The 53,571-nt window shown below is 62.8% G+C and carries 68 protein-coding genes (2 of these 68 only partly in view); 30 read left to right on the forward strand and 38 right to left on the reverse strand.

Annotation, left to right across the window (positions count from 1 at the left end; all coding sequences use genetic code 11):
- The 18 genes from PO605_RS10475 to PO605_RS10560 all read left to right on the forward strand — a co-directional run.
- On the forward strand, nt 1–152 hold the 3' portion of the coding sequence (locus PO605_RS10475; protein WP_046238093.1) for an H-NS histone family protein. The gene continues 139 nt to the left of window position 1, outside the view; 152 of the gene's 291 nt are visible here — the last part of the coding sequence; its start codon lies off the left edge, out of view; its stop codon occupies nt 150–152.
- Between the two features lie 209 nt (nt 153–361).
- Nucleotides 362–1,057, forward strand: a complete 696-nt coding sequence (locus PO605_RS10480; protein WP_046238092.1) for an HNH endonuclease signature motif containing protein — start codon at nt 362–364, stop codon at nt 1,055–1,057.
- A gap of 347 nt (nt 1,058–1,404) precedes the next feature.
- The gene (locus PO605_RS10485) at nt 1,405–1,587 is read left to right on the forward strand and encodes a hypothetical protein (protein ID WP_046238126.1); all 183 of its coding nucleotides are present in this window, start codon (nt 1,405–1,407) and stop codon (nt 1,585–1,587) included.
- Nucleotides 1,588–1,601: 14 nt separating this feature from the next.
- Nucleotides 1,602–1,925, forward strand: coding sequence for a hypothetical protein (locus PO605_RS10490; RefSeq protein ID WP_046238090.1), 324 nt, complete (start codon nt 1,602–1,604; stop codon nt 1,923–1,925).
- Nucleotides 1,925–2,203, forward strand: a complete 279-nt coding sequence (locus tag PO605_RS10495) for an ogr/Delta-like zinc finger family protein (protein ID WP_272206512.1) — start codon at nt 1,925–1,927, stop codon at nt 2,201–2,203. The genes PO605_RS10490 and PO605_RS10495 overlap by 1 nt, the downstream gene beginning before the upstream one ends.
- Nucleotides 2,200–2,439, forward strand: a complete 240-nt coding sequence (locus PO605_RS10500; RefSeq protein ID WP_046238088.1) for a hypothetical protein — start codon at nt 2,200–2,202, stop codon at nt 2,437–2,439. The genes PO605_RS10495 and PO605_RS10500 overlap by 4 nt, the downstream gene beginning before the upstream one ends.
- Nucleotides 2,440–2,498: 59 nt before the next feature.
- Nucleotides 2,499–3,446: a phage Gp37/Gp68 family protein gene (locus PO605_RS10505; protein WP_046238087.1), complete on the forward strand. Its 948-nt coding sequence runs from the start codon at nt 2,499–2,501 to the stop codon at nt 3,444–3,446.
- A gap of 192 nt (nt 3,447–3,638) precedes the next feature.
- Entirely contained in the window at nt 3,639–4,697 is a 1,059-nt protein-coding gene (locus tag PO605_RS10510; RefSeq protein WP_046238086.1) for a tyrosine-type recombinase/integrase, read from the forward strand.
- 224 nt (nt 4,698–4,921) lie between these two features.
- On the forward strand, nt 4,922–6,229 hold the full coding sequence (locus PO605_RS10515; protein WP_272206430.1) for a tyrosine-type recombinase/integrase: 1,308 nt from the start codon (nt 4,922–4,924) through the stop codon (nt 6,227–6,229).
- A 95-nt stretch (nt 6,230–6,324) separates the two neighbouring features.
- Nucleotides 6,325–6,537, forward strand: coding sequence for a hypothetical protein (locus PO605_RS10520; RefSeq protein ID WP_272206431.1), 213 nt, complete (start codon nt 6,325–6,327; stop codon nt 6,535–6,537).
- A complete protein-coding gene (locus PO605_RS10525) occupies nt 6,534–7,454 on the forward strand; it encodes a DNA cytosine methyltransferase (RefSeq protein ID WP_272206432.1) in 921 nt (306 codons plus the stop codon). Before PO605_RS10520 ends, PO605_RS10525 begins: the two co-directional genes overlap by 4 nt.
- Before the next feature lie 114 nt (nt 7,455–7,568).
- Nucleotides 7,569–8,180 carry a hypothetical protein gene (locus PO605_RS10530; RefSeq protein WP_272206433.1) on the forward strand — a complete coding sequence of 204 codons (612 nt, stop codon included), beginning with the start codon at nt 7,569–7,571 and terminating at the stop codon, nt 8,178–8,180.
- Complete coding sequence (locus PO605_RS10535) at nt 8,177–8,398, forward strand: hypothetical protein (RefSeq protein WP_272206434.1); 222 nt, start codon at nt 8,177–8,179, stop codon at nt 8,396–8,398. The genes PO605_RS10530 and PO605_RS10535 overlap by 4 nt, the downstream gene beginning before the upstream one ends.
- The gene (locus PO605_RS10540) at nt 8,395–8,706 is read left to right on the forward strand and encodes a hypothetical protein (RefSeq protein WP_272206435.1); all 312 of its coding nucleotides are present in this window, start codon (nt 8,395–8,397) and stop codon (nt 8,704–8,706) included. Before PO605_RS10535 ends, PO605_RS10540 begins: the two co-directional genes overlap by 4 nt.
- Nucleotides 8,703–9,110 (forward strand): HNH endonuclease, encoded by a 408-nt coding sequence (locus PO605_RS10545; protein WP_272206436.1) that lies wholly within the window; start codon nt 8,703–8,705, stop codon nt 9,108–9,110. The genes PO605_RS10540 and PO605_RS10545 overlap by 4 nt, the downstream gene beginning before the upstream one ends.
- A gap of 1 nt (nt 9,111) precedes the next feature.
- Nucleotides 9,112–9,405: a hypothetical protein gene (locus PO605_RS10550; protein ID WP_272206437.1), complete on the forward strand. Its 294-nt coding sequence runs from the start codon at nt 9,112–9,114 to the stop codon at nt 9,403–9,405.
- The gene (locus PO605_RS10555; protein WP_272206438.1) at nt 9,402–9,602 is read left to right on the forward strand and encodes a hypothetical protein; all 201 of its coding nucleotides are present in this window, start codon (nt 9,402–9,404) and stop codon (nt 9,600–9,602) included. Before PO605_RS10550 ends, PO605_RS10555 begins: the two co-directional genes overlap by 4 nt.
- The gene (locus PO605_RS10560) at nt 9,599–9,892 is read left to right on the forward strand and encodes a hypothetical protein (RefSeq protein WP_272206439.1); all 294 of its coding nucleotides are present in this window, start codon (nt 9,599–9,601) and stop codon (nt 9,890–9,892) included. Before PO605_RS10555 ends, PO605_RS10560 begins: the two co-directional genes overlap by 4 nt.
- On the opposite strand, the gene PO605_RS10565 is transcribed toward PO605_RS10560, so the two are convergent.
- The 28 genes from PO605_RS10565 to PO605_RS10700 all read right to left on the reverse strand — a co-directional run bounded on the left by PO605_RS10565 (nt 9,877) and on the right by PO605_RS10700 (nt 37,166).
- Nucleotides 9,877–10,413, reverse strand: coding sequence for a hypothetical protein (locus PO605_RS10565; protein WP_272206440.1), 537 nt, complete (start codon nt 10,411–10,413; stop codon nt 9,877–9,879). The two genes, PO605_RS10560 and PO605_RS10565, sit on opposite strands and share 16 nt — an antisense overlap.
- Nucleotides 10,410–10,961: a glycoside hydrolase family 19 protein gene (locus PO605_RS10570; RefSeq protein ID WP_272206441.1), complete on the reverse strand. Its 552-nt coding sequence runs from the start codon at nt 10,959–10,961 to the stop codon at nt 10,410–10,412. The genes PO605_RS10565 and PO605_RS10570 overlap by 4 nt, the downstream gene beginning before the upstream one ends.
- Nucleotides 10,958–11,176, reverse strand: coding sequence for a hypothetical protein (locus PO605_RS10575; protein WP_272206442.1), 219 nt, complete (start codon nt 11,174–11,176; stop codon nt 10,958–10,960). Before PO605_RS10575 ends, PO605_RS10570 begins: the two co-directional genes overlap by 4 nt.
- On the reverse strand, nt 11,163–13,067 hold the full coding sequence (locus tag PO605_RS10580) for a hypothetical protein (RefSeq protein ID WP_272206443.1): 1,905 nt from the start codon (nt 13,065–13,067) through the stop codon (nt 11,163–11,165). Before PO605_RS10580 ends, PO605_RS10575 begins: the two co-directional genes overlap by 14 nt.
- Nucleotides 13,068–13,070: 3 nt before the next feature.
- Nucleotides 13,071–13,490, reverse strand: coding sequence for a hypothetical protein (locus PO605_RS10585; RefSeq protein WP_272206444.1), 420 nt, complete (start codon nt 13,488–13,490; stop codon nt 13,071–13,073).
- A complete protein-coding gene (locus tag PO605_RS10590) occupies nt 13,487–13,879 on the reverse strand; it encodes a hypothetical protein (protein WP_272206445.1) in 393 nt (130 codons plus the stop codon). The genes PO605_RS10585 and PO605_RS10590 overlap by 4 nt, the downstream gene beginning before the upstream one ends.
- Nucleotides 13,880–13,884: 5 nt before the next feature.
- Entirely contained in the window at nt 13,885–15,072 is a 1,188-nt protein-coding gene (locus PO605_RS10595; protein WP_272206446.1) for a hypothetical protein, read from the reverse strand.
- A gap of 17 nt (nt 15,073–15,089) precedes the next feature.
- Complete coding sequence (locus tag PO605_RS10600) at nt 15,090–16,979, reverse strand: hypothetical protein (RefSeq protein WP_272206447.1); 1,890 nt, start codon at nt 16,977–16,979, stop codon at nt 15,090–15,092.
- A gap of 21 nt (nt 16,980–17,000) precedes the next feature.
- The gene (locus PO605_RS10605) at nt 17,001–18,863 is read right to left on the reverse strand and encodes a hypothetical protein (protein WP_272206448.1); all 1,863 of its coding nucleotides are present in this window, start codon (nt 18,861–18,863) and stop codon (nt 17,001–17,003) included.
- A gap of 3 nt (nt 18,864–18,866) precedes the next feature.
- The gene (locus PO605_RS10610) at nt 18,867–19,259 is read right to left on the reverse strand and encodes a hypothetical protein (RefSeq protein ID WP_133072337.1); all 393 of its coding nucleotides are present in this window, start codon (nt 19,257–19,259) and stop codon (nt 18,867–18,869) included.
- The gene (locus tag PO605_RS10615; RefSeq protein WP_272206449.1) at nt 19,256–23,326 is read right to left on the reverse strand and encodes a tape measure protein; all 4,071 of its coding nucleotides are present in this window, start codon (nt 23,324–23,326) and stop codon (nt 19,256–19,258) included. Before PO605_RS10615 ends, PO605_RS10610 begins: the two co-directional genes overlap by 4 nt.
- Before the next feature lie 92 nt (nt 23,327–23,418).
- Nucleotides 23,419–24,174, reverse strand: a complete 756-nt coding sequence (locus PO605_RS10620; RefSeq protein WP_047472949.1) for a hypothetical protein — start codon at nt 24,172–24,174, stop codon at nt 23,419–23,421.
- 99 nt (nt 24,175–24,273) lie between these two features.
- The gene (locus tag PO605_RS10625) at nt 24,274–24,762 is read right to left on the reverse strand and encodes a hypothetical protein (protein WP_151019383.1); all 489 of its coding nucleotides are present in this window, start codon (nt 24,760–24,762) and stop codon (nt 24,274–24,276) included.
- Nucleotides 24,759–25,400, reverse strand: a complete 642-nt coding sequence (locus PO605_RS10630) for a phage tail protein (RefSeq protein WP_047472947.1) — start codon at nt 25,398–25,400, stop codon at nt 24,759–24,761. Before PO605_RS10630 ends, PO605_RS10625 begins: the two co-directional genes overlap by 4 nt.
- Nucleotides 25,400–25,708, reverse strand: coding sequence for a hypothetical protein (locus tag PO605_RS10635; protein ID WP_133072334.1), 309 nt, complete (start codon nt 25,706–25,708; stop codon nt 25,400–25,402). The genes PO605_RS10630 and PO605_RS10635 overlap by 1 nt, the downstream gene beginning before the upstream one ends.
- An 11-nt stretch (nt 25,709–25,719) precedes the next feature.
- The gene (locus PO605_RS10640) at nt 25,720–26,745 is read right to left on the reverse strand and encodes a major capsid protein (RefSeq protein ID WP_151019384.1); all 1,026 of its coding nucleotides are present in this window, start codon (nt 26,743–26,745) and stop codon (nt 25,720–25,722) included.
- Between the two features lie 32 nt (nt 26,746–26,777).
- Nucleotides 26,778–27,422 carry a head decoration protein gene (locus PO605_RS10645; RefSeq protein WP_047472943.1) on the reverse strand — a complete coding sequence of 215 codons (645 nt, stop codon included), beginning with the start codon at nt 27,420–27,422 and terminating at the stop codon, nt 26,778–26,780.
- 2 nt (nt 27,423–27,424) lie between these two features.
- Nucleotides 27,425–28,462 carry a head maturation protease, ClpP-related gene (locus PO605_RS10650; RefSeq protein WP_052195827.1) on the reverse strand — a complete coding sequence of 346 codons (1,038 nt, stop codon included), beginning with the start codon at nt 28,460–28,462 and terminating at the stop codon, nt 27,425–27,427.
- Between the two features lie 76 nt (nt 28,463–28,538).
- On the reverse strand, nt 28,539–28,805 hold the full coding sequence (locus PO605_RS10655) for a hypothetical protein (protein ID WP_128422711.1): 267 nt from the start codon (nt 28,803–28,805) through the stop codon (nt 28,539–28,541).
- A complete protein-coding gene (locus PO605_RS10660) occupies nt 28,798–29,205 on the reverse strand; it encodes a hypothetical protein (RefSeq protein ID WP_272206450.1) in 408 nt (135 codons plus the stop codon). Before PO605_RS10660 ends, PO605_RS10655 begins: the two co-directional genes overlap by 8 nt.
- 116 nt (nt 29,206–29,321) lie before the next feature.
- Nucleotides 29,322–29,855, reverse strand: coding sequence for a hypothetical protein (locus tag PO605_RS10665; RefSeq protein ID WP_272206451.1), 534 nt, complete (start codon nt 29,853–29,855; stop codon nt 29,322–29,324).
- On the reverse strand, nt 29,852–30,616 hold the full coding sequence (locus PO605_RS10670; protein WP_272206452.1) for a hypothetical protein: 765 nt from the start codon (nt 30,614–30,616) through the stop codon (nt 29,852–29,854). The genes PO605_RS10665 and PO605_RS10670 overlap by 4 nt, the downstream gene beginning before the upstream one ends.
- A 76-nt stretch (nt 30,617–30,692) precedes the next feature.
- Entirely contained in the window at nt 30,693–31,223 is a 531-nt protein-coding gene (locus PO605_RS10675) for a hypothetical protein (RefSeq protein ID WP_272206453.1), read from the reverse strand.
- 5 nt (nt 31,224–31,228) lie between these two features.
- The gene (locus PO605_RS10680) at nt 31,229–31,501 is read right to left on the reverse strand and encodes a capsid cement protein (RefSeq protein WP_231574420.1); all 273 of its coding nucleotides are present in this window, start codon (nt 31,499–31,501) and stop codon (nt 31,229–31,231) included.
- Nucleotides 31,502–31,991: 490 nt separating this feature from the next.
- The gene (locus PO605_RS10685; protein ID WP_272206454.1) at nt 31,992–33,614 is read right to left on the reverse strand and encodes a phage portal protein; all 1,623 of its coding nucleotides are present in this window, start codon (nt 33,612–33,614) and stop codon (nt 31,992–31,994) included.
- Between the two features lie 125 nt (nt 33,615–33,739).
- A complete protein-coding gene (locus tag PO605_RS10690) occupies nt 33,740–33,982 on the reverse strand; it encodes a phage head-tail joining protein (RefSeq protein WP_012205269.1) in 243 nt (80 codons plus the stop codon).
- 455 nt (nt 33,983–34,437) lie between these two features.
- The gene (locus PO605_RS10695) at nt 34,438–36,684 is read right to left on the reverse strand and encodes a phage terminase large subunit family protein (RefSeq protein WP_272206455.1); all 2,247 of its coding nucleotides are present in this window, start codon (nt 36,682–36,684) and stop codon (nt 34,438–34,440) included.
- On the reverse strand, nt 36,681–37,166 hold the full coding sequence (locus PO605_RS10700; RefSeq protein ID WP_272206456.1) for a hypothetical protein: 486 nt from the start codon (nt 37,164–37,166) through the stop codon (nt 36,681–36,683). The genes PO605_RS10695 and PO605_RS10700 overlap by 4 nt, the downstream gene beginning before the upstream one ends.
- 794 nt (nt 37,167–37,960) lie before the next feature.
- On the opposite strand from PO605_RS10700, the gene PO605_RS10705 reads away from it, so the two are divergent.
- The 4 genes from PO605_RS10705 to PO605_RS10720 all read left to right on the forward strand — a co-directional run bounded on the left by PO605_RS10705 (nt 37,961) and on the right by PO605_RS10720 (nt 39,808).
- The gene (locus PO605_RS10705; RefSeq protein ID WP_272206457.1) at nt 37,961–38,353 is read left to right on the forward strand and encodes a hypothetical protein; all 393 of its coding nucleotides are present in this window, start codon (nt 37,961–37,963) and stop codon (nt 38,351–38,353) included.
- 206 nt (nt 38,354–38,559) lie between these two features.
- The gene (locus tag PO605_RS10710; RefSeq protein WP_231574419.1) at nt 38,560–38,934 is read left to right on the forward strand and encodes a hypothetical protein; all 375 of its coding nucleotides are present in this window, start codon (nt 38,560–38,562) and stop codon (nt 38,932–38,934) included.
- 322 nt (nt 38,935–39,256) lie between these two features.
- Nucleotides 39,257–39,544, forward strand: a complete 288-nt coding sequence (locus tag PO605_RS10715; protein WP_128422593.1) for a hypothetical protein — start codon at nt 39,257–39,259, stop codon at nt 39,542–39,544.
- Nucleotides 39,545–39,607: 63 nt separating this feature from the next.
- On the forward strand, nt 39,608–39,808 hold the full coding sequence (locus PO605_RS10720; RefSeq protein ID WP_272206458.1) for a hypothetical protein: 201 nt from the start codon (nt 39,608–39,610) through the stop codon (nt 39,806–39,808).
- A 1,209-nt stretch (nt 39,809–41,017) separates the two neighbouring features.
- Here the strand turns inward: PO605_RS10720 and PO605_RS10725 are convergent.
- From PO605_RS10725 to PO605_RS10745, 5 genes are all read right to left on the reverse strand, one after another.
- Nucleotides 41,018–41,632 carry a hypothetical protein gene (locus PO605_RS10725; protein ID WP_272206459.1) on the reverse strand — a complete coding sequence of 205 codons (615 nt, stop codon included), beginning with the start codon at nt 41,630–41,632 and terminating at the stop codon, nt 41,018–41,020.
- 10 nt (nt 41,633–41,642) lie between these two features.
- Nucleotides 41,643–44,216: a phage/plasmid primase, P4 family gene (locus PO605_RS10730; protein ID WP_272206460.1), complete on the reverse strand. Its 2,574-nt coding sequence runs from the start codon at nt 44,214–44,216 to the stop codon at nt 41,643–41,645.
- Nucleotides 44,213–44,404, reverse strand: coding sequence for a hypothetical protein (locus PO605_RS10735; protein ID WP_043781792.1), 192 nt, complete (start codon nt 44,402–44,404; stop codon nt 44,213–44,215). Before PO605_RS10735 ends, PO605_RS10730 begins: the two co-directional genes overlap by 4 nt.
- Nucleotides 44,405–44,637: 233 nt before the next feature.
- Nucleotides 44,638–44,889, reverse strand: a complete 252-nt coding sequence (locus tag PO605_RS10740; protein WP_272206461.1) for a hypothetical protein — start codon at nt 44,887–44,889, stop codon at nt 44,638–44,640.
- A 140-nt stretch (nt 44,890–45,029) separates the two neighbouring features.
- Entirely contained in the window at nt 45,030–45,317 is a 288-nt protein-coding gene (locus tag PO605_RS10745; protein ID WP_272206462.1) for a hypothetical protein, read from the reverse strand.
- A 152-nt stretch (nt 45,318–45,469) separates the two neighbouring features.
- Between PO605_RS10745 and PO605_RS10750 the strand changes: the two genes are divergently transcribed.
- Nucleotides 45,470–45,907 carry a hypothetical protein gene (locus PO605_RS10750; RefSeq protein WP_272206463.1) on the forward strand — a complete coding sequence of 146 codons (438 nt, stop codon included), beginning with the start codon at nt 45,470–45,472 and terminating at the stop codon, nt 45,905–45,907.
- A gap of 214 nt (nt 45,908–46,121) precedes the next feature.
- On the opposite strand, the gene PO605_RS10755 is transcribed toward PO605_RS10750, so the two are convergent.
- The 5 genes from PO605_RS10755 to PO605_RS10775 are packed head-to-tail and all read right to left on the reverse strand — an operon-like array spanning nt 46,122 to nt 47,543.
- Nucleotides 46,122–46,457, reverse strand: coding sequence for a winged helix-turn-helix domain-containing protein (locus PO605_RS10755; protein ID WP_272206464.1), 336 nt, complete (start codon nt 46,455–46,457; stop codon nt 46,122–46,124).
- Nucleotides 46,454–46,783 carry a hypothetical protein gene (locus tag PO605_RS10760; RefSeq protein WP_272206465.1) on the reverse strand — a complete coding sequence of 110 codons (330 nt, stop codon included), beginning with the start codon at nt 46,781–46,783 and terminating at the stop codon, nt 46,454–46,456. Before PO605_RS10760 ends, PO605_RS10755 begins: the two co-directional genes overlap by 4 nt.
- Nucleotides 46,774–47,043 carry a hypothetical protein gene (locus PO605_RS10765; RefSeq protein WP_272206466.1) on the reverse strand — a complete coding sequence of 90 codons (270 nt, stop codon included), beginning with the start codon at nt 47,041–47,043 and terminating at the stop codon, nt 46,774–46,776. The genes PO605_RS10760 and PO605_RS10765 overlap by 10 nt, the downstream gene beginning before the upstream one ends.
- A 1-nt stretch (nt 47,044) precedes the next feature.
- On the reverse strand, nt 47,045–47,356 hold the full coding sequence (locus PO605_RS10770; protein WP_272206467.1) for a hypothetical protein: 312 nt from the start codon (nt 47,354–47,356) through the stop codon (nt 47,045–47,047).
- Nucleotides 47,349–47,543, reverse strand: a complete 195-nt coding sequence (locus tag PO605_RS10775; RefSeq protein WP_046238170.1) for a hypothetical protein — start codon at nt 47,541–47,543, stop codon at nt 47,349–47,351. The genes PO605_RS10770 and PO605_RS10775 overlap by 8 nt, the downstream gene beginning before the upstream one ends.
- Nucleotides 47,544–47,715: 172 nt before the next feature.
- Between PO605_RS10775 and PO605_RS10780 the strand changes: the two genes are divergently transcribed.
- The 7 genes from PO605_RS10780 to PO605_RS10810 form a co-directional block, all read left to right on the forward strand.
- On the forward strand, nt 47,716–48,378 hold the full coding sequence (locus tag PO605_RS10780; protein WP_272206468.1) for a hypothetical protein: 663 nt from the start codon (nt 47,716–47,718) through the stop codon (nt 48,376–48,378).
- Between the two features lie 68 nt (nt 48,379–48,446).
- Entirely contained in the window at nt 48,447–49,838 is a 1,392-nt protein-coding gene (locus PO605_RS10785; protein WP_272206469.1) for a DUF2800 domain-containing protein, read from the forward strand.
- Nucleotides 49,839–49,899: 61 nt separating this feature from the next.
- Nucleotides 49,900–50,586, forward strand: a complete 687-nt coding sequence (locus tag PO605_RS10790) for an ssDNA-binding protein (RefSeq protein WP_272206470.1) — start codon at nt 49,900–49,902, stop codon at nt 50,584–50,586.
- 68 nt (nt 50,587–50,654) lie between these two features.
- Nucleotides 50,655–50,969, forward strand: coding sequence for an H-NS histone family protein (locus PO605_RS10795; RefSeq protein WP_151019408.1), 315 nt, complete (start codon nt 50,655–50,657; stop codon nt 50,967–50,969).
- A 12-nt stretch (nt 50,970–50,981) separates the two neighbouring features.
- Nucleotides 50,982–51,932, forward strand: coding sequence for a recombination-associated protein RdgC (gene rdgC, locus PO605_RS10800; RefSeq protein ID WP_272206471.1), 951 nt, complete (start codon nt 50,982–50,984; stop codon nt 51,930–51,932).
- A gap of 62 nt (nt 51,933–51,994) precedes the next feature.
- Complete coding sequence (locus tag PO605_RS10805) at nt 51,995–52,429, forward strand: deaminase (RefSeq protein ID WP_047472127.1); 435 nt, start codon at nt 51,995–51,997, stop codon at nt 52,427–52,429.
- Nucleotides 52,426–53,571, forward strand: the 5' portion of a protein-coding gene (locus tag PO605_RS10810; protein WP_272206472.1) for a DNA polymerase I. Its footprint extends 969 nt past the window's final position; only the first 1,146 of its 2,115 coding nucleotides appear in the window; it begins with the start codon at nt 52,426–52,428; the stop codon falls past the right edge of the window. Before PO605_RS10805 ends, PO605_RS10810 begins: the two co-directional genes overlap by 4 nt.

Consider the following 53,571-nt stretch of genomic DNA (forward strand, 5'->3'; position numbering starts at 1 on the left):
TATTCCCTTCGCGCGGCGTCATACAGAAAGGCCCCCTGGGCGAGCCCAAATATCGCAACCCCACCACCGGGGCCACCTGGACAGGCCGGGGTAAGCCGCCGAACTGGATCGTGGGCAAGGACCGCACGCCCTTTCAGATCATTCCCTCCTGACCCTCGAGGCATGAGCGAGGGGCCGCGCGGCGCCCTCCCTGATTTCTCCTCCTTCCAAAGCCAGCCACCAAGCTGGCTTTTTTTCGCCCCGAGGAACCCAACCCCATGGCGACAAAGCACGTCATTTCAGTATCTGGCGGCAAGGACAACACAGCCGTGCTGCTGCCCACGTTACGGACTTTACGAGTGACCCGGAAAGGCCAAGGCTCATGACCACCACGACGATAGCCTCCAGTTGGACACCGCATCAGATTTCCCAACTGCGCGCCCTGTACCCCGACACGCCTACCAACCATGTCGCCCAGGTCCTGGGCTACAGCACGTCAACGATCTACCGCCAAGCTGCGGCCTTGGGGATCAAGAAATCCCAGGCCTTCAACGACAGTGAGCACAGCGGCCGAATCAGGCGCGGCAGGAATGACCCTCGCATGGTAGCCACGCAGTTCCAGCCAGGCCTCACGCCATGGAACAAAGGCGTGCCAGGATCGACCGGCCACCACGAAAACACCCGCGCAACGCAGTTCAAGGCGCGCCGGCCCGAAGAGTCCCGGAACTACTTGCCCATTGGCAGCCTGCGCGTCACGCGCGACGGGATTCTGGAACGCAAGATGACCGATGACCGTCGCATCGTCCCCGCCCGACGCTGGACAGCTGTGCACCGGCTCGTCTGGGAGGCCGCGAACGGCGTTGTGCCAGAGGGTCACATCATCGTGTTTCGGCCGGGCCAACGCACCACGCAGGAGGCCGAAATCACAGCTGATCGCCTCGAATGCATCAGCCGCGCCGAGAACGCGCGCCGCAACCATCCCGCCCGCAAGTCTCCCGAGCTGGCCAAGCTGGTCCAGCTCAAGGGCGCCATCACCCGCCAGGTCAACCGAATTGCAAAAGAGAGCCAACCAAAATGAGCACCCCGCACATCACCCTCGTTCGCCAGCAGTTGCTGGACACGCTGACAGATCTTCGCAACCGCGATCAGCCTATGGACGTAGACCGCGCCCGAGCAGTGGCTCAGGTCGCCTCTGTGCTGGTGGACACAGCCAAGGTCGAAGTGGAGTACTTGAAGGTCACACACTCGGACCGGAGCGACTTCCTCGAACCACTGCCCACAGCCCCACAGTTGCCGGCCCCCAGCAGCACGCCAACAGCTCACAACCCCTTCCCTACGTCGGCCCGCCACACCCTCGCCGGCTAATCGACCACCTCCACCATGCACCGGCCCGCCTTGCGCGGGCCGCTTCGTTTCTGCATCTACATGTCCAAGTCCTCACCCCCGAAGCCCTACACACCTCCCAGCAACTGCTACCAAGGCACGGAGCTGCAACCGCATCCAGGCTTGCCTGCCTCGCGCTTCTATGCATTCACGCTGCCCAGCCGCGTGGGCGGGCATCTGTACTACCCCGCGCCCGCGCGCCGCATCGAGCCTTTCGCAGCCTGACCAGGAGCCACACCATGACGATGATCAACACCCCTCTCGTGCTGCTGGCACAGCAGTGCGGCGCCACCTTCCACACGCCAGGCCCGATGCGCGCGATTCGCGGCATGGCCTTCACCTTCGACCAGCTGGATGTACTGGCCGAGCGCCTGCGCACCGAGCCCTGCCATCGCGCCGCAGCACCTGGTGCTGCCGTGAGCGCTTTCCGGGAATACCTGGCCGTCCATCCCGCGCTGCAGCTGGGCGGCCAGGCCATGGACGACATGGCCCTGGAACTGGCCAGGGTCGCCCTCAGCCTCACCACCACCGAAACTGTGAAGGAGCATGCCCCATGCGCATGATGTGCCCCCACTGCGAACGGCCGGCATACACCCGGACCAGCATGCAGCTCACAAACACGAGCCGCGAAACCATATTTGTGTGCAAGAACTTCTATTGCGGCCACGTCTTCTCGGCGGTCACAGAGATCAACCGCACGCTCAGCCCCAGCGCAATCCCAAATCCCATGGTGATCCTGCCGATGAGCACGCACATCAAGCGCAAACTGCTGCAGACCCAGCTGGATGCCATGCCTTCGTCCCATTTCGACGGACGCCCACATGAGGCAGCCGCGACATGAGCAGGTCGAACATTGAGGAAGCGTTCCATCTGGCCGGGTCAATCTACGCCGCCGGCCTGCTCGCCCGCGCCATGGTTGCCATTCAGGGCCTGAAAGACGCCGCCAGACTACCGGAGCACGAGGGTCAGGGCATCACCATACCTGCAGCGGCCTGGCAGGCCTTTGCCGAGCAGCACACCAGCGTGCTGCAGGAGATCCAGCTTCAGGGACTCAAGGCCCCGGACCTGCCCCACTGACCCATCACCACATCAACCACGCCCCGCCACCGAGCGGGGCGTTTTCATTGGAGAAACGCATGTCCCAGGACAGCAAGATCGAATGGACTGACCACACATTCAACCCATGGGAGGGTTGCCAGCGCGTAGGGCCTGGTTGCGACCACTGCTATGCCGAGACGCGCAACGCGCGCTACAGCGGAGGCCAGGCCATCAACTGGGGGCCGGGCGCGCCGCGCCGCCGCACAAGCGTGTCGAACTGGAACCTGCCGCGCCGGTGGAACGCGCAGGCAGAAGCGTTCCAGGCGCAGCACGGCCGCCGCCAGCGCGTGTTCTGCGCGAGCCTCGCTGACGTTTTCGATAACGCAGTCAGCCGTGAATGGCGCGATGACCTGGCAGCCCTGATCCTGGACACCGCGGACCTTGACTGGCTCCTCCTCACCAAAAGGATTGGGAACGCGGGTGCCATGCTGGGCGAAATGTTCCTCGACGGCCCGCCCGCGAACGTCTGGTTGGGTGCGACGGTTGTCAACCAGGCCGAGGCCGACCGGGACATTCTCAAGTTGCTCCGCATCCCCGCGTCCGTGCGCTTCTTGTCGATGGAGCCGCTGCTCGGTCCGGTGTCGTTCGAAGGCTTCTTCGCCAACCCCAGCAATATTGCAGACGGCACCAACGCGCTGGAGGAACTGGACTGGGTGATCGCTGGCGGCGAGAGCGGCCCCGGCGCGCGGCCCACGCATCCCAACTGGCACCGTGAACTGCGCGACCAGTGCGAAGCCGTGGGCACGCCGTTCCTGTTCAAGCAGTGGGGAGAGTTTGCGCCGGCCCTGTCCGGCCTCTACTTCCACCCGCTGGAGGGCGGCCCGCAGTTTCGGCCCCGAGTTGCTGACCAGACCACCCACGACTTCGGCGACGGCTATGGCGCCGTGCGCATCGGGAAGAAAGCGGCCGGCCGCGAGTTGGATGGCAAAACCTGGGACGAATTCCCTGTTCTGCAGCACACAGCCTTGCGAAAGCCCCATGAGTGAAACCGCGCTCACGCTCAAGCAAGCCGCCGAGCGGCTGCAGGTTTCCTACGGCACCGTCTTCGAAAGGCGGCACGAGATCGCCTTTCGCCTACCCGGATCGCGCATATGGCGCGTCTGGCCATCCGCCCTTGCCGCCCTCAACAAACCTCGCAACAATGTCACCCGGCTATCGTTGCGGAACCAGGATAGTGAATGCCCATCCGCAAAGATCAAACTTCCGGAATCTGGTGGATCGATCTACGCACGCCAAGCGGCGAAAGAGTTAGACGATCTTCTAAAACGACCGAGCGCAAGGCAGCTCAGGAATACCACGACCGCCTGAAGGCGGAGATGTGGCGGCAGGACAAGCTGGGAGAGCAGCCGCAGCGGCTTTTTGAGGAAGCTGCCGTTCAATTTCTCCGTGCCTCTGCCGGACAGAGCGACTACGACACCAAGGTTCGGCACGTCGCGTATTGGCGCACCGTCTTCGGTGGCAGGCCTATCAGCTCTTTAACAAGCGACGTCATCCTTGACAACCTGCCCACGCACTTCGTGCGCCACGGCTCCACTGTGCAGCGGCCCACGTCGCAGAGCACCAAGAATCGGTACATCGCCACCCTTCGGACACTGCTCAACATGTGCGAGAAGATGCAGTGGCTGGCGCGCTCGCCCATTCTCAGCAACTACCGCGAGCCTGCGGTTCGGATTCGGTTCCTGACCCGCCAGCAGGCCCGCGCCTTCATCATGGCCTTGTCTCAGGACTGGATGCGGGACATCTGCCGCTTCGCCCTTGCTACTGGTATGCGAAGCGCGGAGATCCTTACGCTGACCTGGGACAAGGTGGATCTCAAGCGCTCGACGGCGTGGGTCAGCGCCGATGCATCCAAATCGGGCTCCGCGCGAGTGGTGCCGCTCAACGCCGAAGCGCTGGACGTGCTGAATGCGCGCCCCAAAGGCGTCAACGTCTTCACGCGGCCTACCGGGGCACCTGTGAAGCAGGTCGATGCGCGAATTCTTGCCCGGGCCTTCGCCGCAGCCGGTGTCGAGAATTTCCGCTTCCATGACCTGCGGCACACCTGGGCGAGCTGGCATGTCCAATCCGGCACGCCCCTCTTCGTGCTGAAGGAGCTGGGAGGCTGGAAGACGCTGGAGATGGTGAAGAAATATGCCCACCTGGCACCGGAGCATCTGGCCCAGTACGCAAACGCGGTCATGTTTTGGTCAGAGCAGACCCCCGACGACAAGAAAAAAGCCCTTACGCTTGCGGCGTAAGGGCTTGATTTCATTGATGTTTATTTGGTGGGTCCTGCGAGATTCGAACTCGCGACCAACGGATTAAAAGTCCGCAAAAATAGCATTCAGCAGTATTTTTGTTTGTTGATATTTCCATGTAAATCAACAACATACATCGTCCAACCTATCAAACCGTATTCCGATAAATGCCGAAAAATTGATGCACCGGGCTACGGCACGGCTACGGCGGGTAGACTCGCAGCATGGCCCGCCCTTCCAAGAATCAACCAGTGGATTTGTCCACGCCCATCAACATCACCCCCAGCGTGATCGAGCGCCTTGTGTGCCCAGAAGGCAAAGACCAGGCATTCTTGCGCGACGCCCTGGTCCCGGGCCTGCGGGTGCGTGTGTCCGCCCACGGGGCAAAATCCTTCGTATTCGAGCGCAAGGTTGGCCAGAAGACCGTGCGCAAAACCCTGGGCGATGTGCGTGTGCTGACCGTCGACGAAGCCCGTGCTGCTGCCCGGCGCGCTCACGGCACCCTGGACGCAGGCGAGAGCCTGAACACGCCAGCCGCCCTGCCCGAACCGACGCGCGACGCCACTGTGCAAGAAGCGTGGTCAGCGTATCTGGCAGACCGAAAAAGCCAATGGGGCGAGCGGCACTACGCGGACCACGAGAAGCTGGCGAGGCCGGGCGGCAAGAAAGCGACCCGCGGCACCAGGGGGCGAGGCGAGACAGTGCCGGGCATCCTCTATCCGTTGATGGCGCTGCCTTTGACAGCCCTGACCCCCGCAACGATCGAGGCCTGGGCCGCCGAGCAAGCCAAGACGGGCCCTACCCAAGGGCGCCTAGGTGCGCGAATGATCAGTGCATTTATCAACTGGTGCGAAGACCAGCCAGCCTACGCAGGGCTCGCGCCCCGTGGTGCCGCTGTCGTGAAGACGAAACGTGTGCGCGAAACCCTGGGCAAAGCACGAACCAAGAGCGATGCGCTGCTGCGCGAGCAGCTCGCCCCTTGGTTCCGGGCTGTGCTCTCTATGAGTAATCCGGCCATGTCGGCATACCTGCAGGTGCTGCTGCTGACGGGCGCACGCCCGGGTGAAGTTCGGACCATCCGATGGGAAGACATTGACTGGGCTTGGGCAGGCCTGAGTATCCGGGACAAGGTCGAGGGCGACCGCATCATCCCGCTCACGCCCTACGTACGCTCGCTGATCAACGGCCTGCCGCGACGCAGCGAATGGGTATTCACCAGCGCGGATGGGTCGTGCCTTTATAGCCCCAACCACGCGCACGACAGAGCCTGCCAGGTTGCAGGTGTGCCGGCCGTCACTCTCCACGGGTTGCGGCGCTCGTTCAAGAGCCTGACCGAGTGGCTGGAGATGCCCGCTGGCGTCGTCGCCCAGATCATGGGTCACAAGCCCAGCGCGACTGCAGAGAAGCACTACACCGTGCGCCCCCTGGACCTGCTGCGCATGCACCACGAGAAGATCGAGACCTGGGTTCTTGCCCAGGCCGGCGTGCCGTTCGTTGCACCGAAGATGGGCCAGCGGCTTCAAGTTGTTTAGCATTTTGCGAAATCAACGTATCGCAATTTAGGCAAATGCGATAACATTCCGACATGTGGACGGCATCGGGTCGTCCCATTGATCGGAGATATCGCATGAACCGCTTCGGCCAACAGCCGCCTGCCCTCGAAACCCTGGCCGTGCCTACTGTGGACACGGCCACGGCAGCCCACTACCTGGACCGTTCGCCCCAGACGCTGCGGATCTGGGCCTGCAAAAACAGCGGACCTATCACGCCACGGCGCGTAGCCGGCCGCCTGCAGTGGCTGGTCTCCGACATCCGCAAGGTCTTGGGCGTGCAGCCATGAGAGCTGTTGACCTTTTCGCCGGAGCTGGCGGATTCAGCACCGGCGCTGCGCTGGCCGGTGTGCCCGTCATCTGGGCTGCCAACCACTGGCCACTGGCCGTCCAGTACCACGCCGCGAACCATCCCGACGCACAGCACCTGTGCCAGGACCTGCACCAAGCCGACTGGAGCCGCGTCCCAGCGCACGACCTGCTGCTGGCCTCTCCCTGCTGCCAGGGGCACAGCAAAGCCCGGGGCAAGGCGAGTGGCAACCCTCAACACGACGCCAGCCGCAGCACAGCCTGGGCCGTGGTCAGCGCCGCCGAGTTCCACCGCCCGCGCGCCGTGGTTGTGGAGAACGTGCCCGAGTTCCTGGACTGGGCCCTGTATCCCGCCTGGCGCACGGCCATGGAGGCGCTGGGATACACGCTGTCGCCACACATCGTGGATGCCGCCGACCACGGGGTTCCCCAGCACCGCGTGCGCATGTTCATCGTGGCCACGCGCAGCAGCTCGCCCCTGGTGCTGGCCCTGCCCAAATGCGAGCACACACCGGCCAGCAGCTTCCTGGACTTCGAGTCCGGCAGCTGGAGCCTGGTCAACAAGCCTGGCCGCTCCTGCGCAACCCTGGCGCGTGTGGCCGCTGGCCGTGCCGCACACGGCGACCGCTTCCTGGCGCCCTACTACGGCAGCGGCTCGGGCACCACCGGCCGCAGCCTGCATCGCCCGCTGGGCACCGTGACGACAAAAGCGCGCTGGGCCCTGATCAACGGCGACCGCATGCGCATGCTGACCGTCGCCGAGAACTGCGCGGCCATGGGATTCCCTCGGGACTACCAACTGCCCGCGCAGACCCACCAAGCCATCCACCTGCTCGGCAATGCCGTGTGCCCACCCGTCGCCCGCGATGTGATCAGCGCACTGGCCGCCCAGCTCTGACCATCCCATGACCCCGACCCCACCCCCGACCTGCCAGCAGCTGCTGCAGCGCGCAGGCCACGTCATCACCCGAACAGCTGCGCTCTGGCGCATCGCATCCTGACAGGAGAACCCATGACCTTCACCCTTGAAGCCGTCCGCGCCGCTGGCGGAATCGTGCACAGCGACGGCAATATCTTCTTCCGCGACATCAGCATGCTGCAGGGCCTCGCCGGGGCAGCTCCTGCCGCTGTGGCGCCCCAGAGCGTGGTGGCATGGATGCACCCCGAGACGCTGAACGTGATCAGCGCTGCTCACAAGCACGATATGTCCACAGAGTACGGCGCGGAGACACGCCGCAAAGCAGAAAGCTACTCCGTCGCCCTGGTGCGTGCTGGTGAGCCTGCCGCCGCCGCGCCCGCCGAGGCCCAACGCCTCGCCCAGTTCCTGCAACGCATGCGCACGCATCTCGGCTCCTGCCGCGAGTCAGCTGGCGAATACAACCAGCAGGCCTGGGACGACTACGAGCGCGCGTGGACCCTGCTTCAGGGCATGGCAGCACCTGCTGCGCCTGCAGTGGATGCGTCAAGCACGGACGATGAAATCGAAGCCGAGTTCATTCAGGCCGGTGGTAAATGGACAGGTGACTACTGGAAGATCGAGGACGCCGATTTGCACCCATATGCGCGTCGCGTGGAGCATCGCGCCGCCATCGCAGCCCAGGCCAAGGAAGGCGGTGACCAATGAGCAGGAATCCGAAATGCCAACCCAACGATACGAGCCGACTGAACTGGCTCATCAAGGAAAACTGCGTTGTATGGCTGGGATCGAAGGGCTTTTGGGTCTGCTGGATCAATGACTTCGACTACGAACAATCCAGGGATCAGGAGGGCGCGTTTAAAACCGCTCGGGCGGCCATTGACGCGGCCATCGCAGCCCAGGCAGCAGCCAAGGGGAATGCATGAGCGAAGCCATCTACGACGAGCAGATCGCGCCTCTGCTGAGGCAGGCCGGGAAGCTGTGTGAACAGCACGGCCTGGCCATGGTGGCCGTGGTCGAGTACGACAAGGAGGCGCGCGGCGAAACCCGCCTGCTGCCCGATGGCGCCGGACTCGCCATGCACATGCTCTCCATGCTGGCCGCCAGCGGCAACAACATCGACCGCTATCTCATCAATGTCATTCGCTTCTGCAAAGAAGAAGGCATTCCCCTTGAACAGAGCATGTTCCTTCGGAAGTACGCACGCCCCACTGGGCACAAGGAGAGCACATGAAGCTCAGCAAGAGCCAGCGCGCGGCCCTGCGCGAGAAGTTCGGGGGCCGCTGCGCTTACTGCGGCGAGGAGCTGGGCGACCGCTGGCATGCCGACCACATCGAGTATGTGGAGCGCGAGCTGGCATTCGTCCCCGGCAAAGGCGTCGTCACCACCGGACGCATGCTCAGGCCCGAGCGAGACACGCTAGAGAACCTCAACCCCGCATGCGTGCCCTGCAACCTCGACAAGCACAGCCTGACGCTGGAAGTCTGGCGCGCGCTCATGCAGCGCAGCAACGAGGTGCTGATGCGCGATGTCAGCACGTTCCGCCGCGCTGTTCGCTACGGCCTGGTCGAACTGAAGGCCACGCCCATCGTTTTCTATTTCGAGACCCTGGCCCAAGGGGTGCACAAGGAGAGCTGACATGCATACAGCACTGCAAAAGAAGGTCGCCCAGGTGATGGCCGAAGTGGAGCGCAGCGAGCGCGGCATCGCTGGCTACGCCAAGGATGGCCACTACTTCCAAGTCGAGCGCGAAGAGGATTCCGACCGCTGGTACATCATCGTCGCGGCTCCATGCGGCAGCCGCTGCTACGACGGCTGGTGGCCTGATGAGGACAGGCGCGAAACGCTGGAGGCCGCCGTGGCCGAGGCAATCACGGGTGCATGCCTGCTTGATGAGCGCGCCCAGGCGCAGCAGAAAGGACCTGCATCGTGAAGATCATCAAACAGGGCCAGCCGCCGGAGACGCGCACTTACCAGTGCACTTGCCGCGAATGCGCCACCGTCTTCGAGTTCGAGCAGCGCGAGGCCAAATTCGTGTTCGACCAGCGTGATGGCGACTTCCTGCAGATCAACTGCCCCGTGTGCGGCACCCAGTGCACCAAGGCTGCCAGCAAAGGACAGACCCCGTGAAAACCATCCTCTACGGCCCTGTCACCGAGGCGCACCTGGCCGATGCGTCACTGTTCTCCGGCATCGACCCGACAGCGTTTGTCACCAATGGGACGCGGAGGCCGCCGGCGACCGCCCTGCCTGTCGAGACCATTCCTGTGTGCCCGTTGGTCGGCGACAGCGCGGGCGAGCTGCAGAACCACTGGCGCCTGGTGCTGGCCGCAGACGCCCTGATTCTCGTCGGCCAAAACGACCACCTGCTGCACGCGGCGGGTCGGTACTCCCTGCCGATCTATCACTCGGACGCCTGAGTCTCTGCCCTGCACGCCTGCCGGTCCAAGGTCACTTGGTCGAGCAGGCGTTGCACGTCGAGGTCTCGCTGCCGGAGAAGTCCTCGACCTTCGACAAGTAGTTCGACACCCTCGCCTGCCAGTCCGCCGAGGGCTTCAAGCCGATCGAACGCACGCTGGCAGGCAACGGCGTCAGTTGGATCTCCCGAGCGACCACGGGCGGTTGCGGAGGCGAGTTGGTCGCGCAGCCGGCCAGCAGTACGCTGCTCAGCAACAAGCTGGCGACCAAGAGACTCTTTGTCTTTCGCATAATTCTTTTCCTTCCCTTGTTGATCAGCAGCATGCTGCTGCTCGCGTTTCGCCAGTTGGGTCTCGTGAGCCCGTGCAGCCGACTCCCGCGAAGCGGTCAGCTCCGCCGCCTGCCGGCCGGCGTCGGCCAGGTCGAGCTGCAGTCCCAGGTTGCGCAGGTGCAGTTGCTGGGCGAACAGCGCCAGCATGCCGATCGCCACCCAGTGCCAATACCGAGCGAGGGCGGCAATCACGCCAGCACCTTCTTGGCTGCAGCCCACAGTGCCAGGCGGTCGTCCAGGCCGTTCGTGCCGCCGTTGATCTTCTTGGTGATGCCCAAGAAATCGCCGCGATCAGCAAGGGCGTTCAGACCGCGGCTGTGCCAGAACCAGGCTGCGGACAGGGCGGCCCAAGCAGGTTGCTCCAGCGCTACGGGGTCTTGCTCGAAGTCTGGCGCCTGGGGCGTGACGGCGCGCAGGGCCCGGGTCACCGCTTTGTAGTTGTTCCGGCCGGTGACCTGGATGAGCCCTCGGCCCAGGAACCGCTTACCGTCGCCGGCCTCGGTGTTGCCCAGGTCGCGACGGCCCTCGTACCGCAGCTGAGCCGCAGTAGGGCCCCATATCTCGCGCACATAGACGAGTCGGCCGGATTCGTGCCCCACCTGGGCCAGGAAAGCTGCGACGCGCGCCGGCGAGTCGATGCCGTAGCGCGCGCAGGCTTCGGTAATGGCAGAGGTCCACTGAGTCGCACGCAGCAGCGTGGCGCCCGTGCAGGCCGAGACGATTTCAGGTGTGAGTTTCATTCTTCAACGTCCTCCAGGGGTAAGTTCGGCGCCGGCCCTTCGATCGCCAAATTGCGGATGTAGACCTGTTGGCCTACTGTGGCTTCGCCCACCACCTGCGTGATGTTTCCGCCCACTTCTTCGACCCGGACAGTCGTTCCATCGACCGTCAGGACTTTGCCGACCCGCCGCGGGGCACGCGGCAGCAGTCGCTCAAAACGCTTAAACAGGTTCAACGTGTGTCTCCAGGGTCAGGGTTTGATAGATCGTCGGCATGGACACGTCGACCGCCACGCCACGCGACAGGCCGATATGGGTGTTGCCGCCTTCGACATACCGCACGAAGTTGCCGGGCTTGATGATTCCGGTCTCGGCGAGCACAGGCAGGCGCAGCGCCACAGTTGCAATGCGACCCGTGTCAGAAAGAATGGCTCGGCCCCGTTGGCGTACAGCGTCTGCATGCGTGATCAGCGGGTCCACCACCGTCGGCGCAGGTAGGTCTCCCGCAGTGCCCGATCGCGTGTATCGGCCGTGCACTCCGTGCTCCTGGCCGATGACGAATGCGCGGTTGTAGCGAGGTTTTTCCGTCCACTCGAAGCTCTCCTGCGAGGTCACAGCCGCAGGCAACTCGAAGTTCGGGGTCACAGAATCCCACTCCCAAGCAGGCGCGGGATACCGCAGGTGCATGAGCAGCGACCTGTCGGTGTTGTGAGGCTGGACGTATGCACCGGCGGCGCCAACCACGGCGTTGACCGCCGATATGTAGGAACCGCTGTGGTTGAACACCCCTGCCGGCACAAGCCAGTCGGTCAGGTTCCATGCAGCAACAGACCATCCGATGGGCACGCCATTCAGGGTCAAGATGTCTTCCACGAGTTGACGTGCGGTACGGGGGAACTCGTTGCCAAACGACATTTCAGGGGCGTACGGTGCGTCCAGTTCCGCCCCCAGGCCGCGGCCCGAGACCCGTAGTTGGGACGACCCGAAAGTGCGGTCTCGCGCGATGCGCTCCAGGGTGAAGTTGAAGGGTGTGCCGTTGATGGTCGCCTGCACGACGACGGGATCGCCATCGCTGTTTGGCTGGACATCCGCCAACGCTTGCCCTGGCACGGCGGCGGAAAACTGCCATGTCCACGAATCCACGTCCAGCGACATGTTCAGGGTGGTTGCGGGGATGATTCGCCCGTTGTCCAGGCGGATGAGCAATGCGCTGTTGATCGTCAAGTAGACCTCCTTTACCGGCACGACGACGGTCGGCTCGGGGTTGACGCCGCCCTTGCAGCAGAAAAAGATCAACTCGGTGCTGGCGGTCCAGGCCTGCGAAAACACCAGCTCGACCGCGCCTCCAGGGGGCGGCACATAACACGGCGGCGGCTTGGGCGGATCGACCGGCCGGCCCGGGGTGAGGCCCGGCGGCGGCACCATGGCGTCCTGATACCGCGCACCGCCCATGACCACGGCCAGTTGCAGGGCGTCGCCCATGCTGCTGGTGTGCCAGGCACCCCGCTGCAGGCCGTCGCCGAAGGCCTGCACGGTGGCGCGGCGCACGCGGATCGCCTCTTGGTACTGCTGCAGCACGGCGGCCCGGGCGGCCCGGGCGTTGTCCATGCCCTGGCGCGTGATCAGGTGCACGCGTATGGCTTCCTGCCAGTCCTGAGCGGTGATGCCGGCCACGGCCAGGGCGTTGACCATGCCCTGGCGCGTGGCGAGGTGCAGCCGCTGCGAGTCCTGCCAGCGGTGCACGGTGGCCGCGCCGGCAGCCACGGCCTGTCCGCCACCGATGCGCGTGGTGCTGCTGACCACGGCCGACTGCTGGAAGACAGACACCAGGGCGCCGCGCGCAGCTGCGGCCTCTTGGAAGTCCGACAGTGTGCCACCCACGGCCGGCCGGTCGGTGCGGGTCTGGTAGACCGCACCGAGCGCGACCCGCGCGCCAGGCAGCCGGATGGCGGTAGCAGCTGTCTTGCGCCGCAGGGCACGGATGCCCACGCGGGCGCCGGGCAGGCGAATGGCGGCACGCGCGACCGCATCCTGCCCCGAGCCCGAATCGTCCTCATTGCCGAACACCAGCTCGTTGGGCGAGCCACCGGCTGGCGGGCGGCGGAAGATCAGCTCGATGATCGCCATGGGCTACTCGATGTAGCTGGTCGGTGCCAGCGTGAGGTAGCCGCCGGCATACAGCTGCGTGCTGTCCGGGATCTGGATCTGGCCTTCGCCGCCTTCGGCTGACACATCGACGTCCATCACCAGCGCGCCCGCCGCAGACACGATGCGGCCCCAGGTCGCAATGCCGGATTCGAGGATCATGGCGCCTGCTGCATCGCGGGCCAGCAGCCGCAGCCGGCCGGCCACGATCTCTCCGCAGGGCCTGGCCAGCGGCAGCTCCACCAGCATGGGCAGAGCCGAGGGCTCGCCGAAGGCAGGCCGCTCGGCGTCTGCAAAGAACCGCACGCAGGCCGTGCCCGAGCCCACGTCCAGCAGCAGATCGCGCAGACCCTGCAGGCGGGCCTCGTTCGCGGCCATGGTGATTTCAACGCCGCGCAGGGTCATGGCATGGCCTCCGGTATGACGCGGTCGGCCACCACGGCGCGGAAGTCGCCCTCATGGTCGTAGCTCAGGACCGTGTATGCGGTGGTGCTGTCGATGTGCGGGAAGTCGTACTCGCCCTGGGCGTTGCTCCACGCCTCGCGGATCAGCAGGCCGTCGCGGTCGCGGTACAGCCGCACACGGCGCGATACAGGCACCTTGGGACTGTTCTTGTCTTCCTGCTCAACCGTGCGCCCGCGCACGCGGCCCAGGCCGTTGCCGCCCAGCACGTAGTCCAATTGACCCGCCCCGGGCCGCTGGACCATATACGCGCCCCGATAGATTTCTCGCCCGCCCACGCCCACGGCCGCCGCGGGCAGGAGGATGCTCGTTGGATAAGACAGCTCAGCCATACCCGTTAGCGCCAAGGTCCGGTGACATCGATGAAGCCATAGCCCGACGGGGCTCCGGCAGAGCCAGAATGCGGAAGTGCCAACAGGCGCCGCCCGCTGACGGCCTCAATCAGCGTCGAATCACGCTCGAAATACTGGGCAACCTGTGACTGCGGCACATACCTGTACCCCGGGACAGCCACTCGCGGCGTGTTATTGACGGTGGGAGCATTGTTCAAGTACAGCTGCGTAAGCTTCAGCTCTCCGTCAACATCGCTCGGAAAGACCCCCAGGCCGGAATCGGCCCCAGAACCTGCGCTCGCAGTTCCCGCATAGCTTCTGAGATCGGGGGCCACGCTGCCGCCCAAACCTGTTACGGCCCTCGGCAGAAAGTACCAACCGGAGGATGCGGTATCTAGGCTGCCGTTGTTGGGCGTGGTCGTCACGTTTGCTTGGGACGTGCCGCCGCAGAGCAGACAGGCGTATGCGTCCCCAGGTTTGCGCAGAGCCAGTAGGTCGCCGAAACCCCTTGTGCCACCTGCCGTGCTTGTCGCATTGGAAGAGGTACCTGGTGCCGTGTTATCGACGAAGAAGCGGCTGTCTCCTGCTATCAGCCAGCGGGTGGCAGTGGCATTGGCCGAGGCACTCTTGGCCCACCAGCAGCCATCGGTCCGCTGCGCGACTGAGGGAAAAGGTCCAGTCCCGGTATCGATGGCCGACATGCTTTCGTATGCGCGCATGGATGCAGCGGTCGTGGTGCGGTCATCGACATAGAGGTACATGCCCAGGCTCTGCGGATCGGTGGAGCGATACACGGCCTGGTTGGTCCCAGAAAACGGTTTGGCCCAGCCCAGCGCCGCGAACTTGAACGTGATGCCTGTGCCGTTGTCCACACTGTCGGGAGCGGCTGTGCGGAACTTAAATACGCCACTGGCCGACTCGGTCACGCGCTGCTCGCCGTTGAGCAGGGTCTGCGCGGCGCCTGCGATCAGCACCACGCTGTCTGGCGTGGGAGGCTGCGAAGCGCCCACGGAAAACTCCACCGTGGCCACGCCGGCCGCCACCGTGATGCGTGTGGCTGCGCGCAGGCCAAAACCCGTGACCAGGCAGTCATCGAGGACGGCGATCTTGCTGCCGGCCTGGCCGTTTTGCACGGGCGCGCCGTACATGGTTGAGAGAAAGTGCTTGACGCTGGTATCGACAAGGGATGCCATGGGTGATCTCCAAATAATCAGGGTCGGTCGACGCTGCCGCGCACCAGGTGCTCGAACTGGTAGTCGTCGGCCACGGCCTCGCTGGGCTGCACGGTGCGGATAAGGGCATGGGGGGCAATGCCGCCCTCGGTATTGATGCGCAGCACGTTGCCCGCGCTCCACCCCTGGCCCCAGCCGAGGGCGCGGATCGTGATGTAGGGCACGCCGCTGATCGGGTTGATGGGCGCGAAATCCACGTTGGTGGAGCCCGTGCCCAGGTTGCCGACGTGCTCGCCGATGAACTCGAAGGTCGTAGCGCTCAAGAAACGGCACATCCAGCGCTCGGGCAGCGCGCCGGCATTGGTGACGACCAAGGGCGCGATGGTGTCGTTGTAGCTGGCCAGGGCCTCGGTGCCGTCCACCGTGTCCTGCCATTTGTTGGTCCAGGTGGTCTGGTCAAACATCAGGCTGACGCGGGCGCGCAGCGTGCCGGCCATTAGCGCGCTGGAGACCGCGCTGCCAACAGGAAACTCATGGCTCAGTTGCTTGGTGATCGCCAGCATGCCGTTGATCTGCACATCGCTGACGCGCGCCATCTCTTCGATACGGTGCTGGAAGGTGACCGGCTGGACCCAGCCCGTGATGTCGCTGACGGTGATCTTGCCGGCCTCCAGATCCACGCTCCAGCCCTGCTGGATGCGCTGGCCATCGGCGCCGATGACATAGGCACGCGAGAGCCGCACGCGGCCACAGTTGATGACCTGGCCGTTGGTCACGGTGACCGGGCCGACCGTCCCGGTGTGGCCGATCACGATGTAGCTGCCCACACGGTAGATGGGCACCCGGCCATCGGGCGGAAGGCGCACGGGGTCCAGGCCGATGACGTCCGCGTCCAGCGGCAGATAGAAGTAGCTGACGCTGTTGTAGCGCAGCGTGGTCGGGTCCACGGGCCAGGGGCGCCAGATGCGGTTGGGCTGGACGGCGCCGATGTCATCAGCCGAGTACCACCATTCGGCCTTCTGGGCAGCGGTCAGCGAGGTGTCCAGCACGTAGTCGCCAAACTGCAGCTCGACCACGCCGCTCTGGTAGTCGATCTTGCCGCGCAGGTGCGTGCCGGAGATCACGCCGTCGATGCCGGCCGAGGCCGTGATCTGCTCGCCTGTGGCATCGGAGAGGTTCATCACGAAACCGCTGGGCTTGATCGGCGCCGCTGCGGTGCGCATGAAGATGCTGGCCGTGGTCCAGTTCTGGCGCACGGTCCACAGGCTCTCGACCACCAGGTCGGTGGCCGGGCCATCGACCACATAGTCGAAGATCCGCGCCACGCCGCTGGAGTAGTCCAGCGCGCCGGCCACGATGCCCAGCGCCGTGGGCGTGCGGTCGCGCACCAGCACGCCGTCGTAGTCCTCGTAGACATGGCCCATCCACCGAAACCGCACGCTGCCCGGCACGATGTAGTCGGTGGTGTAGGGGCACAGGTCCAGCACCACCGGCTCGGGCGTGAAGTTCATGACATGGTGCTGGGCACTGGCGAAGTCCTCGGCATAGGTCACCGTCACCGTGCTCGCTGCCAGCAGTTCTTCGCTGACCGATGTATCGCTGCGATCCCCACCCTTGGAGACCGTCGAAAAGCTCGGGTCGCTGCCGCCGCCACCCATGGTGGTTTCTTCGAAGCTCTGGGCGTTCTCGTAGTCGCTGTTGTAGCCCTCGGTCTTGCTGTCCAACTGGACGAACTTGATGTTGAGGAACTTGCCTGCGTAGTTGATGGTGCCGTCCGGGCCGAAAGTGCCCTGGCCGTCATCGGTCAACAGGTGGCGCACCGTGTCCTGGGTCTTGCTTGTCTGGTAGCTGGACCGGCTGTGCGTGGACGACGAGCTGGCCGAGGTCTTGGTGGTCTGCAAGACGATGCCAGAGGAAACTCCTGCCATGGTTTTTCTCCCTTGTTTTGATCAGGCGCCCCAGCGCCGGTATTCCACGCCACCGATGGACTTGACGCCTGCCGTGTACTCGGCATCTGTCCAGACCACGCCGTCGACATCGGGTGGCACGTAGTGGTTGCCCTCGGGCGAGCTGGTGGCGCCGACCTCGATGTAGACGGACCCGCCGCTGGAGCGCGTGCCACCCTGGGCCATGTACTTCCCCGTGGTCGATCCATCGGACAGGGGCACGCGCGAGGTGATGACGGGCGCAGGCGCCGGGGGCACCTGAGGCAGGTAGCTGAATTTGCCGCTGCCGCCGTTCTTGGAGGCCGAGGTGCCACCGGATGAGGCGCCGGAGCTGGCCGAGAGGTTGCGCACGGTGACCCAGGCCACAGACACGGTGCCGGGCGCTGGCACGGTGTCCAGAGTGATGGAGGCGTAGCCGCCTGCGTCCAGCGTGACCGCCACGTTCTTGTTGATGACCACCGCGTAGTCGTACTCGATGGCGAACTGCCCGCCAGCGTCAATCATGAATTGCGGGCGCAGCAGCAGCGCGGCCGAGGCATAGTTGATCTCGCCCGTGGCGGCGCCCTGCAGGTCGCCCTGGCCGTTGTCCGTGGCCGTGCGCAACACGCCGCCCGAGGTCCATTTGATGACCAGCGTGCCGGGCTTGATGCCCTGGTGTGGCAGACGCATGGCGTGCTCGGGCAGCCGCCAGCCCGTGGCGCTGGAGCGGTTCACGAAGGCCGAGGCCTCGCCCCACTGGAAGATGATGGAGCTGCTCACGTCGGGCAGCGCAGGCAGCGTCACGGACACCGAGCCATTCGCATAGTTGACCGTGCCCACGGCCGAGCCCGTCAGCTCGCCCTGGCCGTTGTCGGATGCGGTGTACCAGACGCCCATAACCTGGAACGAGACCACCAGGGTGTTCGGCGCCGGAAAAGGCTTGAGGATGGCCACCCAGGAAAAGCTTCGGTTCTCCTGTCCGACCTTGATGCGGCGCGTGTGCGGAGCATTGGGCACGCGGATCTCGCGCGGCGAGGTGGCGAGCACCAACTCCCGCACGCCGGCCGGGCGCTGGTCCAGCGCCGCAGTCTCGGTGCGGGAGTTGGGCACAAGCTGGGTGTAGATGCTGGCAACGCGCAGCATGCTCTCGCCCAGTTGCACGGCTGCCGTCAGGGGCTGGGCTCCATAGAAGCTGGCAGCGTCCGCCACTGTGGTGTCCCGGATGCGGGTCTTGCTGGGGTCCATCGACCAGGCCCGGTTGGGCGGCGACCCTGGAAAGGCACTGCGCAGCCGGGGCGTGATTTCGCAGGTTGTGACGCTGGCCGTGTAGTCGGTATAGCCGCCGCTGGAGGAATACGAAAACTGCAGTGTCTCGGTCTCGGCGCGCAGTACACGCACGTACTGCAGCACCTGGTTGGCCAAGCCTTCGTTGTAGACCAGGATCAGCGTGCGGCCGATGGTCGGCGCTGGCGTGCCGGGGCGGTGGAAGATCTTGATGGAGCCCTGCCCCTGGACGTGGTTCTCCAGCAGGTAACCGCCCCACTCCGTGCCCGGGATCAGGTAGGCCGCTATGGCCGCAGCGATCTCCGAGCGGCGCGCGAACACGCTGCAGGGCGCGATGGTGATCGACACATTGGGGTCGTTCGGCACCGCCGAAACGATGATGTTGGTGTCCATCAGCGGCTCGGTGGTCGGTGTCTGCACGGCCGCGTGCACCTGGCGGATGGATACGTCGCCGCCGGCCCGGTCCACCTCGGTGATGTCCTCGAAGACGCCATTGGTCTTGCCCCAGGGGATGACGTTGCCCGTAGGGCCGCCGCCGCCGTTGACGTCATCTGTCATCACCTTGGATTCGAGCAGGCGGATGTCGCCGTCTTTGATTGGCATCTGCTAAATCTCCATGAGGCGGATCACGCACAGATACCAGTCCGTAGTGACGCGATCCCTGTAATGCACGACAGGTCGTGCCTCCAGGCCGCCGTCCTGATGCCTGAAAATCACTGTCCGCGTTTCGTTTCGCAGTGTAAGAACGAGTTGTTGACCGGGCACTGCGGCCCAATTTCGCAACTGCTCAACGGTTGCCGACTGCATCCAGGCGCTGCTGTCGTCTTCTGGCTCCAGCGTGATAGGCCGCCCTTTGTTCATGGCGGCCACCTGCACGTCCAAGGCCCCGGTGATCGTTCGCTGAACGTTCTGTTGCACCGGGTGCCAGTTGTCTTCATCCGACCACAGCAGATCTGGGTCGAGGGTCAAGGTGGCGGTGCCATCCGACAAAGTGATCACGATGAGGTTCCTCCCGATGCTTCCAATTCACGCAGCACCGCTGCCAAGGTATTCGCGTCAGCGCTCGTTGCGACATCGACTTTTCGTTGCCGCCCATTGATATTTATGACCACAGTTTTTGTTCCGCTGGGCACTGCTTGACCGCCATCGGCATTCGAGCCGGTATTTACTCGATTTCGGGCATTCGACAAAACTCGTTCGTTGATGGCCTCGTTTACCAGCGTGAACCAGTCTTTGCTAGCTCCGAGGCCTTGAGACGTGCTCGACGGTTGTCCGTCGCGAATGAATTGATCAACAAGAGCCAGGGCCTCCGCCTCAGACAACCCCTGCGCCTTGGCCGTGTCAAATACATACCGCTGAGTCGGCGCGGACTGCTGCATACGCTGCCCATTTGCATCCAGCGTGAATCCGTCTTTGTCGATATTCCATTTCTTACGATAGGCCTCTGCTGCTTTTTCGGCTGCCGCAGCCTCCCGTTCAAGAAGCGCAATCTGCTTTTCAGAGTAATCGGAAGACTGCATATAGCGCATATTCAGCTTGTCGATTGCATCAGCATGATCTCTACTGGCAGAAACCGCTCCGTTTCTCGCCCGCACTTCGTCTCGCAAATCGCCAATTAGGCCTTTACGCAGCCCGATCCCGTCTTTCAGAGTCTTAAGCTCGCGCTCTAATGCAGTAACCGCCTCTCCCGCTGCTTTAGCGCGCAGGATGTCGGCTTCCGCCGCTTGTATACTTAAATCGATAGCTGCAATCTTTTGTGCCCGTAGTGGATCGTCAAGGCCAATCTCTTCCTTCTTAATCTGAAGCATCGCAATCTTCGCCTTGGTTTCTGCGATGACTGCGTCCATAGTCGTCCTTGTAATTTTTATCTCTAATTCTTTTTGCTCAATCAGCAATTTCTTAAGCTTATATTCGTCTCCGTCTGTTCTGGCCTTATCGATCGCCAAATTCAACTTCGCTTTGTCTAGGTCATACTGAGCTAGGGTCAGTTGATACCCAGTGCGTATTGCCGTTATGCCCAACTCGGCATTAGCATTACGATCTTTTTCCGCGTCACGCACCTTGTAAATTGCGATAGCCTGCTTTTCGAAAGCATCAGTGACATTCTTCTCTGTCGCCATGCCTCGTTCTTTTAGCGCTAGCGCAAGGGTGTACTCCCTGTTCGCTGCTTCTTGCGCCGCCCTTAGCGATTCCAGCTTAACGGACTGATCTCCCAGAGTCTCTGTTGTCAAACGGCGCTGCAACGCCTCTACGCGAGCAACTTCCGCTGACTGCTTAGCTTGCTCTGCTTCTGCACGCCCCGTATTCAATTTCTCTTTGAGCTTATCGGTTTGATCTTTAACCGCCTGCGCATCCAAGTTACGAGCTTTAGCGTTTTGCTCAACAACTGCAATCTCTTGCTCCAATATCTTTACGGCTTCAGCCCGCTCGCTTGCCTCTACTGCAATAGCCTGCGCGTATTTTTCTTTCATCTCTGCCGTTACGCGGGTCGTCTCACTCTCACGCCCCATGAGTTCGGTAATTCGTATAACTGCATCGCCTTCATCCTTAGCAGCTTTAGCAATTTTGGCGGCGTCCTCAATACGTTTTTCTTGAGCTTTTAGGGCTGTTTGACTAGCCACTTGATACTGAATGAGCTTGGCGCTCAAATTCAAAGTAGCGTCGGCGTTGAGGCTCGCAGCCAATGCTTGTAATTTCAATGACTCTGTAGCACCTTCAGCAGCAGATTGCGCCATCGCCATTTTTGCGGCTATGTTGGCTACGCTATTTGACAACTGGTCGCCACCACTAACGGCCTTCACCATAGACTGCGTGAGGCCTTTAACCCGGTCATCTGCAGCAGTCCATATATCTTTCAGAGCAGTCCATGGATTGGTCCATGTAATGACCGCTGCTGCAAGTACACCCCCTGAGCGGATCAGAGCCCCGAAGACTTCAACGAGCCCACCTACCGCCACGCTGGCCAGCCCAAGGACAAGGCTAAGGGCACGGATAGCAGCAGTCAGTATGTTCGTGCCTCCCGCATCCCCCAAACTTTGGGCTAAGGCGGTTAGCATGTTCTTGAGATCATTCCATGCAGGGATGATTCCCGTACTTTCTCCGTGCAGTCCTTTCAATGCCTGCGTGAATGGCTCTACGAAATCCCGCGTTGCCAGCTTGCCTGATTCAACCAAAGAGATGAGTTGGGCTTGCGTGAGCCCCATCCCCTTTGCAACGAGCCCCAGGGCGCCCGGCAGACGATCTCCGAGTTGCTGTCGCAACTCTTCCATCGAGACGACGCCTTTACTCGCCATTTGTCCCAGGGCGTTCAAGGACCCCGCTGTTGCTTCTGCATCAAGACCCAATGTGGCTGCCGCTTTAGTAACTGCTGCGAACAATGCGTTGGATTGCTCCAATGGGATATTGGCGCTATGCATAGCCGCCGAGAAACGCACGAACTCCCCGCCCAAACTGCCAACGGCAACGCCTGCGTCACGAGCCGTCTTGTTCAAGAAAATAATTTGGGATGCTGTCGTGCCAGTATCTTTATATATGGCATTCAACCCACGGCGCATCTGATCCAATTGGATAATGGCCGCTATGGCTGCCGCACCCATCTCCTTGACCTTGTTGACCAAGTACCCGATGCCGTCAGCGATCAAATTGCCTGCCGTGATCTGCCCCATGCTGTTCTTCAGCAGCCCGGCAGCCTTGTCGGCCAAGGTCATGGTGCCAGACACCTGGCGCAGCTCGCGCTCAAGGCTCTGCACCTTCGTCTCGGCCTGCTGCATCGCGACGGCCAGGGCGCTACCCGTCACCTTGCCTGATGCAGCCAGGGTGGCCATGGCCGCGTTGGTGCTGGCGATCTCCCGCTGGATCTCCTCGATCGGACGCACGTTGATCTGCTTGAACGCATCGTTCACGCGCTGGGTGTTGGCCGTCAGCTCCTGCTGTTTGCGGTCAGCCGCATCGAGGGCCTGCTCCCAGAAACGCACGTACTCGGCCGCCTGGACCATCTTCTGGGCCTCAGCAGCCTGCTTGGCAAAGGCGTTCTGGGCAGACAGCTCACGCAGCGCCACGACCTGTTCCTGAGTGCGCTTCGTTGACTGCTCCTGCGCAACACGCATCGAGACGATGGCGTCCGCTTCTCGCTGCCAGGCCTCTTCGTTCGCCGTGGCCCTCGCCTTGGCTGCGGCGTAATCCATGGCACTCTTCGCTGCCTCACGCAGGGCTGCAGTCTCAGCCAGAAGCGCTGCTTCGCCGCGCGCATACAGTTCGGCCAAGCCCTTGGCCTCGGTCGCAGCCAGGCGGTCGGCCTCGGCCATGTCATCGATCGCAACTTTGCGATCTTGCGCAGCCTTGGTGGCTCGCGTGAATGCGGACTGCAGCGCCGCTTCGGCACCTGCAAGATCCGACACATCTACGCCCAGGGCGTCAGCCGCAGCGCCCGCTTCGCGCATGGCTGCACCCTGCTTCTCGACAGCTGCGGCTGTCGCGGCCACCTGCCGCTCCGCAGCCTTGTACGCGCCTTCAGCCTTGCGCTGATCGGCCGCAGCCTGGGTGACTGCCTCGCTGGCGCGCCGGTTCTCATCCCGTAGGGTCACAAGCGCCAGGTTGGCTTGGTTCTGCGCCGCCACCAAGGCCTGCAGGCGGCTGCGATACTCCGTGGTCTGCTTGCCCGCGTTGTCGTATTCAGCTTTCAGCGCGCGCAGCGCGTTGCCGGCCTCAGTGTAGGTCTTCTCCCCTTCGAGCAGGCCCTGCCGTGCAGTGTCCTGCGCCGCACGCACCTGGTCAGTGGCCGCGCGCAAGGTCTCCAGACGCTGGGCCAGTTCCTGCGCCGTTTGCCCGGCCTTTTCCTGACGGGCCTGCAGCGCTGCAGTCTGGTCTGCCAGGGCCTTCACGCCCTGGAGCGCCGCATTCTGGTCGCCTAGGCGGCTGATCTCGTCCGCCAGTTGCCCGAACTCTGCCGCGCTGGCGTCGCCCGTGTCCGCCAGGCGGCGCAGCTCCTTTTCCAGTTTGGTGATGTTCTCCTGGCCCAGAGACTCTATGCTCAGTGTCAGTTTCGCATCGCGGCTGCTTGTGGCCATGTGTCAGATCCTCGGAAAAACAAAACCCGCCAGCGCTCGAAAGCAGTGGCGGGTTGGGCTGCGGGCAGTGGCCCCGCCACGGAGGAAGGTGCTTACTGCACGGGGTCTTGCACTTCGACGATGTACGGTGCGTCCTTGCCCGTAGGTGTCTTGAGGTTGCCGGTCAGCGACACGTTGCCGAAGTCGTCAGCCAGGAAGTCGAATGCGGAATCGGCAGACAGCACTGCTTCCCAGACGTTCACCGTGCACTGGGTGCCGTCGGCCTGGTTGATGCCGTCGAAGACAATGTGTGCACGAACTTCAGTGCGAGTCGAGCCCTTGATCGTGCGACCCTTGGCAGCCGAGTAGGCGCCCGAGACATTGACAGTTGCGGCATCTGCAATGGCGCCGCCAGCCAGCGCCATGATCCAGCCCATGGGGCGGTTCAGCTTGTAGTCGGTGCCTTCGACGTAGGTCGTCGTCCCGCCGGTGTTTTCGACCGAGATCAGGTCGTCGAGATTGCGCTTGCCCAGCGCCACCCACTTGCCGAGCTTCACCGTGACAGGTGCGTCGGTCAGAGTGCCGGCCGCTTCGTTCAGCGCCGCATCCGTGCCCAGGAAGGCCATGGTCAGGATGTCGCCCGTGACTTCCTTCAGCTCCATCGTGAAGGTCGTAGGCTGGGCGATGTTCACCGACTCCAGCACCTGGCCATAGTCGCTGCGACCCTTGCTCGTGGATTGCACCGTATTGACAGCGGGCTGCAACTGGAAGCTATTGGCGTAGATTGGACCCACGAGGCCCTGCGGAACGCCGTCGATCAGACGGTTGATGTAGATGTCGCCGGCGCCCAAGAAACTGCGTGCTGCCATGGTGTTCTCCGAAAGATGTTGCGTGCGGCAACGCGCACGTTCAAAGCGACACCAGTTTCGCTATTTTGCTAAATTCCGGGCTGCGGGCAAATTTCGGAGTTAGGCCTGGGTGAGCTGTTCGACGAACACCACGTCAATGTGCACTACGGCAAAGACAATGGGCACGCCGTCAGCACGAGGGCCGATGTCGCGGCCGCGATACGAGACCGACTTGACCCGGCCGCCAAAGCTGAATTCAGCGCCAGCGCGTTCGGCGCGCGTGGCATCGGGCGTCAGGTCGAACAGCGCTTTCTTGATATCGGCCAGGATCTCGTGGGCGCGGTCGTTCGGGTGGTCTGGATCGCACTCGGCATAGCCGCCGAGCACGTAGGACTGCGTGACCTGCTGGCTGCCGGCCCCTTGTGCACCGCCCGGCTTGTCCTCGCCTTCGATCAGGACCGCGCACGGCACCTGCTGGTCGTCGATCTTGCGACGGCCTCGGAACACCTGCAGTCCAATGTCGGTTTCGTAGCCGTTGGCCTTGGTGATGGAGGCCAAGCGCATCGTCAGGTACGCTGCAACGTCGCGGGCACGGGTGAAGGGTGTCATCCCAGAATCCTTTCGACCTGCTCGTCGACGCGGCGCAGGAATGTGTCTTGGAGGTCGTCCGCCACCTCGTCGCTGATGCGGGGTGCTTGGTACGCAAAGAGCTGGTACACGGATGGACCATAGAGATGCTTGAGCTTTCCGCCCTCTCGCCGGAAGACGCCGACCTTCTCGCCCGCGGCTGCGCCAGCGCGCAGGTTGAGCAGAAAGCCGCTCTGCAGTGTCTTGGCCGCGCCTTTGACCACTGTGACGTTCACGCCTCCCTGCTTACCTCCTGCGGGGATTTTCAGCAGGCCCTTGGAACGGGAGGCACGATTCGTCTTGCGAGGGACGATCACCATCTGGGCGTCGTATGTCGCAAGGCGGGTCATGAGGGCGCGCGAGCCGCTGGCCGTAATCGCAGCCTCGGGCTTGCCGGCAGTGGCGTGATCCACGGTCATGCGCCGACGCAAGTAATCGTCCGTCAGGTTGATGCCGACCGTGATGCGCTCTCGGGCCATCTCGTAGGCCCGGTCAATGGTCTCATTGAGCACCGTGACCGCGACATCCGTGAACCCTTCGGCATTCAGCCGGCCTAGGTTGTCCGCCATCTGGCGGATCTGGTCGACGCCGATCTTGATGGCCGTCAGGCGAGTAGCCATCACCGCACTTCCATCACGACAAAGCGGCGCGACACGCCGTTGTCTTCGACCGGCACCTCCAGGCGGTAGGTCTTGCCGTTCTGCACGAAGGTCTTGTGTTGGCGGGGGTTGTGGCGTGCATGGATGGTGGCCACGTCGCGATTCGCAACCAGGTCGCCCCGGTACTGCGCCTCTTCGCCACCGATGCCGGCCAGTTGCACGCCGTGCTCAATGTTGATCTTGATCGGCGTCGTGGCCCCATCGTAAAAGGCATCCTCGCCTATTTCGTCGAGGATGCCTTCGGCCATTTCTTGGAACAAGTCCAACATGGCGCCCGCCTTTACGCGGCGGCCGTGGTCAGCTCGATGACCGCTTCAGGCAGCGTGTTGAGCACGATGGGGTTGGACTGGGATTCCAGGTCAACACCCTTGTCGTGCGGCAGACGCTCTTGCGAAGCGTAGTACGGCACGCCCATGGTGTTGACCGTGCTCATGTAGTCGCCAGGGGCGTAGGCGATTTGGAACATGCCCTGCACGCCTTCGGGGTACGCATAAGCCTTGCCGGCAGGAATGAAGTCGTGCTGCTCGCCGCTGCCATCGACCACGCCGCCCGAATACACCTGGAACAGCACGCCGTTATAGACGAACGACTGGCCCGGAAACTCGCGGTTGAACGACCCTTGCTGGAACAGCTCCCATGCCTTGTACATCTTGTTGTGACCGACGAACTTGTCGAACCACAACTCGCTGCACTTCACGCGGACACGGGTGAAGGACTTGCCGCCCAGCTTGCGCTGAATCGCGCGCTTCAGGTCTTCGGTCTTCTGGCGCAAGTCGGTGGTCGAGCTGGCCGAGCCGATGTCGAAGCCGATGGTCTGGCGCGTCATGCCGAAGATTTCGTACAGGTCCCAGATCACGCTCACACCGTCTGCGTCCAGTACCTGGCCGCGCAGCGCGCCGACGCGCATGTGTTCCAGCGTCAGGTCGATGTTGCCCTTCAGCACCGTCAGCTGGCGCGTAACGATGCGCGAGACCTGCTCCACCTCGGTCTCAGAACCGACCGCGCGCACGTTCTGCACTTCGTCGGCCATGATGGTGTCGCCTTGGGGCAGATGTACCGCAGCGATGGGGATCAGCTTGCGACGCTCGCGGCCGGCCGTGGCGCGCACCCCGCCGCGAGGCGCTGTGGGCACCAGCTTCAGGCCGGAGCCTGTGCGCTCGATCATCATCGAGGTCGTGGTGATGCCATATTCGTTGAACAGCCCTTCGTCGCCCAGTTGGGTTGGGACACGGGGGATGTCGACGATGGTCTGCGTGAGCTGGCTCACGCTGAAGGCGTCGTCATTGAAAATGTCGAGGGTTGCCATTTCTTGTAGCTCCTGAGTCGATCAAAAATGGCTCAGAGAGCCGGGGTGTGGATGCTCAGGCCGCCGACCGCGCCGCGCACCTTGATGCCGACCTTGCGCAGGTCATCTTCGGCCGCAGCCGTCAGGCCGGTCAGGGCCGAGCGCTTGACTTCGCAGTCACTCGTGAAAGCGACAGCCGCCTTCAGGCCTGTAGCGGCGGGCAGATGGCTGTACAGGATGGCGACCGCGGTGCCCGTGCCGGTGTACGGCAGGTAGTTGTCGTCTGCCGGGATCACGTCGAGGGTGGCGCTATCGCCGGCGACAGCTGCTGTGGTGCCGGCCGTCAGCGTGAAGCCGATGCCGCCTGCCGAGAAGGCCGTGCCCAGGGCGCCGGCAGAACCGACTTGGGTGCCGTTCGGATCTTTGACCACGAAGGCGGTCGCCGACGTGAAGTCGATCGTGTAGACGCCTTCGATCGCGAGAGCGCCGGCCGAAGCAGCCGAGATCGTCGGGTTGCCCGTGGCGCCTTCGTCCATCTCGAAAGCGACACCGCCGACAGTGTCCTGGACCAGCAGCGCGCCCGACTTGACCTCGGCGCCGCTCTGGCGCACGTGCACGTTGTCGCGACTGCGCTGCCCGCTGGCCTCATGCAGGATGAAGTCGGCCAGGGGTGGGTTGTTGTAGAGAGCGGTTGCCATGATCAGCGTCCCTTCTTCGATTGAGCGTTGTGCGAAGCCCAAAGCGTGTTCGTGTTGACGACGGCGGGCTTCGCAGGGCCTCCGTTCGTCGTGCCGGTTTTCGGGGTGGCGGGCGCGTTGTCCACCTGGGTGTCTGTGTCGGCCAGGTCCTCGATCAGCGCCGCGCGCACATCGGCGACGCTCTTGTTGTCCCGGATGAATCGGGCGGCCTTGGCCTCCAGATTGCCGACCTTGCACAGCGCGGTGATCTCGCGCGCCGTGGCGATACGGATCTTGGCTTCGTCGACCGAAGTGCAGGACAAGGCCAGGAATGGTGCGTGGGCTTCGAGGCCCCCGGCCGTGGCCAGGGCGACAATCGCTTCGGCGACCGGCGTCGTCAGGGCCGCCTTGTCGGCCGGCGACAGTTCGGGTTCCGGTTCAGGTTCGTTGGTCTTGGCCGCGAAGAGCTTGGCGACGTTCTCGGGCATCGACGCACGCTCCACATCGAACTTGGCTTGCATCCGCACCTCCGCCAGGAGGTCCGTAGCAAAGCCGGCGGCCAGAGCTTCGTCGGCCGTCATCCAGTTGTCTTTGCCCAACATTGCGTCGGCAGTTGCCTCGTCGACGCCGAGGCGGTCCACGTAGATGCCACGCAACTGGCCCTTGACCTTGTCCATCGTGTCTGCGTGGTCGCGCAACTCGTCGGCTGTACCCCAAATGCCACTGGCGACGTTGTGCGTCATCGCCATCGTGTTCTTGGGCATCTCGCGCTTGTCGCCGGCCAGCAGCAGGACGCTGCCGATGCTTGCGGCCACGCCCATCACGCGGGTGGTGACCTGAAAACCCTTGGCTGCGTGCGCGCGCAGCATGTTGAAGATGCCCAGGCCGGCAAACACGTCGCCGCCAGGGGTGTTGAGTTCAACGTCGATATCGCCTGCGACGTTGGCGAGCTGGTCGCGGAAGTCCTTGGCCTGGGTGCCCCAGAAGCCGATCTCGTCGTCGATCGCCAGGACTGTAGGCTTGCTCGCAGTCTTGGCGCTAAATGCAAAGCAAGGTCGCATGTCGCAGTCCTTTCAGGAATGGCCGCATTTTGGGCGGCGTCCTGCTAAACAGGGCTGCGGTTAAATTTCGGGGTTGTCAAGAGGCGCCGCAGCCTGGCGGCTGCGTGCTCCAGACATAGACGAAGACGACGATGGAAATGAAGACTTGGCTCGGAGACGGCCAATGGCCCATCCAGGGTTGGCATGCAGAGACCAATCCTGCGCAGAGCACCAGGGCCAGAGGTGCTATTTTGCGCAACGGCACGCCGGGGGAGAGGGTGTCCAGGCGGCAAAACGCCAGTGCGGCAATGCTAAACCCGAGCAGCGCATTGACCGTCGCCAACAGCAATTTGCTCTCAACCATGGCCACCTCCATCGCCTCGCAACTTGATCAGGATATCGACCAGGCGGGACACCTTGCGTGCCGCCCAGCCCATCACCGCGGGCCAGCGGTCCCCAATAAATCCGATGACGAATGCCACTGGTGAGAACCATGCGCGCTGATCTTCGATTGGGTATCCTGCATTCACCACTGCCGAAACGGAGTAGGTCAACAACACCGAAAGGCCGTTGACTCGAACGAAGAACAGCACCGAGTTGAAGCCTGTAGTGCGCTCCCTGGCCACGAGAGCGAACGAGGCCCCGATCGTAGATGCGAAGAGGATGACGAGATAGGGCCCCACCACGTGTGCGACGGCCGGAGCAAAAACGACGGACGCAACGGCGACAGCCGCACTGATCGGATCGATCTGCGGCTGGTTCATTTCGGGCCTCCCGGCAATTTGGAACAGTGCATGGATGCCTCTTGTGTCAAGTTGTCACACTCTCGGCATTCTGCGCACTGCAGCTAAATTTCGGCTGCGGGCTGTTTTCGCCGTATTCACGTCAAGGACGGCCAGCCGGCCGTGACATCGATCTGCGACAGCGCCAGGGCGTCGTCGGCCACCGCATCGATCTGGTCCTCGATGCGCTGGCGCGTGCCCGTCAGCAGGCCGTGCACCTGCCGGTACTTGTCGTCCTTCTCGCGGATGCGCTTGGCCAGCACCAGGCGGTCCAGCCCACGCGCCAGCGCTGCAGCATCGATCCAGGGCGTGGCCGCCGCCGGGTCAGCCTCCAGCGCCCTCGCCTCCTCCGTCTGCACGGGCCAACTCTCGCGCTCGCTCAGGGGGTAGCCTGCGGCGATCACCTGGATGCGGCGCCGGTACTCGGCGGCCAGGGGCAAACGCAGGCCAGCCGCAATATCAGCTGCCGGCCGTAGCTCGGCAGGTAGCGGCACGCCGCCGGCCGCGAGCCAGGCGCGATATTCAAAGTAGTCCGGATTTGTATTGGGGAAATCCGGCGTGTCAACGGTTGGCACCTTCGTGTCGCCGTCACGCACTACGTAGCCTTCTGCGGTCAGTTGATATGAGGTCATGAGTATTGTCCTCCCGTTTCACGGACTCCTGCCGCATTACCGGGAAGATAGTTTTCTCCCCCGTTTGTTACCACGCTCGAGCTGAATGCACTGCGGTAACGAGTTCCAGTTGCCGAACCTGCAAAAGTTGCTTGCACGAAAATCACACTACAGTTTCTCTCGGCTACTATAAACGCATTCAAAAACGTTGGAGTGTTGGTGATGGTTACTGTATACCCCACAAAATAAGCCGTGCATACGTCGTAGGTAGCGATGTGCGAAGCTGCCCCACCGGAGATCTGATAAGATCCTGTTGCTTTAATTTGGGCACCGTTAGCAACCAGCAAGTGCTGGCCAGCGGTTTGGCCAAAATTAATGTTTGCCCAAGTTACCAAAATACCGGAGCCTTGCACAAAGAGACAAGCGCCAGATGTGGTTGTCTGTAGTTTCAAGTACTCAAAGTGGTAGCGACCAAAAAATTCACCTCCAAAACAGTCGGCAGAATTTGTGCTTATTACAGTATCTGTCGTGTTGTTGTTTATGCCTCTGATTGTTACCTTGCCTGCACCTGTGAGGGTTCTAAGAAGAGTGGGCGCCGTCCATGTGCCAATACCGACATTGATCACAATGTCATACAAACCTAAATCAAGCGATGCTGCTGTATCAACTGCCTTCTGAATCGTCGCAAAAGCACCGCCGGAAGTATTGCTCAGCCCGGTATTGCTGTCGCTGCCATCAGTGCGCACGTAGTATGTGCGCGCGGCGGTGAGCAGCTCGCGCACGCCGGGCAGCGTGTCGCCCGTCGGCAGCTGCCGAATGCGCCCGCCGACCCTGACAAGTGGCCGCCGTACACTCATTTCAGAGGATCACGAAACCGAGATCATCGGTGATCAATTCAGTCGCGCTCTTGGCCGTGCCCAGTTCCTGGCAGACCTTGTTTGCGTTGGCCGTGTCGGTGGGGTCGAGCGCCGCAGTGATGACGCCGCCTGCCGTACCCAGCCAGTACCGGCTGCCGGGTGTCAGGCCTGTGAGCGCGGAGTTCGTGGTGTCCAGGGGATAGACGGTGGCACTGCCGGCTGAGGCCACGGCATCTTTCACATAACCGTCAGCTTGGCGGCCGTTGCTGTTGTCGGCCAGGCGGACATTCAGCGCACCTGCGTTGGTGTGGAAATTCACGAACTTGCCCGCGCCGATGGCCTCGCTTGCTGGAGCAATGGTCGTGTTGGCGCCGATGCCAGCGGGCAACAGTGAGGTGTCCAGCCGACCGTCCGATCCAGTGGCCACGAGCTTGCCAGCGTCCGCAGCGCCAGCAGAAACGGTCAGGCCAAACAGTTGGCGGGTCTTGCCCGAGACGCGGGCCAAGAAGCCCTGGGTGGGTTGAGTTGCCATGGTGCTTACTCCAGTGAAATTGGGTCTTGCAGGTTCAGGGTGATGCGCGTGGCGGATGTGGCTGCGCCGATGAGCAGATCAAAGCCGCTGGTGGGCGGTGTCTGGGTGAGTGCCCCTTCGGCACCGAGGTACACACGACCGGGCACCCAATTCCAGCTGTCGTCCTCGATGGCGCCCAGTCGCTGGACGTTGACGGGATCACCGGCCTGGGCCGCAGTCAGCGTGATGCCCAGCAGCAGGTCGATGTGCAGCGCGTCGTCAGCGCTCAGCGCGTGCACTGCTCCGTCCAGCTCATACACAGCCCGCAGGGCCGACAGGCTGGAGCCAGCAGTACGCTGGACCCAAGTGGCGGCGGGCGGGGTTGGATCTGCGGCGTGTACGACTGCTACGGCGCCGGAGCCCGACGGCCCACGCAAATCGACCCACCTGCCCCAGGTGTCTGGGTCTTTTTGAAAGCGCAGCTCCGTTCCGCGCCATTCATGCTTCGGCATCGGCCCCATGGGGCCCGGCGCCCCGTCTTTTCCGGCAGGGCCCGTCGGACCTGTGGCGCCCGGCCGTCCGTCCTTGCCATCGCGGCCTGGGCGTCCATCAGCCCCAGCAACACCAGCGCGCCCTTCAGGACCTGAAGGTCCGGACTCGCCGTCTTTGCCGGCTGGGCCAGTGGCGCCTGGCGCGCCGTCTTTGCCGGCAGGTCCCGGCTCACGCGCCAGCGCAGTCACGCGGTCCCGAAGGTCTGCGAACGACTTGGCAAGGGCGGTCAGGATGTGATCAGACACTTTCAGGGTCCCGCAACAGCGCCAGCACGCTCTGGTGCAGTTCATCCTGTCGAGCCTGCGCACGATCCCGCGCTGCGGTCGCACGAGCAGCTTCCCGAAGCGCGTCCGTCTGGGCTTCAACCCGCTTGATGCGCTCCAGTTCTGCTTGTGCCACCTCGTCGCGGTTGGTGTTTGCCGCTGGGTCTGGTGCTGCGGTGCTGGACGTGTCATCCGCGACGCCTGACACTGGCAGGCCCAGCGCCCGCTCCCGTTCAGCGTCGTCGGCGCGCTCCTGATCCACCACATCCGGGTCGTCGCCCTGCTCCCCGATCACGCTGGAGCGGCTGCGGAAACCGTTCTTGACCTCCAGGGCTTTGCCTTCCACGTCCTGCACGGGGTGGATGTATTCCCAGCCGTGGGGTGCATGCTCAGCACGCACGATGGCCTCGCGCTCTTCCAGCGATACTTTCCCCGCCAAGAGGGCCGCGTCGGCGAACCACTCGACTGCGCGCTGGCACATCTGTGGGATGACGATCTGCCATTGGCGCTGCGACGCAAAACGGCGGTATTCGTTGATGACGACACGCAAGGTGCGGTCGCTGACATTGGCGATGTCGCCCACGGCCAGCTCGTAGGGCACGCCGGTGCCGGCCGTGGTGCCCAGGTGGCTGGTGCGCATGTAGTCGCTGTACGACGTGCCTGCATCCGGCGGCTTGGCGAACGCCACCGTCTGGCCGTCCTCCAGTTCCTGCATCAGCCCGGGCTTCATCGGCAGGAGCGGCGCCGCTTCACCGTCGATTTCCGACTCCAGGCCTGTCAAGGCCTGGTGGTTCGGGTCGGTGGGGTCAAGCGAGGGCAATGACCGGCTGATGAATGCCACGAAGAGATTGGCAATCTTCTGCCGCTCCAGCGTGGCGTCCTCGTAGTCCAGGATGTTGCGCTGCTTGGCCAAGATGGGCGCCAACGTCGGCACCCCGCGGCGCGCGCCGATGCGCTTCGGCTCGAACATGTGGAACATGTCCTCTGCAGGAACGCGCACCAAGGCCGTGGCGTCAGGCGTGCCGCCGGCGCCAGACCAAACGCCGTCGCCTGGGTGCTCTTTGTAGACCCAGTAGGCAATCTTCTTGCCGCGGTTGTCGAACTCGATGCCCGAACGGATCTTGTTGTTGACCGGCAGGCCGGTGTAGGTGTCCGCGTCGAAGTTCGGCACCATGTCGGCTTCCAGCAGCTGCACCTGCATGGGTACGGCGAGACCGTCCGAGGCCTTCCGGTAGCGACGGCGGCCGAACATCTCGCCCCGCTCGATCCAACTGCGCACCGCCAGGGTCTGCATGCCATAGGCATCAAGCACCCCGTCAGCGTCTGCTTGGCGAACGAAGTCCGTCCAGAGGTCGTTGATCTCCTGCCTGCGCTCCTTGGACTTGATCCGGTGAAAGCGCGGGGTGATGGCGATGCCGACCAGAGTCGTCGTCCATTTCTGGATGATCGACTCGCTCGACCAGTCGTTGCGCGCGGAGTCGCTGGAGCGGTCTCGCAAAACCTGCAACGCCGCGTTGATGGCCTGGTTCGGCCCGGTGGAAGGCGCGTTCCATGATGCCATGCGCCGCCCACGGCCGGCGGCATCGTAGCGATTCATGAACTGTCGGAAGGCACGGCCCACAGCGGCGTCCTCTGCAGACACTGGCGGCACAGACTGTGCGGCTTGAGGATTCTTTGGCGGTCGGCCGATACGCTTGCCGTTTGCGGTGAATCGCGGCGCCATCAGTAGTCCCGCCCGCCGTAGACAGCGTAGTTCTGCCGTGACACCTTCTGGCTTGAAGCTGCGCGCTCGACGGCGGCGAGTTGGGCCTGCATGTCGTTGCGCGCCTTCATCAGCGATTCTGTCGTGTTGTAGATGATGGTCTGGCCACCGAGCGTGACCGAGCGCGCGCCGCGCGCAATGGCCTTGTTCAAGGCCTTGACGTAGCCCCGCAGGGTGGCGGCATCTTCGGTGGTAGTGCTCATGGTCCGGCAGTTTGCCAAACGAGTGCGAAACACTGCTGCGGTTAAGTTTCGGACTTTTGCGAAAATGCCGGAAACAAAAAGAAAACCCCGACGGAGCGGGGTGAAGGCCGTGGTGGCAGCCAAGGAGACAGCGGGTGCGGTGTCAAACACCACCAATCGAGAACTTTCGTGACCCCCGTTTTGCAACCTCGCTCGTGCAGGTGGTCAACCCGCCTTTGTCTGGTCGTAGGCTCGTTCCTCTCTATCGAGGCGACTCCCGGCGAAAGCACTCGATTGGTGGCCCTCGTCTTTCCGAGGTGTCAAGGCGCCGTTTCAATCCTGGGCAGACCTGAAGACCTTCTAGCATCCCTATCGTTGAACTGGCCCGGAAAGGCCTGTTCTCTGAGGCTGATGCAGTGCTGCGATCTGGTTAAAATCATATCGCATTTGCGAAATTAAAACAATATCCGACAAGATCACAAGGCTGCTACCGATGACCGCCGCGCACGGCGCCGAGCGACCGGCTTCGCGGGCAAAGGTTGTGCTGTCGGCTGAGAGACGACTTCGTTGGCTTGGACTTCACGGCGATCCTGGCGCGTGATTGCCATGGCGTTTTTCTCAAATGGCGCCAGCCACGCAGGTACGCGTGCCCAGTCCTCGACCTTGAACACGCCCAGGCGGTGCAACAGCGCGCGCTGCATGCGGCAATGGTCGAAGGTCTCGTTGCGCGCCCGCAGCTTGCGCCATGTGCCGTCCTTGCCGCGCACTTCCGCCTCCAGTTCGTCGAAAAACGCTGCAGAGACCCAGCCGTCGGGGTTGGTGTCGGGATGGCGCGCGGCGGGGAAGTGGATATAGCCCGGGCCCGGTGTCTGGCGCCGCAGGCCGGCGTCCACCTGGTCAGAGAGCTTGTTCGGATTGCACAGCAGCAGCGGCACATCGTCGCGCCCCTTCTTGCCATTCTTGCCGACCATGTTCTCGCGCATGTCGGGCGCGTCTTTTGTGGAGCCGCCCTTGTACAGAAACGCCCGCTTGGCGAGGCCCAACTGCCTCACGCGCCGGTACCACTCGTAGGCGTTGTGGGTGACACCTGTCTTACCTTCCTCGAAGACCCGTGCGTTCTTCTGCTTCCCACTGCCGCCCTGCTCCTGCAGCATCACGCGTCCGGCCTCGCCTCCGGTGTCGACGATCACGCCGATGGGGTGCATCTCCAGATCTCTTGTCGTCGTGCGCCAGGTGCCCAGTAGCACTTTTTCCGTCAGCAGGTCCCAGTCTTCGGGGTATGAGGCGGGGTCAAGCGGGGCGAACTCGTTCTTTCCGATGCCTGGGCGCTTCGACTCTGTGATCTTGAAACGGTCGATGACCCACTGCTCGCCGCCGGGGCCTACAGCATGGACCTGCACGTCAAATCGCGCGTTCTGACCGCCCTGCACGTCCACCGAGGCTGTGATGCAGCGCGCCGCCGGCGGCGCAATGAACCGCTCCAGGTCAACTTCTGCCCTGTCTCGCGGCGTCGTACCGCTGCCCCGAGCTTCCACAAGCCGGCGCTCGATGTACGGCATGCCCTGGTCGGTGTTGGTGGTCTGTTTCAGCTTTTGCTCGCTGCCCGTGAGCGCATAATCCTGCAATCCGTACAGGTGCTGCGCAACGATAGATTCCCAGGACTGGTATGCCGCCGCCACGCCCCCCAACCAATACCCCCTGATCGTTGACGTGCGCGGGCTGCCAACAAAGTGACCTTCGTCCACAAGACTGCAGCCGTCAGGAACCCAAATGCCGGCCTTGTTGAGCGTGCCTTTCATCTGGTGCCCGGGCTCGCTGCCGCAGTGCGGGCACGCCACCTGCCCATAGTGCTTCGCCATCGTCGGGATATCCATCGTGCGGATCTCTTCGAGCAACTGCTTGATCGCCGGCAAGCGCTTGAACAACGAAAGGCCGGGGGCTGCTTCAAACCACGCGCGGCAATCCAGGCAGCGCCAGTAAAACCGCCGACGGTCGGATCGGTTGTAGAGCGACAGAATCCCGCCAGTAGGCGGCGCCTCGTGCGGCGTTGCCGGTTGCCAAGACGGATCTACCAGTGGGTAGCCCGGGCTGGATTCCACCAGCGTCATGCCGCGCGAGAGAAACGTCGTGGTGCGCTTCTTGGCCAAATCGAACAGAGGGCCCTCCCCGTCCACGTTCTCCGCATTTTCGATCCGGTCGATATCCGTGATTGCAACGTACCGATAGGTCGAGCCTGAGACGTTGCCCACGGTCGGCCAGGCGATACGCACCCACATGCCATGCCGAAACATCGTGTCGAAGGTGTTGCTGTCCACCGCCCTGTCGGATTTCATGGCCTGGACCTTGGGCGAGTACCGGATAGCGCGGTCCACGTCCGTCTTGGAAAACTCCCGCGCCTTGTCCTTGGACATCTGCACGAACAACATGTCCCCTGGGTCGTTCACCACGGTGTGTGCCATCCATCCGAGCAGCAGCGACGCAGTCTTGCCCGTTCGGGCCGGGCCCACGAACACCACGGCTTCGTGCCTGCGGCTGGCCAAGGCGTCTGCAGGCTCGACCATGTACGGGGTTTCGGCAGGAGACCAAGAGGTCTTTGGCGAGCCGGGCTGTTGGATCACCAGTGTGTCGGCGATCCCCTCGCTGACACGCATCCGGTTGGGGGGCCTCAAGGCCTCGAAGCCGCTGCACGCGTCCGACAGTGCCTGGGCGTAGTGATCGCTCAAGGCTTTGCCTCCGTGAACAGAGCCAGCTCGTCGGCGATGTGGTTCAACGCTTCATCAATCGCCGCTTCGATGTCCTGCAGCACCTCCGGCGCCAGGCCGCATTTGCGCTCCAGGGAGTCGGGCAGCGACCGAAGCCCCTGCGACAGGGATGCAACCAGTGTGGCCGTGGCCTCGCGGTAGGCGGCGCGCGGTAGGTACTCGCCTGTCTTGACCTTCAGCTGCAGTTCGTTGAGGCCTGCGAGTGCCGCTTCTTTGCGGGCTTTCGCCAGCAGGTGACGCGTGGTGAGGCTCAACTGTCCATCTGCGGACTCGAGGTCCTCGTCGCCTACCTCTTCCCCCGCCTCGATGCGGCGTGCCATCTCGGCCGCCTTTTTCGGCGAGTAGCCTGGTGTCCGGCCACCGCGCGGCATGTACGGCCCGCGGCGAAAGCCCGGAGGCAACTCCGTTATCCCATCTGCGCCAAGGTCGAAATCTGCATGCATTTCGCAGATTGTCCATGTTTCGCGTTTGCGACACAAGCCCCAGCGCCATCCGTGTTCCAGGGGGTGCGGCGCCGCGCTGCCGGGTCGGCGGCCGGTCTCAAAATTGCTTAAATTTTAAGCGGGTGGCATGTGTGGCGTTTGAAGGGCTGTTTTAAATTGGTCATACCCCGCGCAGACGAGATCAATTCTAAAACCCCATTTAAACGCCACCTACGCCACCCTTTTTAGGTTTTTTGCTTAAAAAATAAGCAAACTGCGCTGATTTTTAGCTTTTGCGAAGTGACGCAAGCCAATTTTAAAATTTTCGGGCCAGGTTTTACCCGGGCTCAATGAGACCCGCGGCGCTTAAATTTAACGTCAGGGTCCCCCGTGCCCGGCAGCCGCGCAGAACACGGCTTAAAAGCAGGTGGCATGTGAGGCATTAGCTTGCTGCTCCTTACGAGCACGGCCCCTCGGCTCTGACAGCTGCCGATCAAACGCCACACATGCCACCCACCTACGAGGCGGGGGTGCTACACCCAGGCACGTAGCCTGATCACAACATGTTGATGGGACGCCAGTGCCCAGTGCTGTGCAGATGGCGCAGGCAGGCCGCCGATGAACCCTGATACAGTACGCACATGGCGGGTTCGTACTGCAAAGCTTGTGATAGGTTTACGCTGTACCGGCTAGGGGACAGCGCTTTACAGCGGTGCAAATGTGGGTATGGGAGTGCAGTTTATGCGCCCCCGCAATTCAAACGCTCGGAGATTGACTCACGGGGCGAAGAGAGTCCGCAGAGTCAAATAAGCAGCGTGGATATTAGCCCTCTAGAAGCGGTGTGCGACGCAATTCGCAAAAACTCCGAGCGACAGGATATTCCAGACACCACGCTGCAGGATCTTCTAAAAGATGCTACAGCACGAGATCCAGTGAGCCGAGATGCCGTTGCACGGCATTCACACATCGAAGAATTAGATACAGAGGCGACAACACCCAAATGTCCGAAATGCGCATGGCCCCGAATAAAAGAGAGCTCTGTTTGCGGAAATTGTGGAATTGTTTATGGCAAATACAACAGTATGCGCATTGCTGAATTGAGTGCAATACGTACACAAATTAAGCAGCGAGAACGCAGAAGATTATGGGCGACCTTAGCGGCTATCGCAGTTGCTACCCTTGTCTATTCGGTGTTTAAATTTATTTAAGGGATCGATACATGCGGGGCTACGCAGCTCTAATTACCATCTTGACATCGGCATTTTTTAGTGTCCATGCACAACCGGTCTACAAATGCGGCAACACATACAGTCAGACGCCATGCGCCCCAGACGCAAAGGCTGTAGACATCAAAGCTTCTAATGGCTGTGAGATTGCTGAAAACAGATATCGGAGCGACTGCTTCGATAGGCGCTTGGCTGATTCTGATAAAGCGTCGGCCAAATTGAGTAAGGAAATCGCGCTTAGCAAACTCCGTGTTCAAAAAGTTATTGATGAAAACGGGCCCATCACGCCTCCTAGTGAGGCAACACTGGCGCGGAACTATGCGGCCTGTCAGGCAGCAATCCGCACAAAGTTAAAAGACCCTGACTCAGCAAAATTTGATGCGTTTACGCGCTCCGCCAATGCGGCTCCTGCACTTGATTATCCAACCTGGCACGCAGCGATAGCGTATTCAGGACTCGTTAACGCCAAAAATAGTTACGGGGGGTATACGGGATCGAAATTCGCCTGGTGCGCGTTCGACCTTGCCGAGCAACGCATTTTGTTTACTCGTGGTCCTGATTAAAACATCCAATTTGCTAAATTTCTGCTACACTACAAAAAGTGCTTGCAAACGGGAAAATCTTCGGGATATACTGACGTCACTCCGAAAGGGGTGGAGCGTGATAACTCCTAGAGAACAGCGGATGGCCGCACCCGATAGCAATGCGGCTTTTTTGCGCCTGTGCCAGATTGATTTATGGCCGGGAGGGCGACGGATACAACACCCCGCAAGGGGAAAGAAGTCCGCCTAGCTGTTCCTAGGTTATCAACCTCCCGGCCGCCTTGTTCCTGCGCGTGATAACGCTTGAGCAAGGCCTTGTAAGTCTTGAACAGGAGCACTCACCATGGCACGTTCTGCAGCCCTCCGCGTATCCACCGATACCGCATCCATCTACGTTTCCGTCACTCCTAAGCGCGCCCGCTTGACGCCTCCTGCAGATCCTATGGAAGCCATTGAATGGCACGTCCGGCAGATCTGCACCCTCGCCGAAGAATATGTGTGCTCGACCAACGGCCTGTGCAATGGCCACCCAGCGCGTATTGCCAACCACAAGCGGAAGCTCGCATCGCTTGGTATCGACGAGTCGTCTCTCATATCGTTCATTCACCGCCTGGCGCCGCCCACGCACTGACCGCAGTCCGAATGGCCCGACGAAGCCCGCCTTGTGCGGGCTTTTTTCATGCACTATAGGGGTATGACTCCTGCACCCCTGCTCCAGTTCACCAGCGTTCGCACTCGCGTTGAGCACGGCAAGACGCTCATCGGTCTCAAGCACACAGCCAAGACATCCGCTGGCCTGCCCGTCACGACCACGTGGGTTGAGATGCCGCCAGAGGACGTTGGGCAGTTGATCAAGATACTGCAGGACACGCTGACCGAGCTGGGCCGCGAGTAGCACCCCCTCGGAACCCGGCGAAGCATCACACCCCGGCGGCATCGGCCAACTGAGCCGCCCTCCCTCTCCACACACAAGCCCCGCACAAGGGGCTTTTTTTGCGTCACGGCACCCCAAAAAGATCGCATATCGCTTTTTGCTAAATTTTTGCATAGCAATTTCATTTCGCGTTTGCTATACTGACTACATAACAACAGGACCAGCGGGGAGCGCGAGATGAAAACCGAAACTGCAGCAAACAAGGCCATGGAAGAACGCGCCGCGTGGCTTGCCAAGGGCGCTGAAAAAGCCCGGTGGTCCGCAGTATTGGCGAGGCCCACTGCCCGACATGCAGGCACTCCAGTGACCAAACCTGCCGGTCTCCTAGGTCGGCTACTGGGCCTATGCAGTTCGAAATTCTTGGCCCGCACTTAATAGGCTCAACGCCTTGCGTCGGTTTTTTTGACCCGCAGAGCTGGCCCCATCCCAGGGGTAAAGAGCTTTCCAAGGCCCGCACTGAAGCACACCCCGGGGTGGGAGGGGTCGCCCGTTCAAATTTGAAATCAGACCTGGGGGGTGGGAGGGGTCGCCCGTTCAAATTTGAAATCGGGCCGGATCACCCTGGTGCTACCCTGGGCCCAAACAGGCATGGGGGTGGCCTGCTGCTGAGTATCAACAGGCCCGGAACCCGCATAGGTTCTAGCTTTTGGTTGGCCACGTGGGGCGGATCACCATGGTGCTGCCCCGGGCTCAGATGCATATGCTGGACACGAAAACCCCTGTACAGGTTTCGCATAACTACTGTATATTCGTACAGCACACAGCATCCACAGGAGCCTCAGTTATGACAACGACACCCCAGGCGGACCCTTTCCCTACACAGACACCCCTGACCAGCCACGGCCCCCAAGTGCTCGCAGCAGGATGCCTGCTTGTGATCGGTAGGCGCGCGCTCCACGAGTACGGGGCTCAAAGGGGAGAGACTATGGGTCCGTTGGTCGCCCTGCTGCAAGAGGCCGTGGGGGCCTGGGCAACGGCCAATGATTGCGATCGGGCGGGCGTACTGGAGGCTGCAGCTGCTGTGGATGCGCACTTGCTGCCGGATGACTTCCCGACGGCCCATTGACCGTGACAGGAATGAAATCGGCAGCCTGCAAGCTGCCGAACATTTTCGTGTGCTAAGCACATCCGCCGAGAGAAATGCGTGCAACCCTTCAGACGCTCTGTCGGTCAAGCCGGTTCGTGCAGTTGCAAAGCCATTGCCCCCATCACTGTTGAAGCTTCAGCCCCTTTTGAGGTCTCGGTGTCGGTGATGACAGAAGGCTGAATTTTGGCACCCCGCTTTTTCCTGGGGCCTTTTTCCTGGCATTTTTCCGACGCCCTTTTTCCCAGGGGCTTTTTTCTGGAAAATTCTCCCTCAGCTTTTTCCTGAAGCGCCCCCGGTGGTGCCCAGCAGTCGTTCTCTGCTGATGGGCCCAGAGGCGCAATGATGCCCACCTGCTCCAGCTCTCGGCAGATCTGCTGGATACGCCGCTCGCTGACGCGCTCGATGCGGCTGACCTCGCGGGTGCTGAACCCTCGGGACAGCATCGTGGCCACCCGCTGACGGCGGCAATCCTCGTCGTAGGAGACGATGCGTGGCACGGCCAGGTGATCCCCGCCGAACTCTTGAGACAGACGCTCGGCTGCGCTGCGCCCGATGAGCAGCACCAGCACCTGCCCCTCTTCCACCGTGGTGGGCACATAGAGGTTGTTGCCGTTGCCGTACCAGGCCGAGAGCCGCAGCGTGGCCGAGAAGCCGATGATCGAGGCGATGTCGTCGAGTGTGGTGTTTTGTCGGTCCATGAGATGTCTTTCAGAAAACGTCGGCGATATCGCGCAGTCCAATGCCGCGGCGGATGCGCACGCCCTTCGAGCCTTTGTCTGAGGGGAAACGGGAGTCGAGGCGGCGGCCGAGCGCCTTGGAAGAGCTGATGAAGCGCACCAGGCCGCGCCGACGCGCGTAGGTCTCCCACGACTCCCACAGATCCGAGACCCTGGTGTGCAGGTTCTCGTCGATGTCGCAGCACTCTTCGATCCACTCGCCCAACAAGTCCATGTCCTTGCGGTAGTCGGCGCTGGCGGCCAGCACCTTGGCTGGCGGGTTCAGGCCCGACTGGCGGTAGCGCATGCCGGCGCGCACGATGAGGGCCAGGATGCCGGGCAACTCGGCCTCCAGCTTCTCGCGCCGCTGGTCGTCCTTGACGATGTGGGGGTCGTTGCGGAAGTCGCGCTCGAAGGGCAGCAGGCCCATACGCCGCCAGATGCCGTTGTCGGTGCCCTTGATGATGGGCTTGTGGTTCGTGGGCATGTAGACGGTCCACGTGGGCTCGATCTCGATCGAGTGCTTGGCCTGGATGCCGCGCGCGGTGATCGCGTCGCCGCCTGTCATGGCCTTGACCGCGCCTTCACGCAGCTCGCCGCCCTCGTCCGGCTCGTTGACGTACACGAACCGCGCGCCGCGCAGCCTCAAGAGGTCTTCCCGCGGTCCGCCGGCATTGCCGCCCATGGCGTCGCTGATAAACGATGCAGCGTCGGCCGAGCGCGCGTAGCCGCCGAAGGCCCTGCGCACCGCGTTGAAGATCGTGCTCTTGCCGTTGGCGCCGTTGCCGAAGGCGATGAACATCATGTCCTCCCGCGGCTGGCCTTGCAGCGCGTAGCCGAACGTGCGCGCCACGTACTCGACCATCTCCAGATCGTCGAAGAACACGTCGCGCAGGGTCTGCTCGAAGAGCGGGCACTTCGCCCCGGGGTTGTATTCGCAGCCCGCGGACAGGGTGATGCGCAGATCGGGCGAGGCCGGCAGCAGCGCGCCGGTGCGCAGGTCGACCACGCCGTTTTTCACGCCCAGCAGGTGCCTGTGCTTGTCCAGCTCCGAGGACGGCACGCAGACGCGCGGGTCGCTCTCGGCCAGCTTGACCATGGCCGCCACCATGGCGGCGCGCTGGCTCAGGCTGCAGAAGGCGAAGAACTCGCCCGGGTCGGCGTGGCTGGCCGCCTCGCTGGGCAGATCCTTGATGGTCTCCTTGGCGTAGTGGGCGACCTCAGTGTTCCCACCCATGGCCGTGCGCCAGTAAACGCCCGTCCAGACGTACCAGGTGGCCGTGTCCGGGCAGAACATCAGGCTGTCGCCGTAGCGCGCCAGCATGCGCTCGGTGTTGCCGAACTCGGTCAGAGGTGCGACGGCGGCAGCGGCCGGCGGACGCTCCACCTTGATGAGCTTCTTGAATTCGGTCTTGTTGATGGCCAGGCCGAATTCCTTGGCGCGGCCGGCCACCAGGCTGTAGGCCTCGATCTCCAGGATGGGGAACTCGAGCAGCAGGCGCGACACGTCGGGCATGACACGCGTCTGCAGCGTGAGCATGTCCGGGGCCTCCTTGAGCAGCCTCTGCATCTCGGCCAGCGCGCCGCGCATGCGTTCGTCGTTGCTCGCTGCCATCTGGTCGCGGCGCCAGGACAGCAGCCACCGGCCGGTGATGGGCGGGCCGCCACGGTCTCGGCCGAAGGAGTCCCAACGGCCTTCCACGTCCTTGCGGCCGGCGTAGCTGTCGCCGGTGGCGCTCCACTCGTCAGCCAGGTCCAGTGCGTCTTCGGAGCCGTCGAACTCGTGGTGCAGCGCCATCAGCGCATTCACCCACTCGGCGCGCGAGACACTGGCGCTGCAGTCGAACAGGTACTCGCGCGCCTGGTCCATGGTCCAACCCAGCTTTTCCGGGCCCAGGGCGGCCAAGTTGGCTTCGCCGGTGACTGTCAAGGCGCCCGGCACGGGCAGCGGGCCTGTGTCGCCGAAGCGCTGGGCGTAGAGCTTTTGCACGCCGGGCGAGACCGGGGCGACGGTGTCCTGCAGGCCCCACAGCTGTGTGTTTGGCGTGGCCTCGCCGGTGACCGTCACGAAGCCGTTGTGACCGAAGAACTCGATGTCGAAGAGGCCGTCGAGGCGCGCCGCGCCAGCCTGCCCGCCAACACGCTTGGATTTGTGGGCGTTGTCCTTGCGGCTGGCCATGGCGCCCAGGTAAAAGGCGCGCAGCCCGGTGCCGGAGGGCGAGAACTCGGCGTAGGTGTCCGATATCAGGGCCTCGATGCGCGCATCGGTGATCTGGCCGCCGGACACGCAGCAGTCGAAGTCCAGGGCGACGATGCCGCCGTTGGCGATGGGCGCGAAGCCCAGGCCGGTGTAGCCGCGCTCGCGCACGGCATGCACTGCAGCGTCGAACGTCGTGAGCTGGGCCAGGTCCTCGGCCGTGCCCTGCTCTCCGTTGCGCGGCGCGCCGTTGGCGTAGAAAGGGACCTTGCGGGGCTTTGGCTCGTCGGGCTTCTTGACCAGGCGCCAGACGAGCCACTGCTTGCGCTCGCGCAGCACCTGGGGGATATCGGGAGGGGAGAAAGTCATGCAGGCTGGCTCGCGGGTTTCTTGGCAGAGCCGATGAAGGCACAGCGCACAGGGTGGCCGATGTCCTCGGTGGCGCAGGCCGCCAGCGCTTCAGTGACGGCGGCGTAGTGCTCGGCCGTTGGGGCGTTGGTCTTGACGAGATCTTGAACCGCCTGCGCGAGCAGACGACGGGTGACGGGCGAAGACATAGGCTGGCGACCTGTTCTGCGAACACCCCGTGGGCAGGGACCGGGAAGTAGAGCGCCAGCCATGACCTCGCCGCAAAACGAGGACTTCGAGGCCCCTGCCCACGGGGTTCTGCGGATGCTGTGGATGTAGGCTGGCGTCGCTAAATTGTATATCGCATTTGCGAAATAACAAAAAGAAAGACCGACGTCAGTGCGCCGGTCTTTGGTTGAGGGGTGGAACGGGCTACTTTGGCTTATCGAGCGCGGTTGGCTGCGTTCTTACTGGGGAAAGACTTCAAGATCTCGCTGTTGATTTGTTCAGGCGTCCAACCGCGCGGCGCGTAGATGTAGACCGCTTGTTCTGAACCCTTTGGTGCCGCCAACCGGTGCAGTTGATAGTCCATTTCCCCGCCGTCGTCAGCGGTGGCGCGCAGGGTTGTCAGGTATTCCGTGTGGATTGTCCGGCCGTTCAATGGGCCACCAAGCACTTGCGCTGTGATCTGCATCGGTCTTCCTTTGTAAGTGGATCAGTGATTCTGCACGCCGGCCGACTTGGGCTGACAGAACAACTCGTGGTTCCACAGAACCCGAGGCATCAGGAATTTCTGGCCGCACTTGGCGCACTGTTGGTATCGGACGTACATGCTCAGCTCCGATCTACCGGGCACATGCTCGCCAGCGTGTCCATCGTGATGATTTCCGTACCGTGGCGTTTATGCATCACCAGCGATGCGTCGGAGATGCCCTTAGCGAGGCGAGAACGGCAGGCGCCACGCTTGCAGGTGGCCAACTGGTAGAGATAGGCCGTTGTCGTGCCCGCCAGGGAGGCAAAGTCGTTTCGGCGCTCATCCGAGCCCAGCTGACGCAGCAGGGCCAGGAGCGGCGTGGATGGAGGGGGAAGAGGTTGTCGCATGCGCTGAATTGTCGCATTCATTTAGCGTTTGCGCAATAACACGCGCAAGCGTATAGCACATGCGATAAACGTAAGCCTAGCAACGATTCTATGCTCACATTTTTTACAGGGTCGTCTTGTAAAATACTTCGGTATTCGCTATCGTTGATGCGAATCACTTCAGGACACAGACCATGGATCTCACCAGCCTCCGTATCGCAAATGCACGCAAAGCAATGGAAGCCGTTGGCGGCGTGAATAAGGCGGCGGTAAAGATGGGCTACGCAAACGCAGCTTTCCTCAGCCAGATCTTCGGCCCCAACCCCACAAGATCGCCGACCGAGAAGACCATGCGGCGCCTGGAAAAGGCCTTGGGGCTGGAGGAAGGATCTCTGGACAAGGAGCCGGTGCCTGAATTGCCAGCCCAATCGGCTGGCGTGACGACGCAGATCGACCCCGGCCAGCTTGCCCAGGTGATCACTCTGGTCAACCGGCTGCTGGAAGAGGAAAAAGTCTCTCTGCCCACCGATCGTTTCGCCAATCTGGTGGCCGTGGCATACGACGAGGCTGCAGAACACGCCGGCCAGGCGCGCGAGAGCAAACTGCGCCAGGTCGTCCGCCTGCTACGCTGATCGGCAGCCGCCAGGAGACGGGTGTCAACGAGAGACCGAATCTTTGGCCGCCACAGGCAGAGAATCCAGGACCTGGCAGCACTCAGCGCATACCTTGAAGGCCTTGAACGGCCGAGCGCCCTCCCCGCTTTTCTCCTTTTCGCAACGCAGGCAACGGATGGTTTGCAGACGGCCCAGAGATTCCAGCCCGCTGGGTGCGCGGCCTTTCTTCGGGCTACGCATGGGCACTACCCGGCCAGGCCACGAGGCCTTGTAGCTTGCGTGCACGGCGTGCGGCAGTACGCTGAGCCCCGCTCATCTTCGGGCGCGGTACGTCCTTCATCTGCCCGAGCTGATAGCACGCCACCAGATTACGGCCGCCGTCAGCTGGTTGGTCCCAGGCTGCGATGAACACTTGCCCTGCGCGACGCAGCTCGTCGACGTAGTGACCGACCGTCTGGGTGTGCAGCCCGGTGAGCTCCGCCAACTCGGCGCGCGAGTACGGCCCTTCGTGCAGTGCCTTGATGAGTTGGGCGTATGCGAAGGCGCCCACTTTTCCAGAGCGCTTCATTGCACCACTCCGCAGACGCCGTGGTCGATCAGTACCTGCTCCACTGCGCTGGCGGCATCCCAGGCTTGAGCGTGCGTCAGCCAGCCCGGAGAACGCAAGGCTTCCTTGATCGCACTGGCTGGCGCCGCAGGCAACGTGCGCACCTGCTCGGTCATCAGTTCACGCACCAGCGCGACCAGGGCGCCCCGCTGCCGCACACGAGTCGCCTGCAGCGCTGCGTCACTGACTTGGCTGCGGCCGTGCCTCTTGGCCACGTCCTGCAAACGCCCCTCATGGGTGCGCAGCAGCTTTTCCAGCCGCTGTTGTTGCTCAGGTGTCATCGCCATTTCTCCATAGGTTTGCCCGGCGTCTCCCAGACGATGTCCATCGTCAGGCGCCAGGCCTCGTCGTTGTCGGCCCCTGCACGCAGCGCGCCGTGCACAGGAGCCATGGGGTTGCGCTCGCAACACGGGGAGCCCGGCCGGTGCGCGTAGTGGTAGCCCCCGCAGGTGCAGACAGCGTGGCTGTGGTCTGAGCAGTGCTTGATCAGCAGCACGAACGACGTGCGCCGCGTGCGGCATGCAGGGCAGCGGAAGCGGCGCGGCATCTCAACGAGCCTCTGCAGCTACGCGGCCGCGCGCGGCGCGAGTCTTGCGCATCTGCTCCGCGGGGGTGAGTGCACGCCCTGGGCGCGGTGTGTCCGGCCGACGACCCCAGGCGAACACCGGCACGAACAGCCGGCCGTTCTTGTCGGGGGCCCAGGCGGCCACATGCAGATCAGCGCGATGCTTCTTGACCCAACGCGCCAGGCGCCGGGCGGCCATGCGGGTGGCCAGCTCCATGTCGGCGTACCCCATCGGCTTTTCTCGCAGCAGTTGCTGCAGCGCGAGGGACTGCTGTTGCGTGATGCGCTCAGCCACGGGTGCCCTCTGCGGCTTGTTGTGCGGCGACTGCTGCGCGCAGGCGCGCCACGCGCTCCGAAAACATCTTGCTCATGGCGGTGGCGTCTTCGAGGGAGGCCTGCCAAGTAAGCAGGGACCTTTCAGCCTCTTTCAGTTGCTGCTCACGCAGTTGCGCCACGGTGCGCGGCTTGAGGAAAGCGAACATTGCAGCCTCCTTTTTGTGTTTGCGATGAGCGCACTTTAGCGTTGAATTTCGCTTTTCACAAAATCATGTCGCAAAAATCCACGAACTTGGCTTGGCTATTTCGCAAACGCGAAATGTCGTGCACAATGCAGGCTCCGCAAACGCAATTTCGCAAGTTTTTACGGAGCCAACCATGACCATCGAAGCGAAGATTGACGAGACCAACAACCTGCTGCGCCAGCTGCTGGCCGCATACCAGTCCGGCCAGCAAGTCGCCGGCGAAACCGCAGCCACCGGCACCCGCAAGCGCCGCACCAAGGCAGAGATCGAGGCAGACGAAGCCGCTGCCGCCGCTGCTTCGGCCGGCACCCAAACCGCTCCTGTCGTCGATGGCGACCCGGCGGGCACGGTGTACTGGGCCAGCGACGCCCACAAGCTGGTGTTCGCACAGAAGCCCGGCGAGGCAGCACCCCAGGGAAACGAGTTCTCGCAGGTGTCGAGCACCGACTACCTGGCCAAGAAGGAAGCGTTCGCCGCTGCGGAGAAAGCTGCAGCCACGCAACAGACCAGTGCCAGTACCGCGCCTTCTGCAACAGCCCAACAGGCCACTGCCTCGGCCGCGACTTCGGGCGCCGCTGAACCCACCTGGGACGAAGTGGTCGCCGGCCTGAAGTCGCTGGCGCAGAACCCTGCGCACGGCGCCACTGCGGTGATGGCCACCGTCCAGAAGTTCAAGCCCGGCGCTGCCAACGTGCCCGCTCTCAAGGACCTGGGCCAGAACGCCGCAATCCTGGCCCACGTCAACGGCCTGTTGAATCCCGGCGCAGGCGCCGAGGTGGACCCGCTGTTCGGCTGATCGACAACCCCTCCAGCAAGCCCCTTCCATGAGGGGGTTTGCGAAGTAGCTGTCTCCCCACCACGTCCATGTCCAAGAAACACGCCCGCCTATCGCCATCCAGCGCAGACCGCTGGACCTCGTGCACAGCCAGCCCTGCGGCGCAGGACGGCATCCCGAACGAGAACAGCGACGCCTCGCGCGCCGGCACCACCTGCCACCAGGTGCAGGAGGAACTGCTGCTCAACCCCGACCGCGACCCGCAGGTCTACCTGGGCGCGAGGCTGGTTTTCTGGTCGCACCCAGAGAGCGACAGCAAGGGCGGGACCTGGAACGAAGAGTTCCACGCAGGCATGGCCGCAGAGGTTCAAGTCGAGGCCGAGGTCGAAGTCACACAGGAAATGATCGACGCGGTCGTTTCGGCCGTGACCTTCATCCGTGAGCAGCACCAGCTGCTGGACGGCGAATTGCTGGTCGAGCAGCGTGTGCCCATCGGCCAGTTCACTGGAGAGGAAGACGCCTACGGCAGCGCCGACGTGATCCTGCTGGGGTCCGACTGGCTCCATGTCATGGACTCGAAGTTTGGCCGCAAGCGTGTCCACGCCAGCAAGGTGATCCGCCACGAGTCCGTGGACTTCATCACCGGCGAGATCCTGCCTCTGCTGCTCGGCCCCAACCTGCAGATGGCCAGCTATGCCCTCGGCGCGGTCCATGCACACGATGTCTTCGGCGAGGTCAAGACGGTCACGATGACCATCGTGCAGCCGTTCATCGGCCACACCGACAGCTTCACCTGCACCATCGACGAGCTGCGCGAGGTCGAAAAATTCATGACCGCCAAGGCTGAAGAGACCCGCACGGCGCCGCGCTTCGTCCCCGAATACGACAACTGCTTTTTCTGCCGGGCCAAAGGCAACTGCTACGCGCAGACCTCGAAGGCCCTGGGCACTGTATTTGACGGCTTCGGCGAGGCAGACAGCGGCATCTTGCGCCGGTCCGACCCGCTCAAGCTGGGCTCTCAATACGCCCTGGTGCCGTTCGTCCAGCAGTGGGCCAAGGATGTCGAAGAGGCGACCTACCGCGCGCTGCAGAACGGCGAGCCGGTGGTGCGCAACGACGGCGTGCCCTACAAGCTCGTGCCCGGCCGCGCCGCCAAGCGCACCTGGCGTGACGAAGAGGCTGCCGCAGCAGTCCTCCATGCCGCTCGCATCCCTCGCGACCGCATGTACCTGTTCCAGCTCATCAGCCCGGCAATGGCCGAGGCAATGTCCAAACAAAAACGGCCCCCCAAAGGCCAACCCCCGCAGCCTGCAGAGCTTCCACCCAGCAAGTGGAAAGACCTGCAGCCGCTGATCGCCCAGGGCGAGCCTGCACCGCAGATCGCCTTGGCTACAGACCCGCGACCGGCACTGTGCAAAGCAGACGGTTTCGAGGACGCGCCCACGCCTATTGACCCTATGGCGGCTTTGTTCGGCGAGTGATTGCCGAGCGCCATCGATACGCAAAAAGCCAACTCGTAAATCTCAAAGATCGGAAATCAAAATGGCATCGAACTTCGCATCCAGCAAGCCTGTAATCCTGAAGAACATTCGTCTGCAGTGGGGTGACTTATTCCAAGCCGCCTCGGGAGAAATCAACGGTAAGAAGACCGAGCCCAAATTCAAGGCTGTCGGTTTGTTCCCGCCCGGCTCCGACGCCGCCGCGCAAGCAAAAGCCGGCCTGCTGGAGGCTGCAACGGCCTTGTGGGGTGCCAACGCAGAAAACGTGTTGGTGAATATCAGCGCGAATTCGAAAGCGGTGCGCAACGGGAACTCGAAGATCGACGATGCCGGTGCTGTGCGGCCTGAGTTCAAGGACATGCTGTTCATCTCGTGCAGCAACAAGCAGCGCCCTCAGATCATCGCCCCGAAGCTCCTGGACGGCAAGTTCGTGACGATCACCGAAGACGGTCGCGGCATGGTCAACGGCATCGATGTAACGGATCGACTGGGCTACGTGCTCAAGGCCCCGTACCGCGGCTGTTACGTCAACCTGAAGGTGCAGTTCGTCGCTGGCAAGGCCTTCAAGGCCAACAGCGGCGAAATGATCCCCAACCAGGTCTACGCCAAGCTGGAGGCTGTTCAGTTCGTGCGCGATGGCGAGCCCTTCGGCGCCGGCCCCACTTCTGCAGAAGGCTTCGGCGAGGAAGAGGTTTCGCAAGAAGCCGTCGACGCCAACGCCCTGTTCTAAGGCCCGCGCGCACTCCATGAAACAAGCCCTCTGCCGCTGGCAGGGGGTTTTTCAAAAAGGAACTGGAAATGAACAGCGAAGAGTTGGCGCAGTTGCGTCTGCAATATCACGACCTGGGCGAGCGCATCAAGGTCGGCGAGGCCATGGCCAAGAAAGAAGCGCTCCAGAACGCCAAAGATTCAATGACCGCTGCCGGCCTCACTGATGCCGAGATCGCGGCGCATTTCAGCAAGGTCCGCAAGCCCTCCAGCGTCAGCGGAACGAAGGTGCCCGTCAAATACCGCGACCGTGCAACGAACTCCACCTGGACGGGCCGCGGCAAAGCACCCACGTGGTTCAGCCAAAAGCGCTTGCATGGCGGCGATATCGAGCAACTTCGCTGACCGGAGGCTGGTATGAAACCCATCACCCGCAACCTCTTCACATACCAAGCTGACATCTTGGCAACCGCAGCGGAATTGGACTCGCGTCTGCCGCATTTTACGGACCCCGGACAGCATGAACGCAGCTCTTTCGGCTTCATACCTGTCGTTCCTGACAGCGAATCTCGAGTACTGCAGTTCACCGGCGGCTGGGCGCTTTGCTACCGCGAAGACAAGAAACTGCTGCCCAGCGCTACTGTACGCAAGGCGGTAGACGAAAAGGCGCAAGCCATCACCGTAGCGACCGGACGCAGGCCCGGAAAAAAAGAACGCAACGAGATCAAAGCAGATGTGATCTACGAATTGCTGGCCCAGGCCTTTGTCAACTCGAAATTGACATACGTCATTTACTCAACACGCACCAATCGATTATTCGTCAACACCAGCGCCCAAAAAACTTCGGATGCCGTGGTGAGCGCTTTGGTCCACGCGCTCGAATCAGTGAAGACTTCGACTGTTCACGTGAGCGAACCTGCCATGGGTTTGACGCAGCGCTTGCTCAACTGGCTCGACGACAAAGACGACGAAGAGTGTTTCGGCAGCTTCTACCCGTGCGACGAAATCGTTCTTGGGAACCGCGGTCGAAAGTGGTCTGTCAAGGTCGAACGCTTGCGTGAAGCGGAGCCGACCATGCGAAACGCCATCGACAAGGGTGCCAAGGTGGATTCCATGCGCTTCCAAACCGAGGACGAAGTGGCGTTTCGCATAGACCAGTCCTTGCGGTTGAAGGGGGTGAAACACCGAGCGGCGCCCGAGGATTCCATCAACGACGACGCTCCCGACGCAAGCCATGTCTGGCACGCGCAGTTGACCCTGGAGGTGGCCGCCCTGGACGCAATCATGGACGAGCTGTTGGATCTTCTGAGTCCTGAAAAAGCCCAAGGCAGCAAGGCTACAGACCCGCTTGCGGACCTGTTCGGCTGACCACTGCCTTTCGCCAGCGGCCTGCTCGCGCGGGCTGCTGCCAAAACGCAAGGGAGCAAAAAGTGATCAATCAGACGGACCGCAAATTCCTCGCCACAGCCGAAGCCATCGGGCAAATCTGGAGCAAGGACCCTTCCACGCGCGTCGGCGCCGTCGCCGTGGGCAACACCAAGAACCAGGTGGCCTTCGGCTACAACGGCCTGCCGCCGGGCATCGCAGACACCGACGAGCGCCTGCAAAACCGAGACCTGAAGCTGTCGCTCACGCTGCACGCCGAAGAGAACGCCCTGGCCAACGCCTCGTTCGTCGTGCGCACCGTGTATGTCACCCACCACCCATGCGCCGGTTGCGCCCTGCGCATTCTGGCCAAGCGCAGCGTGCGCCGGGTGGTCTACATCGTCCGGCCGGACTTTGACGCCCGTTGGGCAGCCAGCTTGACCGAGGCTCGCATGCTGTTCGAAGAGGCCGGCGTGCAGATCGAGGGTTGCGAGCTGTGACCGCCCCCCTCTGGCTCGACCGCGAAACCTGGTCCGAGCGTGATCTAAAAGAGGTCGGCACGGCGCGGTATGCCGAGGTGGCCGAAGACCTGCTGTTTGCCTATGCCATCGGCGACGGGCCGGCGCGCGTCTGGGATTGCACGGCGGAAGAGATGCACGACGAGCTGTTCTACGCCATGGAGGACAAGGACAGCGAGGCCTGGGCCCACAACGCATTTTTCGACCGGACGATCCACAACGGCCCCGCGCAGGCGCATCTGCCGCGCATCGCGGACGAGCGCTGGCGGTGCAGCATGGCGATGGCGCTGTCGCACGCCCTGCCCGGCGGCCTCGCCGATCTGTGCCGGGTGCTGAAGGTCCCAGCGGACATGGCGAAGCTGGCCGACGGCAAGAAGCTGGTGCGCCTGTTCACCCAACCCCAACCAGACAATCGCAAGATCCGACGCGCCACGCGCCTGACGCATCCGGCCGAGTGGGAGCGCTTCAAGCAGTACGCCGCCAACGACATCACCGCCATGCGCGAGTGCGTGCGCCGCATGCCCGTCTGGAACTGGGACGCCTCTGCCATCGCCGAGTGGCACCTGGACCAGCGGATCAACCAGCGCGGGTTCCAGGTGGACCAGGCGCTGACACGCGCTGGCGCGCGGGCGGCCGTAGAAGAGAAGGCGCGCATTGCCACGCGCTTCGCGCAACTGTCCGGCGGGCAGTTCACGCCGGGCCAGCGCGAGAAATTCCGGGTGTACCTCGGGCAGCGCCTGGGCTACGAACTCGACAACACCCAGGCCGGCACCTTCCAGGTGATGCTGCGCGACGAGGGCCTGCCGGCCGACGTGCGCGAGATGATGGAGCTGGCCATTGCCAGCAACAAGACGAGCACAGCGAAATACGCCGCCCTGGACCCCGCCGTGTCGCCTGACGGGCGCTTCCGTGGCGGCCTGCAGTTCGCCGGCGCCAGCCGCACGCGACGCTGGGCAGGCCGACTCTTCCAGCCCCAGAACCTGCCGTCCCGAGGCCTGCCCTCGGCCGAGGTGATCGAGGACTATATCGAGCACCTGAAGATGGGCACGCACGCCCTGTTCTTCGACAACCTGATGCTGCTGGGCGCCGCTGCGCTGCGTGGCTGCGTGGTGGCCGCGCCCGGC

This window comes from Delftia sp. DT-2, from assembly GCF_028401915.1.
Lineage (GTDB): Bacteria > Pseudomonadota > Gammaproteobacteria > Burkholderiales > Burkholderiaceae_C > Comamonas > Comamonas tsuruhatensis.

What these genes read in the sequence shown, in the direction of transcription:
- PO605_RS10760 (WP_272206465.1), bottom strand. Translation starts at nt 46,783, where the DNA reads ATGGCGATGACACCTGAGCAACAACAGCGGCTGGAAAAGCTGCTGCGC.
- PO605_RS10780 (WP_272206468.1), top strand. Translation starts at nt 47,716, where the DNA reads ATGACCATCGAAGCGAAGATTGACGAGACCAACAACCTGCTGCGCCAG.
- PO605_RS10655 (WP_128422711.1), bottom strand. Translation starts at nt 28,805, where the DNA reads ATGGTTGAGAGCAAATTGCTGTTGGCGACGGTCAATGCGCTGCTCGGG.
- PO605_RS10700 (WP_272206456.1), bottom strand. Translation starts at nt 37,166, where the DNA reads ATGCATGCAGATTTCGACCTTGGCGCAGATGGGATAACGGAGTTGCCT.
- PO605_RS10545 (WP_272206436.1), top strand. Translation starts at nt 8,703, where the DNA reads ATGAAGCTCAGCAAGAGCCAGCGCGCGGCCCTGCGCGAGAAGTTCGGG.
- PO605_RS10630 (WP_047472947.1), bottom strand. Translation starts at nt 25,400, where the DNA reads ATGGCTACTCGCCTGACGGCCATCAAGATCGGCGTCGACCAGATCCGC.
- PO605_RS10755 (WP_272206464.1), bottom strand. Translation starts at nt 46,457, where the DNA reads ATGAAGCGCTCTGGAAAAGTGGGCGCCTTCGCATACGCCCAACTCATC.
- PO605_RS10525 (WP_272206432.1), top strand. Translation starts at nt 6,534, where the DNA reads ATGAGAGCTGTTGACCTTTTCGCCGGAGCTGGCGGATTCAGCACCGGC.
- rdgC (WP_272206471.1), top strand. Translation starts at nt 50,982, where the DNA reads ATGAAACCCATCACCCGCAACCTCTTCACATACCAAGCTGACATCTTG.
- PO605_RS10535 (WP_272206434.1), top strand. Translation starts at nt 8,177, where the DNA reads ATGAGCAGGAATCCGAAATGCCAACCCAACGATACGAGCCGACTGAAC.
- PO605_RS10650 (WP_052195827.1), bottom strand. Translation starts at nt 28,462, where the DNA reads ATGCGACCTTGCTTTGCATTTAGCGCCAAGACTGCGAGCAAGCCTACA.
- PO605_RS10665 (WP_272206451.1), bottom strand. Translation starts at nt 29,855, where the DNA reads ATGACCTCATATCAACTGACCGCAGAAGGCTACGTAGTGCGTGACGGC.
- PO605_RS10530 (WP_272206433.1), top strand. Translation starts at nt 7,569, where the DNA reads ATGACCTTCACCCTTGAAGCCGTCCGCGCCGCTGGCGGAATCGTGCAC.
- PO605_RS10765 (WP_272206466.1), bottom strand. Translation starts at nt 47,043, where the DNA reads ATGCCGCGCCGCTTCCGCTGCCCTGCATGCCGCACGCGGCGCACGTCG.
- PO605_RS10480 (WP_046238092.1), top strand. Translation starts at nt 362, where the DNA reads ATGACCACCACGACGATAGCCTCCAGTTGGACACCGCATCAGATTTCC.
- PO605_RS10635 (WP_133072334.1), bottom strand. Translation starts at nt 25,708, where the DNA reads ATGTTGGACTTGTTCCAAGAAATGGCCGAAGGCATCCTCGACGAAATA.
- PO605_RS10690 (WP_012205269.1), bottom strand. Translation starts at nt 33,982, where the DNA reads ATGAGCACTACCACCGAAGATGCCGCCACCCTGCGGGGCTACGTCAAG.
- PO605_RS10500 (WP_046238088.1), top strand. Translation starts at nt 2,200, where the DNA reads ATGAGCAGGTCGAACATTGAGGAAGCGTTCCATCTGGCCGGGTCAATC.
- PO605_RS10490 (WP_046238090.1), top strand. Translation starts at nt 1,602, where the DNA reads ATGACGATGATCAACACCCCTCTCGTGCTGCTGGCACAGCAGTGCGGC.
- PO605_RS10730 (WP_272206460.1), bottom strand. Translation starts at nt 44,216, where the DNA reads ATGACTTTCTCCCCTCCCGATATCCCCCAGGTGCTGCGCGAGCGCAAG.
- PO605_RS10640 (WP_151019384.1), bottom strand. Translation starts at nt 26,745, where the DNA reads ATGGCAACCCTCGACATTTTCAATGACGACGCCTTCAGCGTGAGCCAG.
- PO605_RS10745 (WP_272206462.1), bottom strand. Translation starts at nt 45,317, where the DNA reads ATGAATGCGACAATTCAGCGCATGCGACAACCTCTTCCCCCTCCATCC.
- PO605_RS10685 (WP_272206454.1), bottom strand. Translation starts at nt 33,614, where the DNA reads ATGAATCGCTACGATGCCGCCGGCCGTGGGCGGCGCATGGCATCATGG.
- PO605_RS10645 (WP_047472943.1), bottom strand. Translation starts at nt 27,422, where the DNA reads ATGGCAACCGCTCTCTACAACAACCCACCCCTGGCCGACTTCATCCTG.
- PO605_RS10775 (WP_046238170.1), bottom strand. Translation starts at nt 47,543, where the DNA reads ATGTTCGCTTTCCTCAAGCCGCGCACCGTGGCGCAACTGCGTGAGCAG.
- PO605_RS10785 (WP_272206469.1), top strand. Translation starts at nt 48,447, where the DNA reads ATGTCCAAGAAACACGCCCGCCTATCGCCATCCAGCGCAGACCGCTGG.
- PO605_RS10625 (WP_151019383.1), bottom strand. Translation starts at nt 24,762, where the DNA reads ATGACACCCTTCACCCGTGCCCGCGACGTTGCAGCGTACCTGACGATG.
- PO605_RS10570 (WP_272206441.1), bottom strand. Translation starts at nt 10,961, where the DNA reads ATGAAACTCACACCTGAAATCGTCTCGGCCTGCACGGGCGCCACGCTG.
- PO605_RS10790 (WP_272206470.1), top strand. Translation starts at nt 49,900, where the DNA reads ATGGCATCGAACTTCGCATCCAGCAAGCCTGTAATCCTGAAGAACATT.
- PO605_RS10495 (WP_272206512.1), top strand. Translation starts at nt 1,925, where the DNA reads ATGTGCCCCCACTGCGAACGGCCGGCATACACCCGGACCAGCATGCAG.
- PO605_RS10715 (WP_128422593.1), top strand. Translation starts at nt 39,257, where the DNA reads ATGGCACGTTCTGCAGCCCTCCGCGTATCCACCGATACCGCATCCATC.
- PO605_RS10510 (WP_046238086.1), top strand. Translation starts at nt 3,639, where the DNA reads ATGCCCATCCGCAAAGATCAAACTTCCGGAATCTGGTGGATCGATCTA.
- PO605_RS10505 (WP_046238087.1), top strand. Translation starts at nt 2,499, where the DNA reads ATGTCCCAGGACAGCAAGATCGAATGGACTGACCACACATTCAACCCA.
- PO605_RS10675 (WP_272206453.1), bottom strand. Translation starts at nt 31,223, where the DNA reads ATGGCAACTCAACCCACCCAGGGCTTCTTGGCCCGCGTCTCGGGCAAG.
- PO605_RS10795 (WP_151019408.1), top strand. Translation starts at nt 50,655, where the DNA reads ATGAACAGCGAAGAGTTGGCGCAGTTGCGTCTGCAATATCACGACCTG.
- PO605_RS10740 (WP_272206461.1), bottom strand. Translation starts at nt 44,889, where the DNA reads ATGCAGATCACAGCGCAAGTGCTTGGTGGCCCATTGAACGGCCGGACA.
- PO605_RS10720 (WP_272206458.1), top strand. Translation starts at nt 39,608, where the DNA reads ATGACTCCTGCACCCCTGCTCCAGTTCACCAGCGTTCGCACTCGCGTT.
- PO605_RS10580 (WP_272206443.1), bottom strand. Translation starts at nt 13,067, where the DNA reads ATGGCGATCATCGAGCTGATCTTCCGCCGCCCGCCAGCCGGTGGCTCG.
- PO605_RS10550 (WP_272206437.1), top strand. Translation starts at nt 9,112, where the DNA reads ATGCATACAGCACTGCAAAAGAAGGTCGCCCAGGTGATGGCCGAAGTG.
- PO605_RS10605 (WP_272206448.1), bottom strand. Translation starts at nt 18,863, where the DNA reads ATGCCAATCAAAGACGGCGACATCCGCCTGCTCGAATCCAAGGTGATG.
- PO605_RS10620 (WP_047472949.1), bottom strand. Translation starts at nt 24,174, where the DNA reads ATGGCAGCACGCAGTTTCTTGGGCGCCGGCGACATCTACATCAACCGT.
- PO605_RS10660 (WP_272206450.1), bottom strand. Translation starts at nt 29,205, where the DNA reads ATGAACCAGCCGCAGATCGATCCGATCAGTGCGGCTGTCGCCGTTGCG.
- PO605_RS10600 (WP_272206447.1), bottom strand. Translation starts at nt 16,979, where the DNA reads ATGGCAGGAGTTTCCTCTGGCATCGTCTTGCAGACCACCAAGACCTCG.
- PO605_RS10485 (WP_046238126.1), top strand. Translation starts at nt 1,405, where the DNA reads ATGTCCAAGTCCTCACCCCCGAAGCCCTACACACCTCCCAGCAACTGC.
- PO605_RS10725 (WP_272206459.1), bottom strand. Translation starts at nt 41,632, where the DNA reads ATGGACCGACAAAACACCACACTCGACGACATCGCCTCGATCATCGGC.
- PO605_RS10735 (WP_043781792.1), bottom strand. Translation starts at nt 44,404, where the DNA reads ATGTCTTCGCCCGTCACCCGTCGTCTGCTCGCGCAGGCGGTTCAAGAT.
- PO605_RS10595 (WP_272206446.1), bottom strand. Translation starts at nt 15,072, where the DNA reads ATGGCATCCCTTGTCGATACCAGCGTCAAGCACTTTCTCTCAACCATG.
- PO605_RS10520 (WP_272206431.1), top strand. Translation starts at nt 6,325, where the DNA reads ATGAACCGCTTCGGCCAACAGCCGCCTGCCCTCGAAACCCTGGCCGTG.
- PO605_RS10585 (WP_272206444.1), bottom strand. Translation starts at nt 13,490, where the DNA reads ATGACCCTGCGCGGCGTTGAAATCACCATGGCCGCGAACGAGGCCCGC.
- PO605_RS10750 (WP_272206463.1), top strand. Translation starts at nt 45,470, where the DNA reads ATGGATCTCACCAGCCTCCGTATCGCAAATGCACGCAAAGCAATGGAA.
- PO605_RS10615 (WP_272206449.1), bottom strand. Translation starts at nt 23,326, where the DNA reads ATGGCCACAAGCAGCCGCGATGCGAAACTGACACTGAGCATAGAGTCT.
- PO605_RS10515 (WP_272206430.1), top strand. Translation starts at nt 4,922, where the DNA reads ATGGCCCGCCCTTCCAAGAATCAACCAGTGGATTTGTCCACGCCCATC.
- PO605_RS10590 (WP_272206445.1), bottom strand. Translation starts at nt 13,879, where the DNA reads ATGGCTGAGCTGTCTTATCCAACGAGCATCCTCCTGCCCGCGGCGGCC.
- PO605_RS10540 (WP_272206435.1), top strand. Translation starts at nt 8,395, where the DNA reads ATGAGCGAAGCCATCTACGACGAGCAGATCGCGCCTCTGCTGAGGCAG.